This is a genomic window from Synechococcus sp. HJ21-Hayes (assembly GCF_024345835.1).
GTDB lineage: Bacteria > Cyanobacteriota > Cyanobacteriia > PCC-6307 > Cyanobiaceae > Vulcanococcus.
The window spans coordinates 1-57,107 of the sequence record NZ_JAGQBW010000010.1 but is presented as its reverse complement, the minus strand read 5'-3'; the positions used below and the strand labels follow the sequence as shown (position 1 = coordinate 57,107).

The window sequence follows — 57,107 nt, the reverse complement described above, 5'->3', positions numbered from 1 at the left end:
CGGCTGCTCACGATCCTCAACGACGACATCAACCAGCTGGAGCGATTCCTCGACCACGGGGCCAACGAGATCCTGCAGCTGATCACCACGGTGCTGGCGGTGGGGGGAGCCATGGCCTGGCTCTCGCCGTTGGTGGCGGGGGTGTCCTTCCTGCCCATCCCGGTGATTCTGTGGGGATCGCTCACCTTTCAACAACGGCTGCAGCCCCGCTACCGCGACGTGCGGGACCGCGCCGGCGATCTCGCCAGCCGCCTGGCCAACAACCTGGGGGGCATGCTCACGATCAAGAGCTACGCCGCAGAGACATGGGAAATCGAACGGCTCTGTGAGCAGAGCCAGGCCTATCGGCGCAGCAACGGGCGAGCCATCCGTCTCTCCGCGGCCTTCATCCCATTGATCCGTTTCGCCATCCTGTTCGCCTTCCTCGCCATCTTGGTGATCGGCGGCCTACAGGCCTGGCAAGGCGGAATCGCCGTAGGCACCTACAGCTTCCTGGTGTTCATCACCCAGCGCTTGCTGTGGCCCCTCACCACCCTGGGGCGCACCCTGGATGACTACCAGCGGGCCATGGCCTCCACCCAGCGGGTGCTGGATCTGCTCGATACCCCCATCACGATCCCCGGAGGCCACAGGCCCCTGCCCCTACACGACGTGCGGGGATCCCTGGACTTCCGCAGCGTGGGGTTCGCCTATGCCGGCCGCTCCCCCCTTCTGAAGGACTTCAACCTCACCGTGCCCGCAGGCAGCACCATCGGCATCGTGGGGGCCACCGGCTCCGGCAAGAGCACCATCGTGAAACTGCTGTTGCGGCTCTACGAGGTGCAACAGGGTGAGATCTGCCTGGACGGCCTGCCCATCCGCGAGCTGGAACTGGCAGACCTGCGCCGCGCCATCGGCCTGGTGAGCCAGGAGGTGTTCCTGTTCCATGGAACCGTGGCCGAAAACATCGCCTACGGAAGCTTTGATGCCTCCCGGGCCGCCATCGAACAAGCCTCCCAACAAGCCGAAGCAGCACGGTTCATCGAGGCACTGCCCCAGGGGTACGACACCGTTGTGGGAGAGCGAGGCCAGCGCCTGTCCGGTGGTCAGCGCCAGCGCATTGCCCTGGCCCGAGCCATTCTCAAGAATCCACCGGTGCTCATCCTCGATGAGGCCACCGCTGCGGTGGATAACGAAACCGAAGCCGCGATCCAACGTTCCCTGGATCTGATCACCGCCGACCGCACCACGCTGGTGATCGCCCATCGCCTCTCCACAGTGCGCCATGCCGATCGGATCGTGGTGATGGAGGGGGGCAGGATCGTGGAGAGTGGCCGCCATGAGCAGCTGATCAACAGCCAGGGGGCCTATGCGCGGCTCTGGCGCGTGCAGGCGGGCCTACGGGAAGGGGAAGTCCTCAGCCTCTGAGCCCCCCCAGGGAGCAGAACCGACCTGCCATGGCGAGAGATCACTACCGGGTTACGCCCTGCTGCAGGCACGCAGGCTCCATAGCGTTCAGGGACTGATTCCCCCGCCTGATTGCACCCATGGATGCGATCAATCCCTGCCCCGACGCCATCAGCTTTCGCGCCCTGGCCACTCTCCACCAGCACGCCCTGGTGGAGGCCGATGGAGCCCGCCAGGAGCAACGCAACGGACCTGCCCTGCAGGAGCTGCAAGGCCTGCTTGAGCAGTATGGCCAGCTCAGTCAGCGGCTCCTCGCCGCACTGAACGCGCAAGCGCCAGCCCTCAAACAGCAGCGCAGTGCCAGGCAACTGATGGCCCTGGGGGCCTTGCAAGCCCACCTACACATGGGCCTACGGGCCCTCGCCGCCAGTGAGGACTAGGGCCCTTCTGATGTCCCTTGGCCTCGCTGTGTCAGTCTGGCCAGCCGAAAAACTGACCGTCAGCTAGGGCGCGCAGTTCAGCAAGTCAAGAGGCATGAAATAAGTTTTGAGAATGAAGAGTCCCGCCCTGAAGCCCCCCGGGAGGCATCGCCCCGACGAGCGAGGGCCTGTGCTGCTGGCCATTGCCGTGGGGCTTGGGGGCGGGCTGCTCCTGGCGGCACCGCTGACTGAGCTGCTCAAGGGCGATCTCCTGGGTCAAACCCGGCAGATGGCGAACCCCTTCAGCAGCTGGACAGGTTTGGGGGACCGGGAAGTGGTGATCCTCGGCACCGACGTGGGCGGCGGCAATACCGATGTGATGTACACCCTGCAGGTGAAGGACGGTGTCAGCAAGCTCACCCAGGTGCCCCGGGACACCTACATCGACTCCAGCAGCTTTGGGCCACTCAAGGCCAATGCCCTCTATGCGATGGGGGGGCCGGAGGCCGTCAAAAGCGAACTCTCCAAGCACCTGGGGCGGCCCGTGGAGCACCACATCCTGGTGAACCTGTCGGTGATCCGTCGCCTGGGTGATGCCCTGGGAGGCCTAGAGGTGGACGTCCCCAAAACCATGTACTACGTGGACAACAGTCAGGGGCTCAGCATCGATCTCCAACCGGGTCGGCAACGTCTGCAGGGCCGCGAGCTGGAGGGTTTCCTGCGCTTCCGGCACGATGAGATGGGCGACATCGGCCGACTCGATCGCCAGAAACTGGTGCTCAAAGCCCTGTTTGAGCAGATCACCCGACCCGAAAATCTGGTGCGCCTGCCGGCCCTGCTGGCCACTGCAGGCAAGGACCTCAAGACCGACCTGGGGCCGATGGAGATCGGCGGTCTGATCACCGCCATGGGGGGCACGCAGTTGAACACTGAACGGCTGGGGGGCCGACCTTTCATGCGTGATGGCATCTCCTACTGGGAGGCGGAGTGGCCAGTGGCTGCCGGAGCAGCCGCAGCCAGCGGCGGCGGCGAGCGCTACAAGTTCCTGTTCTGATCCCGATAGGCCCCTGGCACCAGCACCAGGAACAGCCACCACCACACCAGTACCCCCAGGGCTACCGGCGCCGTGATCCACCACACCCGCAACAGCCACCAGGAGCCAACCACGGCGCTAATCCCCGTGAGCAGGATCGACCAGGGCTGACACCACCAGGGTTTCTCGGCCCACAGGCTCGCCGGCGTGGCCGCTGGATCGGGCTCAGCCATGGGGCGGTCCTCCGTTGTGATGGCCGTTTCCATGCTGAGATAGCACCACCAGAGCCAGCAACAGCGCCACGGCAGCCAACAGCGGCGTGGAGGCAGCCACCGTGACCCCCAAGGCTGCCGTGAACCAGATCGAGGCAGCACTGGTAAGGCCATGCACCTGCGGAGTGCTGTGCCCCCGGCGGCCGGAGCGATCCACCAGGATTTCGCCAGCCCCAAGGAAACCGATACCGGTGGCGACCCCCTGAATCACCCGGCTGCGCGCCTCGGGATCAGGGCCGGCCGCCAACACCATCAAGCAAGCGCTAAGCCCCACGAGCACGTGCACGCGCACGCGATTGGGCTGGGGTTCGCTGAAGTGTTGGGCACGGTTGTAGCCCACCGCCATGCCGCACAGCACGGCCAGACCCATGCGCAGCAGGGCCTCCAGATCAATCGTGATCGCCGGCACCCAGCTCACGACACACAGACGCGGCGTGGCTGGCCCCCATAAGCTCCTGACAGCTGATCGTTGCCGCGGCTCGTGCAGAACCTGTTGCTGCGCAACAGCCTGAAGTTGTTCGTGGCCGTGTTCATCACAGCGGCAATCGCCTCCTGGACCCAGCGCATTCAGTTTCTCTGGTATCCGCTGATGGCGGTGGTGATCGTTGTGGACGACAACGACGAGCACACCCTTCAGGCCGCCACCAGCCGCATCCTTGGCACCGTGATGGGGGGGCTGATCACCTTCATGGTCCACACCATGTTGAGCGGCTGGATCGGCGTACTGGTGTCGTTGCTGCTGATGATTCCGGTGCTGGAAAGGCTGCGCTGGCAGAGCGCCTTGGGCACCGCCGGACTCACCAGCGTGATGTTTCTGATGCTTCCCAGCCATGCGGCCCTGAACTGGGATTACGTGTTCAACCGCGGCCTCGACACTGTGGTGGGCTGCGTGGTGGCCATCGGGGTTGGCCTGCTCTTCTGGCCCCGTAGCAGCATCACCGAACTCACAGCCGCCGATCGCCGCCTGCGAACGCTGCTGCAGACCCAGCTGCAGGCCTACGGCGACTGGCTCGGGCAACGCGGATCCCGGCCCCAGCCGCTGGATCCAGCGCCGCTCAGCAACGACCTCCAGCGCATGGAGCAACTGGTGGCCCGAGAGCGCAGCGGCCCGCGCCATCAAGCCCTGCACCAAGGCGGCTGGGAGCGACGGCTACGGCTGTGGCAGCTCGCCCACTTTCACTGGATCGCCTGGGAACGCCTGATGGCCGGGCTGCCAGAGCAGCGAAGCCCGCAGGCCGAGCAGCTCCGCCAGATGGTGAAGGACCTGCAACGGCAGCTGAGCGGAGTACCTAGGCCCACCCCAGGGCGCCAGCCGCAGCGCTGGCAACAGCTAGCCCAACAACTACAACTGCCGGTGCTGCCGCTGCTGGCCCTGGCCGAGGAAGGCCGCCCGCTGCATGCCTGTCTGGGGGGGTTGAACCGGATGGCACCGCCGTGATCAACCGCAATGCCCTGCGCACGGCCCTCACCGCAGGGCTCGGCAACGCCTTCGCGAGCCTCTCGGGCGTTGAGTTCAGCCAATACGTGGCCCTGGCGGTGCTGGCGGTGTCCACCGGCACCTACGGAGGAGCCCTGGCCCTCGGGCGCCAGCGCCTGCTGGGCACCGCGCTCGGGTCGGTGCTTTTGCTGATCGGCTACGAGGGCTTGCGGGGTGTGCCGATGCCACTCGCAATCGCCATCACCCTCGGCGCCCTGCGCCTGCTGGGCGGGCTACTGAAGCTGCAGGTGGGCTACAAGGTGGGCGGCATGATCATTGTGATGGGCTGGCTCGTGCACGAGGGCGGCCTGGCCACCTGGATCCCGATCCGCTTCTTCTGGACCTCCTTCGGGGTGCTGATCACGCTGCTGGGGCTGCGGCTGTTCTGGCCGGCCCGTGGGTTGGACATCAGCCTGGCCCTGGTGGCCGACCTGTGCGGCCAACTACAACGCTGCTACACCGACCTGGCCGCCACGGTGGATCCCGCTATGGCAGGCCAGGGGGCCGAACCGGTGACCATCCACGGCTACCGGGCCCTGCGCAACCGACTCATCGCCATCCGGCAGCAACGGCCCGTGCTCCAGCAGGAACTGGGCACGCTGCCGGAGCGCCATCCCGCAACCCTGCTGATGGCCAACTTCGACACCAGCGCCTCCCGCTTGATCACCATGGTGGGCGGCATGGTGCGGGAGGCGCCCACCCGCCAGGATCCCCAGCTGGTGCTGCAGCTGCACCGGGCCGAAGCGGAGCTGCTGCGGGCCATGGCCAACCAGCTCGGCCTATGGAGCCAGCAGATCCAGGCTCGCACGGGCCTGCCTGAGCCTCCGCCAACGGGCCTGCAACTTCCCGAAAGCTGGGAGCAGCTGGGCGAGGAACTCAGCAATCCCACCGCCAACACGGCCTCCCTGCAGCGACTGGAGCGCATCGCCAGCCGGCTGATGCTCTGCCGCCAGGCCGAGCAGGCCATCCGCGATGGCGAAGCAAACTGGGCGGCAATTCTGCGAAGGGCCTGAACCAAGCAATGGCCCTCCTCAGCCAACTGCTGCAACAGCGTCACGCCTACTACCGCGCCCTGCTCGCGGTTGAAGTGATCGGCCTGGTGAGCCTGCGCGGCCTTGAAAACGCGCCACGGCTGGTGAGCGTGATGTACCTGGTGATCTCCGGCGTGGCTGTGCTGCTGGATTCACCTTTGCTGCCGCAAAACAGGCTCAAACCAACAGAAAACGAGTCAATCCCCCAGCGGCTGGAGAACCGGCTACGCAAGGCTTTGCGCCGCCGCAAGGTGGTGGTGATCGCCTGGATGCTGGCGCTGGTGATCGAGGTGATCTGGCAGGTCGCGCTGGTGTTCAACCCGGCGCTGGCCGTTCAGCTCAGCGTGGCGCATCTGGTGATCTGGCTGGTGCTGATGCTCCAGCTGCTGTGGGGGGTGATCACGGCCCTGGCCGAAGAACCGCTCTTCAACGGCGACCTGATCATGGGCGCGGCGGCGGGCTATCTGCTGGTGGGATTCACCGGTGGCATCGTGCTCAATTCCCTGCTGGTGCTCGACCCGGCGGCCTTCAACCTGGCAGCCCATGGCCAGGCGCTGCCCGATGCCATCGGCCATGCGCCGGCCATGCTGGGCGCGGCCTTTGCCAGCCTCACCACCATGGGCAGCCCGGTGCTGAAAGCCGGGAACCTCACCAGCCTCACTGCCAGCGTGGGCATCACAATCGTGGGCCAGCTGTATGTGGCCATCCTGATCGCCGGGGTGCTGGGTAAGCCAAGGGCGCTGGGCCAGCCGGACCAGCCCGTTGCCGCCCCTGAAGCTGAACACCCCCAAGCCAGAAGAGCCATTGCACGCAGCAGATTGAGGCTTCCGAGGCGCTGACCTGCATCACCGTGGCTCTGCGCAATCGTGCCCTTGCTCTGTTGTGGCTGGGGATCAGCCCAGCCCACTTGGCACAGACTGCCCTGGCCGCTGCACCGGCACTCCCGCCAACAGTCCAGCGCAATCCCACCACCACCACCACTGGCCAGTTGGAGCGCAGCTGGCGGCGCCTGGACAAGGAATTACGAGCCCTCGACCAGCTGCTCCCGAGCGAGCCCGAGCCTCCGGTGGGCAACGTGCTCGCCACGCCGCAGCTGCCCGCCAATCTGATCCGGGCCAACCAACCAGCCAGCGGCCCGATTCAACCCGCCGATGCGGTGGCCAGCCCCCCGCTGGATCTCCCCACCCCCCAGCAACTCCAGGCCGGCAGCGTGGCCAGCCTGAGCCTCGAACAGGCCCTGGCCATCGCTTTTGCCAACAGCGCCACCCTGCAGGCCCAGCGCGAGCAAGTGGCCGCAGCCCTGGCCAGCTTCCAGGCCTCCATGGGCAGCTACTGGCCCACCATCAGCGCTTTTGCCACGGGCGGCTACGAGGGCAGCCGCAGCAGCACTACCGCGAAACAACCCAACAACAACCTGGGGTTGGGACCACTGTTTGCCCCCCAAGGGCTGCTCACGTCCGGGCCAAACGGCACACCCGTTCCCACCGCGGGGCCTTTTTACGTCCCCAATGGCGGTTCCGCGGCGGTCAGCTCTGGCGAGTGGGGCCTGGAAGGCGGCCTGCAGCTCAACTACGCCCTGCTCGACTTCGCCCGCACACCCACGGTGCGCGCGGCGCGCGCCGCCCTGGAGCAGCAGCGCAACACTTACGCCAACCAACTGCGCTCTCTGCAGCTGCAGGTGAGTGAGGCCTACTACCAGCTCCAGCAGGACGAGCAGCTGGTGCGCGTCTACGACGCCAACGTGCGCAACGATCTGGTGCTCCTGCGGGACAGCCTCGACCTCAAACAGGCCGGCCTGGTGCCCAGGCTCGATGTGTTGCGGCGCCGCGCCATCCAGGCTTCGGATGAAGAAACCCTGATCCAGGCCCTGGCCGACCGGGCGGTGGCACGCCGCCAGCTGGCGGTGCTGCTCAACCTGCCCGCCAGCGTGACCCCCAGCCCCAGCGACCCAATCGTGGTGCAGCCCCGCTGGCCCCTCGATCTGGAAACCAGCCTGCTGGCGGCCTATCGGGGCAATCCCGAACTGGAGGCGATCCTGGCCACGCGCACGGCCCTCAGCCAGCAAAGCCAGGCGACCGCAGCAGGTCTACTGCCAAAACTCTCCCTGTTTGCCAGCGCCGGTGGCAGCAGCTCCCAAACGAGTGTGGGCAACTTCGCGATCGCTGGAGGGGGCTGCTGCGGCTCCACCGCCCTGCCTCTCTCCAGCACCAGCGGTGGGGACTGGTCGGCGGGACTCACCCTCACCTGGCTGCTGTTTGATGCCGGCACCACGGAAGGTCAGGCGCGGGCCCTGGCCAAGCGGGAGGCGGCCGCAGCGCAGCAGTACGCCGCCAGTCGCAACGACATCCGCCTGCGGTTGGAGCAGGCCTTTTTTAACCACGAAGCCAGTCTCGCCAAGCTCAGCTCCGCCCGCCGCGGGGTGGCCGCCGCCCTTGAGGCCTTCCGCGACGTGCGCCTGCGTTATCTCACGGGCCTCGACAGTGAGCTCAATCTCTCCAACACCCAAGACCGACTGATCAACGCCCTGGTGCAGCGGATCAACGCCACGGTGAGCGTGAACATCACCTACGCCAAGCTGTTGAAGGAACTGCTGCCGATGCCGCGTGATCCCAATTTGCCGATCCAGCCACAGCTGCAGCTGAGCAGCCGTGCCACAGCCCAACCCTGATCGGGTCCAACCCCATGGTTGTCGCCCTGCCCTCCCTGAGCCCCCTCTGGCGCAACAGCCTGCGGATCTGGCTAGCTACCACCCTGGTGATCGGGATCATGCTCTGGGCCGGACGCAGCCAGGTGCTGGGGCTGGCACTGGTGATGGCGGTGTTGTTCGTGAACGAGAACGACCTCACCCCCGCCCGCAGCATCGGCCAGATGGTGGGCGGCGCCTTGATCGGCATCCTCACCGCGATGGTGTTGCATGAGATCTCCACCAGCTGGGTGGTGCTGGGCATCGCGTTGCTGGTCACCGGTGTGCTGGTGCGCAACCTGGGGCTGCTCAAGGGCCTGAGCACGGGGTACCTGAGCTGTTGGGCCCTGGAACTGATGCACCACGGCAAGCAGTTCAACTGGGCGCTCATCTTCAACATGGCGCTCGCGGTGGTGGTGGGGATCCTGATGGCGCAGATCGCCACCTGGGCGCTATGGCCTCGGCGACCTCTGCAACAGCTGCCCGCCCTGGAAGCCAGGATCGCCGGCCAGCTCAGCCAGCAGATCAGCGCGATGCAGCAGTGGTTAGGCACAGGCGGGTCGCCCCCTGCGGCCCTGCGCTCACAGGATCTGCTGCCCAGCATTCAGCTGTTGCAACAGCTGCGCGACCACAACCAGGGGCTTCCCATGCCCGCTCACACCAAACACTTGCTATCCCGCTGGGCGCAGGCCGGCAGCCTCTGGCGCCACGTGTTGCGCCAGTGGCTGCTGCTGGAGCCGCTCCTGCGGCAGCTGGCCACACCCCTGCCGACAGAGAGCCCCCAGCCGCTACTGCTCAGCTCGCTCGCCGATCTGGTAGGGAGCCTGCAAGCCCAGCCCACCACGGCTCCAGTGCTGGGCCCTTCGAGCCCGGCGCAGCGTTGGCTGGAGGAAGCCGGACATCTAGGCGCCCCCCAGCCCCTGCTGCTGGCCATCGGCCAGCAGTGCCAGGACCTGCAACAGCTGCTCCACAGCCGAGCCCTGCTGCAGGCCTCGCTGCAGCAGCGGTTGGAAGCAAGCCAATGACCAGCCCAGCCCTGCGGGACGGCCTGCGCCTCGCCGCCACCGTGACGGTGGTGAACGGCTTCGCCAGCCTCACCGGCCTGCCCTTTGCGCTCTACGCCTCCCTGGCGGTGCTGAGCGTCACCGTGGGCAACTACGGCAACACCCTCGAACTCGGCCGTCAGCGCCTGGTTGGCACCGCAGTGGGAGCCGTGGTGGTGTTCTTCGGCTACCGGGCCTGGGGGCATCTGCCCCTGGTGGTGGCTCTGCCGCTGGCCCTGCTGCTGGCCCGGCTGATCGCCGGCTCGTTGCGGCTCACGGTGGGCTACACCGTGTGCTGCTTCGTGGTGGTGATGGGCTGGCTGACCCACGACCAGCAGCTCGACAGCTGGATCCCGCTGCGGTTGCTCTGGACTGCGTTCGGCATCCTGATGGCCCTCCTCAGCCTGCGCCTGTTCTGGCCCACACGGGCCCGGATCCAGCAGCGTGAGGGGCTTCTCCAGCTGCTGGTGGACCTGGGTTACACCCTGGAGGGCGTGGCCGGTCACCACCCCGAAGCCAGCCAGTCCAACGCCCAACGGCGCCGCGAACTGGCCCAACAGCTGCGCCGTCTGCGTATCACCCTGCTGAATCTGCGCGACCAACGCCAGGCTGCACTGCTGGAGCTGGGCAGCCTGGCCTCCCAGCATCCTCTGGCCCGGATGTGGGACCTACTCGATCAGGCCTGTGAAGCCCTGATCCTCGATCTCGATGAGCTGCGACGCCTGCAGACACCCGACTGGCAGACCTGGGGGCTGCAGGACAACGCCGTTGCAGGGGCGAATTTTGTGGAAGCCGTGGCCCAGAGGCTGCTGCTCTGGCAAGAACACCTGCGCAGTTCCTTCCAACTGCAGGCACCGCCGAGCTCCCCCCGGCCCGCCCTGCCGCTGGAGGTCTTGCAGACCCCGGACGCGCTGGCGGCCTACCAACGGCTCACCCCCGACCAGCTGCAACGGGTGGCCTCGAGCCTGGTGGTCCTCAACCGCATCGATCACACCCTGGCGAGCACCGAACGACAATGGCGAGAGCTGGTGGCCTGAGCCTTCAGGGATTGGGCCGTGATGACCACCAGCGCTCGATCCGATAGAGCAGCACCACCACCAGCACCACCAGCCAGAACCACAGTTCAGGTGGGTTGGCGTTGAACAGAATCAGCAGCAACACCACCTCGCTCACGAGCCAGGGGAACTCCTGGCGCAGCAAGGGGTTACGGATTTGAGACAGCGACCAGAACTTCACAGGGCGGCTCATGGCGTGGTGTTGGGCTGGCGCAGGAAGGGCAGGTTCCAGCGCTGATCAATCCAGGGCGTGCGGTAGCCACCGGTGAGGGAACGCAGGCCCGGAATCACGTAGCTGATCGGCGAGCGCCACTCGACGTAGGCGTGGGTGGACACCGTGAGTCCATCGCGGATCGGGAACACACCGCTACCCCCCGAGAGAGTCCAGCGATAGCCATCCACGCTGGAGGGATCCCGCTCCAGCTCGATTTCACTGCGCATCACCGGCCCGTTCTTCGTAAGCGCCTGGGCCAACTGCGCGTTACCGGTGGTGGTGGAGATGTCGTCTTCGGTGGCGGGCAGGGTGAGCACCTGCGTCACTTTGCCCACGATGCCGCCAAAGCGGCCGCGCTGGTTCCACTGCGGCACCACCTCCACGGGCAGCCCCAACGGCAGACGGCGGGCATCGGCGGGCGCGAAGTAGGACACAACCCGCAGCGGGCGGTCCTTGGCGCTGGGTTGCTCAGGCCGACCGATCGTGCCCAGCCGCTGGCCTGTGCCCACGGTCTGGCCGGGGATCACCTGCAGATCCAACACCGTTCCGTCCCGGTCGGCATGCACCTTGCCGTCGTAACCGATCTTGGCCTCCGTCACCTGGATCTGACGCTTGAGGTCATCGATCTGATAGCGACGCTGCAAGGCCTGGGTTTCGATGGTGAGCTTGACCTGCTGGTAGTTGGTCACCACATTCCTCTCGTTGATTTTCACGTCATCGAGATTCACGCTGGTGCTGGTGAACCCCTGCTCCGCGGACACCACCTCAGAAGACAGCGGGGCCACTACCTCGCGCTGGGCCAGCCAATCCAGGTTGCGAAGTTTGCTGGAGTACGTCGATTGCAATTCGCCGTAGCGACGGCGATCGTCGGCAAACTTGGCCAAAGATGTGTCCAGAGCGCGCTTCTCGGTAAGCAGGCGCAAGGCATCGCGCTCATCGAGCCGGGCGTTGTGCCGCTCCAGTTGGCGTAGGTTGCCCCGCTGCTGGTCGAGCTGACGCTCCAGAACGGGCAGATACAGCTGCATCAGCACCTGGCCGCGCGCCACCGGCTGCCCCTCCTTCACGAACACCTCTCGCACTTGGCCGCCGGCACGAGCGTTGAGGATGCCGGCGTTGTTCGGGTAAATCATCACGCCCATGCCTTCCACTTCGGTGGGCACAGGCCAAAACAGGGCCCACAGCACCAGAACGCCGCTAACGCCGGCCAAGGTCACACCCACCTGGTTGTGATCGCTCAGCCCCTGCCAACGGGCCTGGGCCCGCCGAAGCGGCTGGCGGTGGGCGGGCTCCGGTGGGGCGGGCGTGGATTGCGTCATGGCCATCATCGTTACAGGAATCAGCTGAACCTGTCAGCCCCCGCCTGATCCGGCAGCCAGACGCCCAGCTGCCGCAGTCGCCGCGTCGCGAGGGCCGCCAGGTGGCTCCCCGACACCAGGGACTGAGCCAGCAGAGGCGCCAACACCGGCACCTGGCTGAACCCGGCACTGAACCCGGTGAATACCCACAACCCTGGGGATCCCGGCACCGGACCCACCAGGGGCACCCCCGTGCTGCAGAAGGCCACGGCCGCCTGGCGCAATGGGCCCGGCAGCGGTGCCAGGGGCACTCCCCACGGCTGCGCCGCCAACCCTTGGCGCAGCTGCTCCTCCACCTCACCAGGCGGCGGGGGCGTACCCAGCTCCAGCCCCGGGCGCACCAGGGTGTGCTGGCCCAGCAGGGCCCCCTTCCCCCAGGGCACCAAGCCGGCATCCACCAGCCACTCCGGCCGCTGCAGGCCGGCAGCGCGGCGCTCCAGGGCCACCCGATCAAAGGCCGCAGGCAGCCAGGCAGCGGGGCCGGCGAGGAGGGCTGGGTAAGCCTCCAGCTCCAGTACCGCCGCCCAACTGCTGCGCAGCCCCTGGGGCAGGGCCGGCCAGAGCTGGCGGCAATAGGCGCCCGCCGCCAACACCACCTGTGCAGCCTGCAGGCTAGTGCCATTGCTCAACCACAGCTCCCAACCGGCCGCTGGCTGGCTCTCCAGCCGCTCCACCCATGCGGGCTGACAGGCCACGCCTGCCGCCGCCAACACCTGGGGCAGCCGGGCAGCCAACACAGAGGAATCCACCTGGGCGAAGGGGAGGGGCCACCAGGCACTGGCCGCCCCCAAGCCCGCAAGACCACCGTGCAGCCGGAGCCGCCGGGGCCGCCAACCCAACGCACCATGATGGCGCTGCAGGCGACGCCAGCGGCGCGATGCTCCCGCCGCCAACCTGGCTAGGGAGGTGGGGGCCAGGGGCCAGCCCGGCAGGGCGCCATAGCTGATCGCCGTGGCGGACTGCACGCCAGCAGAGCCAGAGATGGCCGGCGGAGCCTCCACCACCGTGACCGCCACGCCCTGTTCCCGCAGGGCCAGGGCCAGCAATCCTCCCGCCAGGCCACCGCCGATCACCAGCACGCCCGGTGCGGGCGGCGCCATCAGATCTGCAGGGTGAAGGAGGAAATCACCTGGTGGAACAGCAGCTTCACCTTGGGCCAACGGGCCTCATTGGTGCTGGCGGCCAGGGTGTAAAGCCGCCCGCGATCCACAACAACCGTGGCCAGTTCATGGCGATCCCGGTCGTTGAGATGAACGGTGTATTCGAGGTCGTAGAAGGTACGTCCCCCGTCTTCACGCTCCGAAGCCTCCACGAGTTCGGCCTCCCGACCGCTGCCCTCGGGGGCAATCACCACTCGGCGCAACTTCTCGCCCACCGCCACGGCACTGCCGAGGTCCTCGAGGTTGTTGGTGGCATTCACATCCGAGATCACCAGGCTGAGGGTCTCGTCGCTGTTGATCAGGTCGTGGAACACCACCTGGGGGCCATCGCTCACCTGCACGCGGGTCCAGCCTGTGGGATACAGGAAGGCGTAACGGCCATCGGGGCTCTGGAAGGAATTCAGGCCCGCCGCCGCAGCGCTGCAGCCGGCGAGCACCACCGCCAGCGCGAGGGCCACCAGGGAACCCCAGCCACGCGGCAATCGGTCGCGAAGGAAGGCCATGGCGAACAGGAACAGCTGTGTTGGCGCATTCTCCCGTCCCGGCAGCCTGGCCGGGCCCATCGAGGCCCCCACGCCAGAAGCGCTGGGCTGAGATCGAGCGGGAGCCGCGACAGGTGCGCTTTCATCAGCTGCTCCAGGGCTCCTTCGGCTTCCGGCTGCTGTTGGCGTTCGTGCTGGAGGCCGGCAAGCGCCGCCAGCGGGACAACATCGAGGCCTTTGAGGTGATCCTGACCTGTCAGCAGGCCTGCGCCAAAGCGCCCTGGAGCTGCTCACCACCTCAGGGCTCTAGCTCGACGGCCTCGACCTAAGCCAGGCCAATCTCGATGAGCTGGATGCCGCCCATGGGTAATGGCGAGAGATGAACCTTCACCGGACGAGCCTGCGCGGCGCCAATCTGCGGGGCGCCATCACCGACGGGGTAGAACTCACCGGCACCCGACTGGAGAGGGCGACCCTGGACGGTACCAGCCTCTCCACAGCCATGCGGGACGCCTAGATTTCCGCCACCTGCACCCGGCCCCTGAGCGGCTTCACCCGCCCCCTGGCCCGACTGATCGATCAGTTCGAGCGCCTGCCAGGCATTGGCCCGCGCACCGCCCAGCGGCTGGCTCTTCACGTGCTGCGCCAGCCCACCGAGCAGATCCAGGCCTTCGCCGATGCCCTGCTGGCGGCCCGCAGCCAGGTGGGCCAGTGCACCCGCTGCTTCCATCTCTCCGCCGATCCGCTCTGCGAGATCTGCCGCAATGAATCGCGCCAAACCGGCGTGCTCTGCGTGGTGGCCGACTCCCGCGACCTGCTGGCACTGGAGCGCACCCGAGAGTTCAAGGGCAGCTACCACGTGCTCTGCGGGCTGATCTCGCCGATGGATGGGGTGGGCCCTGAGCTGCTGCAGATCCAGCCCCTGGTGGAGCGGGTGGATCGCGATGGCATTGAGGAGGTGATCCTGGCCCTCACGCCCAGCGTGGAGGGTGATACCACCAGCCTCTACCTGGCCCGGCTGCTCAAACCCTTCACCCTGGTGAGCCGCATTGCCTATGGGCTGCCGGTGGGCAGCGAACTGGAATACGCCGACGAGGTGACCCTGGCGCGGGCCCTGGAGGGGCGCCGGCGGATGGAATGAACGCGTGAAACCGCGCCAGAGCCGCTACAGCACCATCGCGCCCACCGAGCGGCTGCCGGATTGGCTGCGCTCGCCCATCGGCAACGCCAGTGCCCTGGAAGCCGTGCAGGGGGTGGTGAAACAGCAGCGGCTGCACACCATCTGCGAGGAGGGCCGCTGCCCCAACCGCGGCGAGTGCTACGCCGCCGGCACGGCCACCTTCCTGCTGGGGGGGCCCATCTGCACCCGCAGCTGCGCCTTCTGCCAGGTGGACAAGGGCGAAGCCCCGGCCCCGTTTGATGCCGCCGAAGCCGAGCGGGTGGCCGAAGCCGTGCTCAGTCTCGGCCTGCGCTACGTGGTGCTCACCGCCGTTGCCCGCGATGACCTGGCCGACCACGGCGCCGGCCTGTTCACCGGAACCATGGCCGCCATCCGCCAGCGCAACCCCCTGGTGGCCATCGAAGTGCTCACGCCCGACTTCTGGGGCGGCCATCACGATGAGCAGGAGGCCATCGCCGCCCAACGCCAACGGCTGGAAGCCGTGCTGGCGGCGGAGCCGGTGTGCTTCAACCACAACCTGGAAACCGTGGAGCGGCTGCAGGGGGAGGTGCGGCGCGGCGCCACCTACCGCCGCTCCTTGGGGCTGCTGGCAGCCGCCCGCGAACTGGCCCCGCAGATCCCCACCAAATCAGGCCTGATGCTGGGCCTGGGGGAGCGCTTTGAGGAGGTGGTGCAGGCCATGGGAGATCTGCGGGCCGTGGATTGCCAGCGCCTCACCCTGGGCCAATACCTGCGGCCCTCCCTGGCCCATATCCCCGTGGATCGCTACTGGACACCCGAGGAGTTTGAGGAGCTCGGCGCCATCGCCCGTGAGCTGGGCTTCGCCCAGGTGCGCAGCGGCCCGCTGGTGCGCAGCAGCTATCACGCCGGCGACTGATGCCGCTCCAGCTGCCGCCAGGCCCGCGTCAACCCCTCGGTGCAAGCGCCGCGCATCAGCAACCCGGCTCCACCCCAAACCAACCGCAAGGGGAGATCAGCGGCCGCGGCTCCCACATCACGCACGGGAGTGAACCCCAACCGCTGGAAATAGCGCACCAGATGGCGGTGCTGCTGCTCGTGGTCGCGGATCGCCAGCAGGCGTGCCGAGCGGCAGGGGGTGGCCTCTAGGGCCCAGGCGAAGGTGGCTGCCCAGATCAGCGCTCCCACCCCCTGGGTGCCCTCCCCCTGCACCCGCATCGTGTCGAGCTGCAGGCCATCGGCCAAGGGCAGGGCCCAGCCCTTCAGCTCCCCCAGCAGCAGAGCATGCTGCCCCTGCCGCGGCCGCGCCACCACCACCCGCAGCGTCCGCAGCCCCAGCGGCTGCCTCACCTGCAGGCGCAGCAACAACCCTTGCGCCGCGGCCCGCTGTTCGATCTCAGCCAGGTTGGGCAGGGTCATGGCGAAAACGGCTGGGCCAGCAGGACTGCCTGCAGGGGCAGCGATCCATACAAGTGCGGAAACAGCTCGCCGCTGCCGGGCGCCGGCTCCTGGCGCACGGGCCGGCCGGCGGCGGCCAGTCCCTGGGGATCGATCGTGAGCAGGAGCAGTTCGCCAGCGGGCACATCGCCATAGAAGCGTGCGGCCGTGGCCGCCAGCTGATGGGCGGCACTGAGGTGGATGAAGCCCACCTCCTCCAGGGAGCGGCCGCGGGTAGAGCGGGCATACACGCCGTCGCGGCGCGCGCTGGCCCACTCTGGCCGCAGCGCCAGGTGATACATCCAGCCAGGGGAGCGCCAGGGGGAGCGATCCGTCCAGGGGTCCGCCATCACGGCAGCCAGCTCCGGCGATGCCAGGAACCGCGCCAGCCAGGCCTGCAGGGAGCCCAGGTCCGCCGCCGCATCAAAGCCCTCGGGATCAGCCAAGCGGAACTGGCGCACGAACGGCAGCAGGGCCCAGTCGGCTAGGCAGGGGCGATCACCCAACAGCCAGCCGCCCCGCTGCAGCCTCTCACTCCAGGCGCGCAGGATCGCCAAGGCCGCCGCCCGGTGCGCGGGGCGCTCGGCCAGGCCTGCGTTGCCAAAGCGGTCGGGATATTTGAAGCAATCGAGATGGTGCTTGAAGGGGCCGTCGTTCTCAGCGATCAGCTCCGTGATCAAGGCGACTTCGGGGGCAGACCACCCCGCCAACCAGCCCTGGGGATCCGCCTGCTCCAGGGCCCAGCCCATGATCGCCAGGCTCTCCACTAGCACCCCGCCATCTGGCAACACCAGCACCGGCACCGTGCCCTTGTCGGAGGCCTCCAGCAGCTCCGGCGGCTTCGCCTTCAGGGCCACCTCCCGCAGCTCCAGATCGCAGCCGGGCTGGAGGCCGACTGACGCCAGAGCCAGCCGCGCCCGCATGGCGTAAGGGCACCGGCGGAAGCTGTAGAGAACCGGCAGAGCCTCAGCCACCAATGTGCTGCTCACCACGGCGGCGGGCCCACTCCATTTGCCGCTGACGCTCGGCGAACCGTTCCCGATCAGCATCGCTGAAGCGCTCCAGGCAATGGCAGCAGCTCACACCCCGCACATAGCTGGGCAAGGCCTGATCGTCAGGGGAGACCGGCAGGCCGCAGGCATGGCAGAGGGCATAGGAGCCGGGCTCCAGGCGGTGGTTCAGGCTCACCCGCTGGTCAAACACGAAACATTCGCCCTGCCAGCTGCTGCCCTGCTCGGGCATCTCCTCGAGGTACTTGAGGATGCCCCCCTGAAGGTGATGGACCCCTTCAAACCCCTGTTGCAGGAGGTAGGCGGTGGACTTCTCGCAGCGAATGCCTCCGGTGCAGAACATGGCAATCGCCTTGGGTTGTCGCTCGGCCACTAGGGGGCGCAGCTCCCGCTCCACCCACTCCGGGAACTCCCGGAAACTGGCCGTGCCCGGATCGATCGCCCCCTCGAAGCTACCCACGGCCACCTCGTAGGCATTCCGGGTATCAATCACCAGGGTGCCTGGATCCCGGATCAGGGCATCCCATTGCTGCGGCGGCACATAGGAGCCCACCGCATCCGCCGGCTTCACCGTGGGGCACCCCATCGTGACGATCTCGCGTTTCAACCGCACCTTCAGCCGGTGAAAGGCCTGCTGGTCCGCCCAGCTCAATTTGGCCTCCAGCCCCTGCAGCCCAGGAACCACCCGCAACCGGGCGAGCACCGCCTGAACCCCAGCTTCTGGGCCACTGATGGTGCCGTTCACCCCCTCCTCCGCCAGCAGGATGGTGCCCCGCACCTGGCCCGCAGCGGCCAGCTCCTGCAGCGCAACGCGCAGCGGCGGCAGCTCCGCCATCGCGGCAAAGCAATAGAAGGCAGCCACCTGCACCCCCATGGCATCGCTCAGGAGAGCGGCTCCTCCCAGGCGCTTACGCCCGCCGCAGCCAGCAGCTCCCGATCGGCCGCCACATCGGGGTTGCCGGTGGTGAGCAGGGTGTCGCCGTAAAAGATCGAATCGGCCCCGGCCAGCAGGCAGAGCACCTGGCCCTCGCGGCTCATGGCTTCCCGTCCGGCGCTGAGGCGCACCCGGCTGCGGGGCATGAGGATGCGGGCCACCGCCACCATGCGCACCAGCTCCAGGGGATCCACCGGCGGCAGCTCCTCCAGCGGCGTACCCTCCACGGCCACCAGGGCATTGATCGGCACGCTCTCGGGGTGGGGCTCCATGGACGCCAGCACCTGCAGCAAGGAAGCCCGATCCGTGGTGCTCTCGCCCATGCCGATGATGCCGCCACAGCACATGGAGATGCCCGCCTGCCGCACCCGCGCCAGGGTTTCCAGCCGCTCCTGGTAGGTGCGGGTGGTGATGATCTGGTCGTAGTGCTCCGGACTGGTGTCCAGGTTGTGGTTGTAAGAGGTGAGGCCCGCCTCGGCCAGGCGAGCCGCCTGGCTATCGGTGAGCATGCCGGCGGTCACGCAGGCCTCCAGGCCCAACTCGCGCACACCGCGCACCATCTGCAACATCGCCTCGAAGGGAGCCCCGTCGCGGATATCGCGCCAGGCCCAACCCATGCAGAAGCGATGGGCACCAGCCTGCTTGGCCGCCTGGGCACGGGCCAGCACCGGTTCCACCTCCAGCTCCGGCCGGCCTGTCACATCGCTGCTGTTGTGCATGGACTGGGGGCAATAGGCACAGTCCTCCTCACACCCGCCGGTTTTGACGCTCAGCAGTGAGGCCAACTGCACCCGGTAGCCGGGGTTGGCCGCGCGATGCACCGCCTGGGCCTGCCAGAGCAGCTCCATCAACGGCAGTTCCAACAACGCCTGAATCTCAGCAGTGGTCCAGTCGTGGCGGAGGGTGAAGGCCGGCTGGTCGAGGGTGGCGGTCAAGAGCGGAGGAAAAGTCAGGGCGAAACGGGTTCCACGCCACCGAAGCGGCGCTGGCGGCTCTGGTAGTCGAGCAGGGCCTGCACTAGGGCCTGCTCGTTGAAATCGGGCCAAAGCACATCGGTGATATGCAGTTCGGCGTAGGCGAGCTGCCAGAGCAGGAAGTTGCTGATGCGCTGCTCACCACTGGTACGGATCAGCAGATCGGGATCGAGCTCCCCGGCAGTGTGGAGCTCGGCGGCGAAGGCCTGTTCATCAATCTGCTGAGGGTCGAGCTCCCCAAGCAAGGCTTTCTGGGCCAGGGCACGGGCGGCCCGCACCAGTTCGCGGCGACCGCCGTAATTAGTGCACACATTGAAGTGGATGCCGCGGTTGGCAGCCGTGCGAGCCTCGGCATTGGCAATCAACTCCTGCAATCCCTGGGGCAGCTGATCGAGGTCGCCGAGGAAGCGAATCCGCACCTGCTCACGCTCCAGCGCCCCCAGTTCGCGAGCCAGCACCCGTTCGAACAGGGTCATCAGGAAACTCACCTCCTCCCCGGGACGACTCCAGTTCTCCGTGGAGAAGGCATAGGCCGTAAGGGCGCCGATCCCCCAATCGCTGCAAAGCCGCAGGGTGCGCTTGAGGGCTTCCACCCCCTCGCGATGGCCCATCACGCGGGGCAAATTGCGGCGCTGCGCCCAGCGGCCATTGCCATCCATGATCACTGCCACGTGGCCAGGCAGTCGCGCCGGATCCAATCCTGCCGGGAGATCCTGGAGCGAGGGTCGATTCCCCTGGACAGGTGTGGTGGTCGCCAGGGAGCGACTCATGGAGATGAATCGGACGGATCCAGCGCCACGCTACGCCCTGCCTGCTTAGCGGCTCCCTTGGGGGTCTGGGCCATGGCCTCACTGAGGAGTTCGTGCAGGCGGCGGCTGGTGATGGGGCGCTCCAGCCGTCCCTGACGGGCCATGGAGAGGGTGCCGGTCTCCTCGGAGACCACGATGCACAGGCAGCGATCAAAGCGCTCGGTGATGCCCAGGGCCGCCAGGTGACGGGTGCCGAAGCGATTGAGGCCCTGGCGGGAGAGGGGCAGGATCACCCCCGCCGAGAGGATCCGGTTGTCCTTCACCAGCACGGCCCCATCGTGCAGGGGGGTGTCCACGGCAAAGAGGTTGAGCAGCAGATCCACCGACAGCTGCGCATCGAGGGCGATACCGGGGTTGAGAAAGTCCTCGGGGCGCAGATCGCTGCCCAGATCCAGCACGATCAAGCCACCGCGGCGCAACTGGGACAGGCGACCCGCCGCCTCACTCAGGACCGCAACGGACCCTGACGCCTGCTTGTCACCCCGCTGACTGCCGAACAGCACATCAAGGCGTCCAGTTCCCAACAGCTCCATCAGCCGTCGCAACTCGCCCTGCCAGAGGATCGCCAGGGCCAGGCTGCAGGCCAGCACCAGAGCATCCACCAGTTTGCTGGTGAGAGGCAGGTTGGCGTAACGCTGAACCACCCAGGCGAGGGCCACCAGGGTGAGATAGCCCCTCAGCAGCCAGAGGGTTCGAGGTTCGGTGACCCGGGCCAGCAGCACCACGCCCAACGCCGTGGCGAAGAGCAGGTCCAGCAATAGCCGCAGATCAAACAACCCAGATCAAAACGCTGCAGTTCAGGTTACCGGCCGTAAACGCTCTGGCAAAACGTCGTAGCGCAGCAGTTCCTCCGGCTGCTCCCGGCGCTGCACCAGTTCCGCCTGGCCGTCGTGCACCAACACCGCTGCGGGCTTGGGGATGCGGTTGTAGTTCGAGGCCATCGAGGCGTTGTAAGCACCGGTGGCCAACACTGCGAGCACATCCCCAGTGGTGGCAGGGGGAAGAGCCAGGTCCTTCAGCAACACATCGCCGGATTCACAGTGCTTGCCCGCCAGGGTCACGGTGTCCGTGGCCTCTGCCTCGGGGCGATCGGCCAGCAGGGCGGTGTACTGCGACTGATACGTGATGGGGCGGGGGTTATCGCTCATGCCGCCATCCACAGACAGATAGGTGCGTAGGCCAGGGATCTCCTTGCGGCTGCCCACGGTGTAGAGGGTGAGGCCTGCCGTGGCCACCAGCGAGCGGCCCGGCTCACAGAGCAGACGGGGCAGTGCCAGGCCGCGCTCCTCACAGGCACCGGCCACGGCCTGGGCCACGGTCCGAACCCACTCCTGAATACTCGGCGGATCGTCGCTCGCCACGTAGCGAATGCCCAGACCACCGCCCACGTTGAGGTCGGTCACGGGGTGGCCCAGGGCGCGCGCCCGCTGGAGGGCATCCGCCATGACGCCGGCCAGATCGCGGTGGGGCTGCAGCTCGAAGATCTGGGATCCGATGTGGGCATGCAAGCCAGTGAGCCGCGCCCATGGGCAGCCCTGCAGGTGTTGCAACACAGCCTCCAATTGGTCGGGGTCGAAGCCGAACTTGCTGTCGAGGTGGCCGGTGCGGATGTACTCGTGGGTGTGGCACTCGATGCCGGGCGTGAAGCGCAACATCAGGGACACGGGCTGAACGGGAACCAGGGCCGCCAGTTGTTCCAGATCGAGCCAGTTGTCCGCCACCACGGTGACGCCCAACTCCACCGCCAGTTTCAGCTCCTCGACACTCTTGTTATTGCCGTGAAACACGATCCGCTCCGGGGGCATCCCCCCGCGGATGGCCGTGAGCAGCTCCCCGGCGGACACGGCATCCAGCCCCAGCCCCTCAGCCGCCACCAGGGCTGTGATCGCCAGGCTGCTGTTGGCCTTAGAGGCATAGAGAGCCAGGGACTGGCCCGGGTAAAACCGCCTAAGGGCCTCGCGGTAGGCCTGGGCATTGCCCCGCAGGGTGGCCTCATCCAGCACATACAAGGGAGTGCCGTAACGGCGGGCCAGCTCCCCGAGATTGCAGCCCCCAACCTGCAAGCGCCCCTCGGCATCCAGGGCCGTACTGACCGGGGCCAGATTGCGATTGGGACTGGCCGTATCCCGATCCCGCTCAAACGGGCTCTCGCAGGCGATGGCCGGTGCGGACGTGCTGGTCATCGCGCGAACCAGAAGCAGTGAACAGCTCAGAATCGTAGGCAGCGCCCCGCGCAGTCACCGTGTCGAGCGAACCAAACCGTCCGGCTGAAGCCATCAGGCCCCTGGGCCCCGAGGCCCTGGAGGCGTGCCTGGAGCTGGATGGGGCAGCCCTGGGCGGCTTCTGGAATCGCCAGCAATGGCAAACAGAACTGGCGGAGGCCAAGCGCCCCTGCCTGGGGCTCTGGCTCGGAGCGCACCTGCAGGCCCTGGCCTGCGGCTGGCTGGTGGTGGACGAGCTCCACATCACGGCCGTGGCGGTGCATCCCCAGCAGCGGCGCCGCGGCCTCGGCGGCCGGGTGCTGGCGGCCCTGCTCCTGGAGGGCACGGCCCAGGGGGCCGCCCACGCCACCCTGGAGGTGGCCGTCGACAACGGCGCCGCGCAGGCCCTCTACGCCGCGGCCGGGTTTAAGACCGCCGGGATCCGTCGCGCCTACTACCGCAATGGCCAGGATGCTCTGATCCAATGGCTCAAGCTTGACCAGACAAAAGACCGCAGCTGATTTACCGCATGCCCAGGCAGTACGGATTGCCGTCCATGCCTGATGCGTAGAACCGAAAACTTTTCGGGCTTCAGTTGTGCAAATCAGGCTGGCAATCTTCAGCTGCTGCAAAGGGTTTGAGGGTGTCAAACGGCACACCACACAACCCCCTCCAACCCTGATAGGTTGGTGACACCCGCAAAAGGCCCCGCCCCATGTTCGAGCGGTTTACCGAGAAGGCCATCAAGGTGATCATGCTGGCCCAGGAGGAGGCCCGCCGCCTTGGCCACAACTTCGTCGGCACCGAGCAGATCCTGCTGGGCCTGATCGGCGAAGGCACCGGTGTGGCCGCCAAGGTGCTCAAGTCGATGGGCGTGAACCTCAAGGACGCCCGCGTTGAGGTGGAGAAGATCATCGGCCGGGGCTCCGGTTTCGTGGCCGTGGAGATCCCCTTCACACCTCGGGCCAAGCGCGTTCTGGAACTGTCCCTAGAGGAAGCCCGCCAGCTGGGCCACAACTACATCGGCACCGAGCACCTCCTGCTGGGCTTGATCCGCGAAGGCGAAGGCGTGGCCGCCCGCGTGCTGGAGAACCTCGGCGTCGACCTGGCCAAGGTGCGGACCCAGGTGATCCGCATGCTCGGCGAGACCGCCGAGGTGGCCAGCGGTGGTGGCAGCAAGGGCTCCACCAAAACCCCCACCCTCGACGAATTCGGCAGCAACCTCACCCAGCAGGCCGCCGACGGCAAGCTCGACCCCGTGGTGGGCCGCCAGAATGAGATTGAGCGGGTGATCCAGATCCTGGGGCGCCGCACCAAGAACAACCCCGTGCTGATCGGCGAGCCCGGCGTTGGCAAAACCGCCATCGCCGAGGGGCTCGCTCAGCGGATCAACTCCGGCGACATCCCGGACATCCTCGAAGACAAGCGCGTCCTCACCCTCGATATCGGCCTGCTGGTGGCCGGCACCAAGTACCGCGGTGAGTTCGAGGAGCGCCTCAAGAAAATCATGGAGGAGATCCGCGGCGCCGGGAACGTGATCCTGGTAATCGATGAGGTGCACACCCTGATCGGTGCTGGTGCCGCCGAAGGTGCCATCGACGCCGCAAACATCCTCAAGCCCGCCCTGGCCCGGGGTGAACTGCAGTGCATCGGCGCCACCACGCTCGATGAATACCGCAAGCACATTGAACGGGACGCCGCCTTGGAGCGTCGCTTCCAGCCGGTGATGGTGGGTGAGCCCTCCGTAGACGACACCATCGAGATCCTGCGGGGTCTCAGGGAGCGCTATGAGGCCCACCACCGCCTCAAGATCGCGGACGAGGCCCTAGTGGCCGCGGCCACCCTGGGCGACCGCTACATCTCCGATCGGTTCCTGCCCGACAAGGCCATTGACCTGATCGACGAGGCCGGCAGCCGCGTGCGGCTGATGAACTCCAAGCTGCCCCCAGCAGCCAAGGAAGTGGACAAGCAACTGCGCGACGTCCAGAAGCAGAAAGAGGATGCCGTCCGCGAGCAGGACTTCACCAAAGCCGGTGAGCTGCGCGATAAGGAAGTGGAGCTGCGCGAGCAGATCCGCACCATCCTCCAGACCCGCAAGGAGGACGAGGTCGCGCCAGAAACCCGCGAAGGATCCGAAGCCGTCACAGTCCCGGCCATGCCTGCTGAAGCGGCGCTCGATACCGATCGGATGCCGATGGTCACCGAAGAGGACATCGCCCAGATCGTGGCCTCCTGGACGGGCGTACCCGTTCAGAAGCTCACCGAGAGCGAATCGGCCAAGTTGCTGAATATGGAGGAAACCCTCCACCAGCGCCTCATCGGCCAGGACGAAGCCGTGAAGGCCGTCTCCCGCGCCATTCGTCGGGCCCGGGTGGGCCTCAAGAACCCCAACCGCCCGATCGCCAGCTTCATCTTCTCCGGCCCCACCGGCGTGGGCAAAACCGAACTCACCAAATCGCTGGCGGCCTACTTCTTCGGCAGCGAAGAGGCCATGATCCGCCTCGACATGTCGGAGTTCATGGAGCGCCACACCGTCAGCAAGCTGATCGGTTCGCCTCCTGGGTATGTGGGCTTCAACGAGGGCGGCCAGCTCACCGAAGCGGTGCGGCGCCGGCCTTACACCGTGGTGCTGTTCGACGAAATCGAAAAAGCCCACCCCGACGTGTTCAACCTGCTGCTGCAGCTGCTGGAAGACGGTCGCCTGACCGACTCCAAAGGCCGCACGGTGGATTTCAAGAACACCCTGATCATCATGACCTCGAACATCGGTTCGAAGGTGATCGAGAAGGGCGGCGGCGGCCTCGGCTTCGAATTCTCCGGCAGCGATGCCGAGGAAACGAACTACAACCGCATTCGCTCCCTGGTGAATGAAGAGCTGAAGCAGTACTTCCGCCCTGAATTCCTGAACCGTCTCGACGAAATCATTGTCTTCCGTCAGCTCACCCGCGACGAGGTCAAGGAGATCGCCGAGATCATGCTCAAGGAGGTGTTCGGCCGCATGGGCGAGAAGGGGATTCATCTCTCCGTCACCGAAGCGTTCAAAGAGCGGCTGGTGGAAGAGGGTTACAACCCCAGCTATGGCGCTCGTCCGCTTCGCCGCGCCGTGATGCGCTTACTGGAAGACTCCTTGGCCGAGGAATTCCTCTCCGGCAGGCTGGGCGATGGCGACTCTGCGGTGGTGGATGTAGACGACGCCAAACAGGTGGTCATCCGCAAAACCACGGAGTCTGTGGCCATGCCCGCCCTAGCTGGAGCTGGGGCCTGATCAAGGCCAAAGATCAGTTCAACCAGCACCATCCAATCAAGACCACTGCAAACCCAAAGCGGAGACCATTCACAATGGCTCCGCTTTTTTTGCAGCATGTTCACTACAGCCGAAGGCTGGCTTCACCAATAGTTGTCCACCGGCTAGCCATCTTCAGGGCGCCAACTCCTAGCAGGACTCAGCCAAGCTCGTCGACATCTCGCCTCCAGGCACTGATGACTGGCAGCCTAGATCAACTCGAGATCCAACAAGAAACAACCCATTGGCTCTCAAGCCACTGCTCCCTTGGCAACCCTTGTAGGGAGGGAACCTAGCCAAGGTCCGATGGGAATAATGCCTTGTGCATAGCCACACACGTATTCATACACGTGTGAACCAGAATCCTTCAAGGCTGAACGGAACAAGCACAGGATTTCAGCGAGACAGCATGCGAATCATGCCACCAGCAAGACACGCAAACGATTACGGCAACACGAGCAACAACCAACGCTACGCCATTCTGTAGCCATAGACACAGAAGCCCGAGAGCATATGCAAGAAAAGGATAGAACATTTCGAATATCAGATATACGGGGGAAGCAGTAAGGTGCCCTATAATTCAACAAAAGTGAGGCATGCCTGGCTCACCAACTTACGAACACCGGATCCAGGGACTTCCTAGGGAACCTAGGAGGGCGCATACTGATTGCAAGCGAACATCGGATCCTCCTGTCAGCTATTCAAGCCATACTCAGCCTAGAGCAAGCATTAGACCACCAACTCACAGACTCAGAAAGCGACGCCATAGTCAATCTCCAATCCAGACCCCACGGACTTCTCATCTGCACACAAGGCCTGAGCCTCGGGAGCGGAGCTAGTCTAGTTAAGCAAGCTAGATCGATCCAAACAGATCTAGCCATTCTTTTCCTTATCAACAAAAAATCAGAGCTTAAAATAACAAGGCAGATCGATCCTTTTTGCAACGCCATCATTGCCGAATGGGACTTAGGCCATCCAGAGGAACCACTAGCATCCGCATTTCTGACAATAGCAGAAACCATCACTACCTACCGTAGCACCTCGATTCGAGCTTACATCCAAGAATCGCAAAGGCACGCCGCCGAAAATCTCACGCCACGAGAAAAGACAGTTCTAGACTTGATCCTCACTGGGATGAGCAACAAAGAAATCGCGGACCAACTTTTCTTGAGCCCCTCAACAGTCAAGAGCTACAGCCGTGATGTGATACGAAAACTTGGCGTGAAGAACCGCCAACAGGCCATCCTGCGCGCCATCGAGCTTGGGCTACTAGAGCAGCAGCCATGAAGAGACCAATAGCGAGAGTAGTTTTCCTGGCTATTGCGATAAAACTTGGTATCGCATCAATTCCCACATTAGCTCAACAGAATTCGGCCAATTCGAGCGCCGCATCAAACACAACCGGAACCAGCATTAACAACCAGAACAATACACAAGTTAACACCAGCGCCTTCTATGGGTTTGGACCCGGCATCAACTGCCCCACACCCACTCTAAGCATCTCTGGCTTCCAAGGAAACTCCAACGGCCTAACAAATTCAGAACTCAACACGAACGTTGCCAACAGAAATCTTGGCGGGATGATTACTCTTACCGTACCCATCGGACCAAACTATGGGGATGTCTGCCGACAGATCGGCGAACGGCAGTTAGCTCTCTACGATGTTCAGATCGCGAGGGCAGCAGCCGAATCCCGCAAGACCTTGGCTGATGTGATGCTGGTAACAGCGCTGAAATGCGTAGAAGTATCCCGCTTGGCCGTATTAACAGATCAGTTTGCCGAGCTCTGTCGAGGGGTCAATGTGATTGGTGTTCGCAATTACGTTACGCCTCCAACACGAGCAGAACGGTCAACATCGCCGGCCTCCCCCGCTGATGTCACCCAACCCCTATTGGTCCCCCTGTTGAAACCACCACCGCCAGTTGCTGGTGTCAAGGGGCCCACAAGCCAGCCCCTGCCAGCCAAAACCGACAATGCTGGCAACGGTGGAATTGCCATACCTGCCCAGGGTTCAGTGCACACGCAACCCGGAGAGTCACCCGGAAAAAAATAATCCGGAGATCCCGTGAATCACCCCCAAGGGGGGTGGGCAGCCCAGTGAGCAATACAAGATCATAGAGCTGCAGCTCCCTGCATCCATGATGCAGATGAGCGTCACTAATCACTTCGCTCACCAACATGGCTTCCAATTTCTTGAAGCTCGCACGGACGCTGGCAGCAGCCGGCCTCGTCGCTGGCACTGGCAGCGCCTGGGCACAAACGTCCGTGACCAACACGGCCTCTGCCACCATCCGCGTCAATCCCTACTCCGTCACCGCCACCTACGACAAGTCCTCGTCGGCAGCAGTGCAGGCGAACGGCGTTGGTGGTTTCAACCTGAATAATGCGGCCGCCGGAAATTACGTCAATCCGTTGGACGGTATCTCCGCTATTGGAGTTACGGCTGGATTCACTCCAGCAACAAAATCAATGTTTAACCAGGGCGCCAACAGCTGTGTTACCACGATTTGCAGCAACACCGCTTCTTCCCTGCTGTCTGTTGCCAATGCCAACCCGGTTCTGGCCGACGTCTATGCGGTCACCGACACGACTGGCACCTTCAGCCTGGACATTTCCAGCAAGAATGCTGACCGTTTCACTAGCCGGAACACCATCACCAGCCCATCGGGTTCGGACATCGGCGTCAAAACCTCCGGTGCTTCGTCCTATCAGGTGACCCAGCAGGGCGTGGCCGGCATTACAGCCACTGTACTTAGCCCGACCAAGGTGGAAATGAACACCGATGCCGCCGGGGGTGGCAGCACCGGTCAGATCTCCCTGACCGCGAAGAGCCTGTCCAATGGCGTGCAGGAGACCTACTCCACCAGCGGTTCCGTCAGTGTAGATGGGGCATCGGCCTACGTGAAGGCCAACACCACCAACCATATCGCCCTGAATGCGGTCAACGCAACCATTGACGGCAGGCAGACCATCGGCGGCGCAACATTCACCAACACGGATATCGTCGCCACAACCTTCAGAAGGGACTACAAGAATGCTGAGGGTGAGCTAGTGACCGATCAAGCGGCTGTGCTGTCCTCTGGCAACTACATTGCCAAGGACAAGGACAAGGGTTCCACCTCACTAAAAATCACCGCAGATCCGGCCGACCAGCTGCGGACTATCGACCCCTCGGGCGTTACAAGAGACAAACTCCTTGGTAACTCTGTGACCAAGGAAGCGGCACCTGGTGTCGATCCGAAAACTGGCACCATCACCCTGCCCGACTTCTCCACCCAGACGCTCACCGCCAGTGGCGTCGCCTGGGTGGGTTCGGGCGGAAGCAGCGCCAGCCAGATCAGAACGAGTTCTGCTCTTACTGCCGGCAAGGCCATTGCTGCAGGCAATCGTGGCGACAATGCTGTTTCCAACGTCTCCATCAACAGCGCCGCTGGCGGTGGCGGTGTGAACACCATCACCTCCGGTGGTTTCGGTAACACTGTCAACCTGACGACCACCTTCGACATGACCGTCTTCGGTCGCTGATTCTCACTGAATCAGGTGCCGACAACCTTTAGTTGACATTTCGTCGCTGACTTGACTGGGGTAGCCATCTCGGCCGCCCCGGTTTTCCATACCTCCCAAGCCCACTCCCTAGCCACCATGGCTGTTCTTCATCGAATTGTTCGGCCCTTGACTGTCACGCTATGGCTTGCTAGTTTGGCAATAGGGCCCGCTCATGCGGGTTATACCGTTACGAAAGAAGTGCAGGGCACACTGACGGTGAATGCACCCAGCGGCAATGCCACGGCAAACACGGCCCAAGGCTTTGTGTTTTCAGCCACAAATATGTCGTTTTCTGGGCCTATTTCTACAGGCAGCACCGTAAACGCGTTTAATGCCACCGCCAGTACAGTGGTTGGTACAGAATCAAAAATGTCGCTGTCGGTGAGCACCCCAGATCTCACACCAGCGACCGGTTCCGCAGGCTTGAACAACATTGTGTTGCCAGGTTTTTCCAACCAAACTTACACCGCTGGTGGTGATGGAACAGGCATGCAATTCAACATCAGCCCCGCCGGTGTGATTCAACCCCCAGACCGTATCAACGCTGGTACCAGCTTCACCACACGTCGAGGCTCCACCCTCTCAGTGTTCTGACGCTTGAAACCGAAGACTCAACCTCCCCCTATCCCGATGGCCTGCTGTCAGCCCGATAGAACTCTGCGGCTCTCCTCTTCAGCCCTGTTCACGGCCTTCAGCCTAGCGAGAATACTGCGGCTTCCCTTGATCCTGTTGCTTACGAACCAAGGGTTGCCTGTGTTAGCGCAACAGGCAGGAACCATCGGCAGCAGCACCTCCACCACTGTCAGTCGCCAGCTGATGACGACCGAAAGCACGACCACCATCAATAACCTCAGCCAATCCTTGATCATGACTGCCAGTGGTGTCAGCATGTCTGGCGGTGGAGGCAACCTCATCCAATCCAGTCTGCAGAACTACACACTGTTCACGCCCAACGGTTCTGTCCCCACCCTTCTGCGTACAACGGAGATCAACCCATTGGTAACATTTGCTCCTGCAAGTACCGGGGCGGACCTTCAGCTCTCGATTACCAATGAGCTGCCCGGCATTAAATCTGTAACAGTAACAGGCTCTAAAAGTGATGTACAAAGCACAACCAATACATTCTCCGTATACACAGCTCCTCTGAGCCAATGAAGGCCTTCCTAGCAAAAGCCGTTGTGGCTACTGGCCTGGTCAGCTGCTCCCCCCTAATCAGCCATGCTCAAACGCTTGGCGCGTCTTTTGGCGTCCAAGTTCTGCTTGACACGGGCAGGGTTCTCCAAAACAGTCAGATCTACACCCGACAGCGCGGTATCGGAGCCACGAATCTCGACACCATTCTCACCGTCCCAGCACCAGCAATACCCCTGCCAAGCAGCATCGCTGAAACCCCGCTACCGATCATCCAGGCCGACATACCGAGCGACTTTCGCCTGAGCATCACGAACACAGATCAAATAGAGAATACTCAAAAGATTTTAAAAAGCAGCAATGCTTCCATCACTATCACCAGTTCGCCAACTACAATCCAACTCCGCTGAGATCTGGTCATGCGAAGAACTGCTATCTACGATCAAATGCCAATCAGGGCCAGAGAGTTTCAGGCTTGGGTTATAGCAGCTCTAGGCGCACTCACTCTTTTCGCACCCCTTTCCGTCCGCGCCCAATTGCATCAGACTGGCTTTACATACGGCATCACCTCAACAGGATTCAGCCATCAGCAGCGCATCAGAAACAATGCTGCCAATATCACAGACATGCAAACTACACGCAGCAATCTCAATATGAGCAATCCAAGCCAATACACACGCATCGACCCGAGCAATCCAGATATTGACTTTCTTCAGCAGCAAACAATCACCAATCAACGTGCAGAGAGCCGCAACCAAGCCCTCATCCTCAACGACAACTTTTCGTTTAGCGTATTTCGCAACAATCAGCTTCAGCCCCCGAATTAAACAAAGTGGAAGATGACAACATCCTCACACATCCTAGTGCTATAAACTGAGTTACTACATCAATGGCTCGACAGCCTGCCCACTATCGAACCCCTCCTGCATTGGCATCGTTGCTAGTGCTCGCTGTCGTTGTCGTTGATCTAGGCCAGCCTGCTTATAGCCAACTCAGCAGCTACTCCACATCGGAAACGCGTCTCGAAAATGCACCGCTCCAGGTGCAAGCTACTTTTGACAATATCAGCAAGATCTCAATCACCAGCAGTGGTGTTGTGGGGCTCAAGAGCCCTTGGTCTGGCATTCCAGTGGATTTCAGCCGCCAGGGTGGGCCTAGTCCCAATTTCTACGATCCTTCCGGAGCAATTCAGTCCAACCTCACAACCGCCAACGGTCCTTGCCTGAACGCTGCGGTGTTTTCAGCAGCATGTGCCGAAACAATGCCAACCTTGCGTTATGAAGCGGGCAAGGCCACACTTGCCGATTACTACGCAATCACGGATCCCAATACATCATTTAACATCAACATCAGCACCATTAATCCAGATCAGCCCAGTAGCCTCAATGTGATTCGCCCTTCACGGGGTGGGGTCTTGATACCCAACACGCAAGCTGGGGCAAGCCGCTATGAGATCACCGTCCCAGGAGGTACCGGCATGGTGATCAGCACCGACGAGCAAGGTGGGATTTTCCTGGATGCATCTAAAGCCACAGCCGGAGCTAAAGGCTCTGTATCCATGGTGAGTGTCACCGCCGCCGCCGATCAGACAGCGATCACCCAGAGCACCGCAGAGGTGAGTCTTGATCCACCAACAGCGAGGGTAGAAGCCAATCGTGTCAATATGGTGAACGCCGCTGGTGCCAATGTCAATGCAATTGGGCGCGGCTGCACTATTGATAGCCAAGGCAGCCCATCAGGATCTACATGCACTGTGGGGGTTATCGCCACAACGGAGCGGTTTCAGGTCTGGGATCCCGTCCAACGTCAACCCGTGCAATTGACCCGACCAAGACTCATCGATGCAGACTATGTTAAGGCAAACCCAAAACTGCTGCATTCAACCGCCAATCTTACAGCCCTACAGGCAGACACAAACCAGCGTTTCGCCACCATATGCGATGCAAACAACCTACAATGCAGGTATCTTACGGAAGAGAATGAAGCCAGTAACGGCCTTCGCCATCAAGCCATTATTCCAATCAACGAGTTACCGTTAGCCAACTCCACTCTCACAACCATTCTGCTTCCATCCTATTCCACTCAAGTCTTCAGTGCTGGCGGTGTGGCATCCGATGGCCTTGGTGCAGTGATGCGATCTGCAGATGGCAGTGGCAACAGCATGAATAACGTGGGCACAGGAACAACCACGCGCCTGGAAACCACCAATACAATCATCATGCGCAGATAAGCAGCGCATTTGCCCATCAAGTACAGCCACCATGCAACGATCCAGGACACAGACTAGTTTCAATGGAGCTTTTTAGCCTTTCAAACACTGTCATGCCCGGACATTACAGGCGCCGCAACCACCGAGACGAACTGCGCAAGCCCATTGCCAGCTTCTTTGGTGATGTCCAAAGCACAAATAGAAGCCTGATAACTGGGTTGGCTGCCATCGGAATATTTCTTGTTCTTGGCGAAGCTCCCGCCAATAGTAGCGAAACAACCTATACCTGTATCAACAATTCTGATGGCACATCCACTTGCGTAAGCAATAACTCGAGCCAGGAGCTGAACTGCACCATATCTGGCGGCGGGGTTCGCACCTGCATCGACAAGTATTCCAATCAACGGCTCAATTGCATCGTCAGCAGCGATAGCACCGTCAGCTGCCGGGATGCAGACACCAATGAAAAGCTCGAATGCGTTGGACTTGGGTTCGGGGAAAACGCTTGCCGGACAGGCAATGACAAGGGCAGGCCTGGTGAAGTGATCACAGATCCAAGCCTGTTTAATTTACCCCAGACCAATCCAAACCAAAACGTGATCCCGTCTTTCCCTGATATCATTGAACTTCCGAGTGCATTCTAAGCATTGCTAATACCAGGAAGGTAACTCGGAATGCCGCCTGATTGGACGTCTAAACAAACCAGGCAACCCAGAACTATTGCCCAATAACAGCGTTCCAATCTCACCGATTGTGCTCCATTGGCCGGTACCAGCCAATGGACTAACTCTGGCCAAGATCAACAGTGGTGCAGCCACCACTGGAGAGAGGATTCACAAGCGTTCTCAGCAAGCGAGGAAACGCTGGCATGAGTGACGACGTCACCCAATCCACTGGCAGCCGCAACAGCAGCAGAGGGCACGTGATGGCCATCACTTCTGATCACACTGGCGGTGGAGCACTCCCAGTGGCTTGTGGTGGCAGAGCAGGAGAAGACCTTCAACTCCGCCTATCCCGGCTCCATGCTGTGGTGGCTGGACGACGACATCGACCTCTGCCGGCAGATGGTGTCCCGCTTGCGCAGCAGCGGTTGGCAGGTGCGGACGTTCCATCGCCCCGAACAGATGCTGGCCGCACTGCAGGACGGCCGACCCGATCTGCTGGTGCTCGATCAACGGCTGCCCGACCACCTCGGCACTGATCTGCTCCACGATCTGCGTCGGGCAGGCCAGAGCTTTCCCGTGCTGATGCTCTCCGCCATGGGGGCCGCCGCTGATCGCATCCATGGCCTGGAACAAGGCGCCCAGGACTACCTGGTGAAACCCTTCCATGCCCGCGAAATGTTGCTGCGCTGCGAACAGCTGTTGCGGATCAGCCAACGCCTGGCCGTGTCCCCCTCGCAGCAGGAACAGCAGATCGTGCTCGGGGACGTAGCGTTTCACCCCCACGAGGGTTCCCTGCGCAAAGCCGGCGCCCCCAGCGTGACGCTGAGCCGGGGGGAGCGGATCCTGCTGCTGGCCCTCTGCCGGGCCCCTGGCCGCGTGTTGACCCGCGAGCAACTGGCCCTGGCCAGTGGCAGCCTCACCCCGGTGAGCAGCAGCCGCAGCATCGACATGCGGCTCTCCAGGCTGCGGCGCCTGCTGGAGCAGGCCTCCGGCGGGTCCCTGCAGATCGAAACGGTGCGGGCCCATGGCTATGCGCTCCGCATCGAAGCCGGCAGCGATGGGCAGCCCAGCGAGGGGGCGCCCCGATGAAACGGGCCGTTCTATTCAGTAGCCGCGATCGCCGCGAACTGCTGATCGCCTGCGCGCTCGGCATGACCTTTGCCTTACTGCTGCTGCTCCTGGCGCTGCTGCTCCTGCAACGCAGTGGCCTGAGCCTGGTGGCCACCAGCGGGGCACTGCTGGTGGTACTTGCCATCGTGCTCGGCGGGCTTATGGGGGTTGTGACCTTCCTGCAGCGGGAGCTGTGGCAACCGCTCAACCAACTGCTCAAAGCCCTGCCCCGGCGGCCTAGCCAGGAGGTCAGCCTGGTGCTCGACGGCGGCATCGCTCCGCTCCAGCTGCTCTCCCACCGCATCAACGGCCTGCTGCATCAGATGCAATGCGCCGCAGCCAACCGGCAGCGCCAATTCGATGATCTGGCCCACGACATCCGGGGACCCCTGACCCGGCTGTTGCTGCGGGTGGAGACCCTGCGGGACCAGGACACCCATGATCCCGAACTCGTAGCCGGCCTGGAAGCCGATCTCGAGGCCCTGGTGGCCCTGGATCAGGAGCTGGGGGAAATCGGCGAACAGGGGATCAGCCCCCCTCCGCGCGAACGGCTGCCCCTGGAGCGGTTCTGCCGGGAAATCGCCAGAAGTTACGGGCCGCGGCTGGTGGTGGTGGAGATCCCGGCAACCCTCAGCGGCTGGGTGGATCGTCGGCTCCTGCAGCGCACCCTCCACAACCTGATCGAGAACGCCCTGGAGCATGGAGGCGCACCGGTGCGGATCACGGCGCGTCCCAGCGGCCCTGGCACGGTGATCCAGCTGGATGACACGGGTAAGGCGGGGCTGGCCTCACCCCTAAGCGTTCCCCTGCTGCCACCACCGCACCATGGATTGGGATTGGCCATCGCCCGCAGTTTCTGCCGCAGCCATGGGGGTGAGCTCCAGGTGGGGACCTCCCCCCAGGGTGGCTGGCAGGTACAGCTCAGGCTGGGGCCTGCTTCTCCTCAGGAGCCCGGCCAGTGAGCCATCCACCTCGGCGCCACACGGACCCGAACGCCCTCGAGCACCTGGTGGCCCGCTGGCGCCAGGCGGGCGATCACTACGCCCATGGGCTCCTGCATCAGCCCATCCCCACGGACCCGGAGGCCCGCTCACGGGCCGTGGAGCTCCTGCTGAACCTGGGCGCCTGGCCGCAGGCCCGAGCCCTGGTGCTCTCCTGGCTGCTGGAATGGTTGGCCAACCTGCCTGAACGGGGTAAACCCGACCCACAGCCGAGTGAGGCGTTGTGGCGCTGCCTGGCCGACGTGTGCGAGCGCAGCCAAGACGGCCAGCTGCTGGAGTTGTTCTGGCAGGGCCTAGAGCAGTTGCGACCGCAAGCGGCCCCAGCGGGGGTGCTGCCCCTGGTGGGGGTGCCAATCCTCAATGGAGAGGAGCATCTGCACAACCTGCTGGCCAGCCTGGACGTGCCAATTGACGTGCTGGCGATCGTGGATCAGAGCGGGGGCCGCAACGACCCGCAGGCCCTGCAGCTGCGCCACACGCTGCGGAAGATGGAACGGGAGGGCATGCCAGGGATCGGCCAGATCCGCGTGGCCAGGCCCTTTGCCAATGCTGGGGTGGCAGCAGCCTGGAATCAGATCCTGCTCAGCTTTCCCCAGGCCGCCATGGCCCTGATCGTGAACCACGATGTGGTGTTTCCCCCGGGACTGCTGGCGGAGGTTGTGGCGCAGCTGAATCCCGATCAACCGCAATACCTGGCCCTGTTCCCGGGAGATCGCGCCTTCTCCGCGTTTGTGCTCACCGCCCTGGCCTGGGATGCCGTGGGTCGCTTCGATGAGCGCTACTACCCCGCCTACTGCGAAGACCTCGACTACCGCGACCGCCTGCTGGCGACCCCCAGCGTGCAACGCCTCAACGGCAGCTTTGCCCATGGGCGGATGCTGGCCCAAAACCCCCTGCAGAGCCGCACCCTGGCCGCCGACCCTGGCCTGGCGCAACAGAACAAGCGCAGCTTTCAGCTCAACCGCCTCTGGTATTTCTTCCGGCGCCGCGGACCGGGAAGTGCCTGGCTGGCCTCGGGCCTCTGGCGGCAGCGCTGGCTCGGCGAGTGGGAATGAGGAGGGGGGCAGCAGCCGCCACGGCCGAGCGCCATGCATAGGCTCCGGCCATCGGCAGCCTGGACCAAGGGCCATGGCGGAGGGACAGCCAGATCCCCAGCAATCGCAGTCCTGGCTGATCCAGGCCCAGGCCCTGCTGCAGCAGGCTGAGCAAGGGGGCGCCGCCAGCCGCCTGCGCCGGGCCCGCCAAACCCTGGGCCAGGCCCATAACCTGGGCCTCTCCTCTGCGGCCATCGAGCAGCTGGGCCTGGAGAGTGGCCTGCTGGCCCTGGGCCGGGCCCTGGAGGCCACAGGCCTGAACCGCGCAGCCCAACACTGCCGTGAGCGGGTCACCGCAAGCCAGGCCATGACCTCGCTCCCGACAACGGGCCTGGACGCCCTGAATCGCTGGGTCTACCCCCGGTCCGTGCGTCGCTACCAACTCGACATTCTTGAGGGGCGGCCCCTGGAGCTGCAGCTGGATGGGAACACCTATCAACTGCAGCACTGCCAGGCGGATGCCGATCGCAACCACCTGCTGCTGCAACGCCGCAACGACCAGAGCCTGTGGTGGTGGTCATCCGGGGAATGCGGCGATGGCTACCGGCTGTCAGCGCAACCGCTCAAGCCCGCGCCACCGGCTGAAGCCCAGCCGCGCTCTGGCGAACGGGCAGTGGTGCGGGCCGGTGATAGCAACGTTGCCCATTTCCTCTGGAACGAGCTGGATCCACTGCTGCGGCTGCTGCAAGCGGGCACCGGCCTGGAGCTGCTGCAGGACAACGACACCGTGCTGAACCTGGCCCAGTTGGAGGGGGTGAGCCTGGTAGAGCCCGATCGGATTGGCCAGCGTCCCAGCGTGCGCTTGGGCGGCACGCTGGTGACGTCACAGGCCCGCGCCACCGTGATCGAGGCCCTCGCCAGGGAAGCGCCGCCAGCCCTGCCGCCTGATCGGCCCCGACCCTTGATCCTGCTGGGCATCCGCGGACCAGGACGGCGGGAGCTGCGCAATGAAGTGGCCTATTTCCGAGGCTTAATTACAGCGCTGATGCACCATTTTCAGCGGCCGTTGATCCTGCTGGACGGATTCACCTATCAACACAACAATCGTGATCAGCCGCAAGCACAACTGCGGGAGCAGGCCTGCACCACCCGAGTGCTAGAAATCATGGAATCCTGCCCCCAGGCGCAACTGGAGATGCTCTCCGGGCTGGAGTTTGCCGCCTGGCTGCAGCGCACGGAAGGGTTGCGCTTTTATGTGACCCATGAAGGCACGATGCAGCACAAGCTGGGTTGGCTGCAACCGCAGATTCCAGGACTGTGCCTGGTGGGATCCCCCCATGCGGAAGCCATCGCCCGCTGGCATCGCCAACAATGCGAAGGCGCAGGACTGCTCGCCACCCTGCCCACGGATCTCTATGCACAGGACGCGGCAGCAGCATCCCTGCCCAAGGGGGAACAGCACAATCTCCCATTTGAGATTGTGAATATCGAACGGGCCATCACCCTCACCATGGCCCTGATCAGATCCCAACTGGAGATACCAACGGGAGGCCCCACAGACCCGTAGCGATTCCAACGCAAGCCTGGGGCAGCACTGCCGCAGAAAGTGATTCACTTCCAGCATCTTTCCAGACTGAGATGCCGGGGGAAAGCAACAGGAGCTCAGGCTGATGGCACCGCAATGGTTTTATATCTTTGGCTACTACGGATCAAAAAATGCCGGCGATGAGGCCTTTCGCCTTGCCTTTCAGCAGTTGCTGCCCGCCAGCGCGGAATTGCGCTTCATCCGGCCATCACAGCTCGCCGAGAATCGATCCCTAGCCAGTGAGATTGAACAGGACGTGGCCGGCGGGCGGGCCCGCTTGATCGTGGGCGGCGGCGCCATCATCGGCGAACCCTACTTCTGGGCCCACATCCCAGCCCGGACGCCTTTCCATATCATCAGCGCCGACATTGGCTCCCAAGAGCATCTCCTGAGCAGCTACACCCCCACCCTTGCGCAGATGCGCCAATCCTGGATTCGCAGCGAATCTGACGCCGTGCAACTACGCCGGCTCACGCCATCAGATCGAAACATCCACTACCTGCCGGACATCGTTCACGCCCTAGGCGCCACTCCAGCAGAGCGGCAAGCCATCAGCGAACTGGATCCAAATATCCGCAATAAACAACTGCACGAGCGGATGGGAGGGCACTGCGAGAACACCATGCCAGCGGGCCAGCTGCGCAACAAAAACATGGCCATCTTTCTGTCCGATCACTACTACGATTACAAAACAATCCGCAGCTCATGCGTTCTCGAAGGCATTGAACGCGAAGCCGCCGACAAGCTCTACCTACGCAACTTAAGACTCGCCCTCGACGAGATCACGCCCTACTACAACCTCTACTTCTTCAGCTTGAGCTACTGGTACAATTCTATTGACGCTTATGTGGGATACAGGCTGGCCAAAGCATCCAACCAGGCCCCTCTCTACAACATCGTATCTCACTACATGGAACCGGATATCATCATGGCGCTGATGCCCTACTTTGACACCGCCATCTCAATGAAATTCCACGGCCTAATTTTCCCGATGACGGCCCATGTACCAGTCATGAATCTGGGCAGCTCCAAGAAGAACCGCGACCTTGCCCAGCAGATGGGGCTGATTTCCGTAAACCCGGAGGAGCTCACCACCGAGACCTTCCTGGCAGCACTCAAACAGGTGGAATCCGTGGAATATTCCACCTCGTTGGCCGAAACACAACGGCTGGCCAAGGAAGCGATTCATACCGCATTCAGCGCTCCAAATCTATGGGACTAGGGGAACAAAGCTCAGGCCATCATCGATCAAGGCCATCAGGTCGGCCATGGCTAGGGCAAGCACACAGGTACGGCAATCAAACAGATTGAAGAACAGCCTCACCTCATCACCCTGCACCAATACACTACTCACATAGCAAACTCCTGGATTTTTACGGAAGCCGGGATCATGGGCCATGGCCTGGGTATTCACCGAGAGAATCGGCTCACGGCTGATCTGCTGAGGCTCCAGGGTATCGGTCGAAAGCAGAATCAGATATTGATCGTAGATGTAGGAGTGCTTACGGCGGCGATGCACCACAAGCCCAAGCCCGCGATCGCCATTCCGATCGTGAAGCGCAAAGGGGTGTGCACTGTTGCGCAGCGGCCCCTGAAGCCCCTCTGGCAGGGCGAGCGGCTGATGATGCATCAGCTGCCAATGCCGCTGAATGCCATCAGCCTGAAACACCCGCCAGGGTTGCACCGAATAGAATAGAAACAACTGTTGATCGCGCCGGTGGATCAGCCAGTTCTTCTCAAAACCGCTGGGTAGCAGAGTGGCAGCGGATTCCGGCTCAGCGGGGACCTCCAGCAAGGGTAAACGCTCAAACACCAGAACTCCCCACTCTAGATCCAGCCGTCCTAGGGCCTGAACCACCAACATGTCGTCGATGGTGTTGTTGGCAGCAGCCTCAGCCGAGATCTCCGGCAGCCACGCCCGATAGCGAGAGCGCGACAGAATCAGGGCACCAATCGCATAGATGGCCTCCCCAATGGCGAACAGGCGCAGGTCTTCGATCTTGCACTCACTGGGATAGCCGCTGTAGCGCAGAGGAGCGATCTGTAACGCCTCTGAGGCTGCAGATCGGCTGGGATCCCCACGCTCCCAGGCCAGAAAGTTGAGGGATGGGTGGCGGGCCACATCCGCACTGCGGCCCGACCAGCTATCGAAGTTGCGCTCATAGCGCCATGTGGATAGCAACCCCCGGGAGGTGGCCAGGACCGACTGATTCATGACCCCCGAGGGGCCATGGCCTGAGAAGCCATGGACGCGGGCATAGCGATCAGCGAGGTGGTGACAGGGGGTGAGCGAAAAGGCCGCCAGCTGGCTCCGCACTAGCAGACCCTCCACCAGGCAATGCCGCCATGAGGTGGAGGTGAGCAAACCCGATGCCCGCTCAGCCCCCTGTAACGACACCTGCAACGGTGAGGTGAGGGGCCGGTGCTGGAAGGCCCCATCGCCGAGACGGTAATCGGCTGGATCACGGAACAGCAGAGAGGAGAGGCTGTCCACCAGTGGCGCAAAGCAGAGGCGGCGCGAGCGCAGCTCAGACATTGAAACCAGGGGCTCCGGGCTCAGCAACAGATAGGGCTCCAGTCCGCGGTTGAGCGAGAACGGCACTGGCTTCCCCCCATCGAAGTAGGTGGAACAGCTGTGGTGCCCCTGCTTGGACAGGGACACCTTGCGGGTGCCGAGCGGGGCACAGATCACGGCCTGGGGATCCGGATGCAGCCGTGCCAGCAGCGGCAGCACCCGGGCCACCAGGCTGCAGAGGCAACTGGCGCTGGCGATGGTGATGTGAGGGTGGGGCACGAGCACGTACACATGTCGGCCTTGGAGGTGCTGCTGGGGATCGGGGCGCAGGTGCCAGAGATCCCCAACCACAGACTCCAACCCAAGGAAGGCGGCCGGAGACCGTTCCGGTTCAGTCGAGCTCTCCACGGCAACACCGAAGTAGTCGGCTAACTGATGGCCAAAACAGGCCAGCTCCACCTCGCCGGAGGCCATCAAGCGAGCCGTGGCATGGAGTGCCTCGGATTCCTGGATCTCCCGATCGAGGCCATGGCGCAACCAGAAGGCCTGGCTGCGGTGGTCGTAGATGGCCTCCAGGGCACAGAGAAAGCGATAGCGCAGCTGTAGATCGGTCACCGCCGTCATCAGGATGGGGCGATCAGGCAACAGCACCAGGGCCTTGTAGAACGCAGTGGCCAGCTGATCCCCCAGCCCAGCCGCCACCTCCTGCTCCAGGGCAGTGCGGCCGATGGTTTGCAAGCCGTCATCGAGGAGCTGGGCCGCCAGGGCGGTGAAACGATCCGAGCGGCCAATGAGCTCCACCAGATCGGAGCCAAGGGGAGCCAACGGCTCCCCGGGACGAAGAATCACAGCGATGGCACCAGGTGAAATCTGAAATCCCGCCAGACCGTGATGTGCTCGTCACCGAACACCACACCCGGCCGCTGAGGCAAGAGGTCGTGCAGATCCCCATGCTGCGGGCTCCGATTCGGCAGGGCCTCCAGCTGCTGCTGAAGTGCCGCATAGAGGTTGGCGCTCAGCTGGGGTTCCACTAGCCAGGGAATGCGCCAGCGCAGCAGTTCCTGCAGCTGATGCACCTGGCCCCAATGGACGCTGGACTTCGGGTAGGAATGATGGAGATAGGCCATCAGGATCCGAACCATCTTGCGCCGTTCTTTATTCAGAAACCGCAGCACAGCAGCGGTGAGATCATTGCGGTTGTGGGCGATCGTGTCCGGATGCACCAAATCGAACACACGCAGGTCGTTGCTACGACAAAGATCTGGAACCAGTTGCACCAAGGCGATGGCAATCAGGTGATACACGGCAGCCAGCACCACCACTTGGTGCTCCAGGGTGTCCGAGCCGGCCAGCGGTAGGGCCTGATAGGCGAAGTCGATCCAGTCGCGGCGGCGCAGGGCGGCCACGCTGGTCCAGTAGCGAAACCAGGCGTTGGCTGGATCCCGCTCCAGAGCTCGGGCGAAGGCGGCATAGCCACTGGCCCCACCCATCTCCGCCAGCAAGCCCGAAAGGCCATGGGCCCAGGCTCCATCGGCATCCAGACCCTGCAGGCGGCCCAGGGCCTTGGCCAGCCCCTCGACATCACCGGCACGGTGGGCCTCCAGTCCCTGCTCCAGCACCTCGGCCTGGTGATCGCGTGGAACAGCTTGCGGGGCGGCGATGGGATCGTCGAATAACCCATCCAGATCCGAGAGCAGCCAGCCTCCGCCCGTGGATTGGATGAAGTCAATCAATGCTTGCCAGCTCTGGGCATCCGCGGGGTGCAGCAGCAGGGCGCGCCTTAAGCGGGCAAGACCGGGAGAGATATCCATGACTAGCGCAGAAAATCGGCCACCAAAACCCCCGGCAGATCAGCTCCGAGCACGCCATGCTTCCAGCTGCTGATCAAGTGGATCACCACGGCCGAGAAACCAATCGTGGAAGCCAAATCGAGAATCTCCCAGCCAGGGATCTGATACACCAGAGACCCACGGGTCGGCCGAATGGGGTCACCGTGATATTCCGGCTCTCCTCGGAACAATGCGGCTTGGTGTTGCCCCTTGTATTCCGCCTTGATCATACTTTCCTGCTGACCAAAAGCCATCGGAAACGTAGACAACAATCGCCCGCCAGGCTTCAAAACCCGGTGCACTTCTTCAATGGCCTTAGGGAGGTCATAGACATGCTCAAAGACGTCGTTGCAGATCACCAGATCAAAGCTATCTGGGCCATAGGTGAGTGCACAGAGATTCTGATGCAGAGCCTGGTCTGAGGGCACAATTTCTGCATCCTGAAGAAAGTCGCTGAGCTCCAGGCTGTGGGGCAAGTAGTGGCCCAGCCAGCGCACAAATCCCGTGGAGGTTTCCGGCAGATAGACCCGTTTTTGCCGCAGGCTGATCTGGCTCTCCCCGAGATACTCCAGTACGCGGGTGATGGCGCGATGGCGGGATAGGCACTCCGCCGCCACAATTGACTCCCGCAGATTGGTACGACCGATCTGAATCCAGCGGGGTTCGATCTGCCGGCCACTCAGCGGTTCGATCAACCCCAGCAGGGCCACACAGGTGGCAGCGGCATCCCGATGGCGCCCCAGCTGCATCAGCCCCGGCAAGGCCACCGCAAACGCTTCAAAACTGCTGAACTGGCGGTGGTCGTCATGCAGCTGCAGCAGCTCTTTCCGCAGCACTGGTGCGGGCCTTTCGCGTTGCGGGGACGACGGCGCAGCCATGGCTTCAGGCTGAGTCGCTTACCCAGCCTTGACATCCCCCTGCAGCAGCCCTTCAGCTGATGCGCCGCCAGCGGTCGCTGCGGCGTTGCCCGCAACGCCAGTGCTGGCTGACCGGCTGCTCGATGCCAAAGCGGGCGTGGAGGCTCGCGCCGATGGCCACACAACTGGCCCCGTAGCGATCCCGCACGGCTTGGCAGAGCGGTAGGTCGTAAGCGCCGGCTGAGCAAAGAAACACGCTGAAAGGGCGCTGCCGGGCCACCACCTCGATCGCCTCCAAGCAAGCGGCCAAGCTCGCCTCAAACCCCCGGTGGGGCCGTTCGGGATAGAAGGAGGCTGGAGCCGCCACACAGCGCAGCCCGTAAGGGGCAATCGCCAAATCCACAAACAAGGCGAAGGCATTCCCACTGCGGTGCTGCTCCTCCACCAGGGCCGCCAAGGGGCTGACCACCACCACCTCCTGACCAGCGAGCAGTTGATAGAACCCCTCGTCCTCAGGTCCCACCACCAGGTCCGGCAGGCGGCTGTGCTCCCGCACAAGCCCCTGTAGCACCGCCCACCAGGAGCCCATGGGCTGGTGCAGATCCAACAGCCACTGGGATTGGGCCAACAGGGCCAGGCACGAATCAGCCCAGGCGCGCAGGCTGGCCAGGGGATCCGACGTGGCGGCATAGAAGCCCTCCTCCACGTGCAAGGCACACAGCGCCTGCACCGCCGCCCAGCCATCGGGATCGCGGCTGGCGGCGGCCTGCGCCATAAAGGCGGGATCGTGGTGATGACGGCGGATCAAGGCCAGGGCCTGCTCTAAGCGCTCGCGGTCCAGCAACCAAGAGCGCAAGCCAGCCAGCTGCACAGGGGAGGGCTGCACGAGACAACACCCCGGCTCCAGCCGGGCCGGCGGCCAGCCAGGCGGAATCTGGAGGGCACCGAGCACTCCCGGGCCACCCCAGCGCTGCCACAGGCCCTGGGCCGCGGCCAGCACCCGGCAGTCCAGCCCGGTGAGGGAACCACCGGCGCTCCAGAGCTGGCGAAGTGAGCTGAGCAAGCTGGCAGCAGGCTGCCGCAGACGCCAGCCGTGGCCGCGGCCAGCCGCTGCCAGGGGCTCAAAAAAAGCCGCCAGCACCGGCTCTAACTGCGGGAGATCGCTGCCACAGTCCGGCACCACCGCGGCCAGGTTGAGGGCCAGCTGGCCCGGGCTGTGGGGCAGGGGCCGTGCCCCGGGGATCCACACCAGGTCCAGCTCCACGGCCGGTTCCGAGGCGGGGTGATCGTCCAGCCAATCGCGCACGAGGGCCCTGATCTGGTCGGGTTCCACCGCAACGCCACGCGGCTGCTCCTGCAGGGAGGCCACGTCCCAGGGGTCGATGGCCTCGGCATTCAGAGCCAAGCAACCCTCCGCCAAGGCCAGGGCGTCCTGCACCTGCAGGCGGGTCTGAGGGTTGTCCACAAGGCTCCCCAAGGGGGCCAGAACAACCACCAGGGCCTGGAGATCGGCGGCGGGATGGCTGCTCTGGTCCAGGTCTGCCAGCAGGCTCAGAACCGCCAGCTCCAAGCGTGCCTGGAGCCCCTCCGGCACAGGCTGGAACTGCGCCAGCCGCAACAGCAGGGCGAGGCCCTGGCGGCGGCATTCCCCATCGGCCTGTTGCAACAGGGCCAGGGCTCCACGCCGCAGCAGCCCTTCCTCCACCACAGCGAACCAAGCCGGCAGCGGCCCGCCAAGGCCACGGATCGCCAGCAGCAGTTCCGCGGCGAGGCCATGGACCTCGGCGTTCTCCCGCGGTGAGGCCGGCGGCCGCCATTGGCGATGGGTGAGGGCCTGATCCAGGCGGGCCAGCATCTGGATCAGGCCCTCCATGAGCCGCACCATCGCCGCCGGGGCGGCCGCGGGCCGTAGCGCCAACAGCTGGCCGTGGTGCTCCAGCGCCGCCTGCCATGCCCCGCGGCCCTCCTGCCAGGAGCCGCGTTCCAGGCTGTGGCACCCCTGCAGGGGTTCCTGTTCACACAGGGCCGCCAGCAAGGCCACGCGGCATGCGTCCTGGGCACTGCTGTCGCTGGGGCCGAGGTCCGCCAGCAAACGGCGCCACAGCTCCAACTGGGCCTGAGCCGGCAAGGCCAGCTCCAGCAGGGTGTCCAGCGACACCCAGATCCCAAGCTCGGGCTCGCCTCCGAGGGGTCGATGTCGCACCGCTTCTACGCCCTTCATTGCGCGCACCTGCATCAGGAGGGCCCAACGCCGAGGCCCTTCATCAGTTTGTGGATGTGTTGATGCAATGAAGGGCGTACCCCGTGCCGTCGAGCCTGCCGGCTGCCATTGCCCCCCACCAGCGGGGTTCCTGGGCGGGGCAGCTCGACGATCTGGGCACCTCTGGCGCCCTCAGTGGCTGGGCTTGCCCAGTGCCGCCCACAGCAGCCCCCGCCCCCCTGCTGGTGCGCCTGGTGCTCGAGGATCTGCTCCAACCCGGCCGCGCCTGGCCCCTGGCGGTGGTAACGGCCCACATCCACCGCGACGACCTGGAGCGGGAAGGGCTCACGCTGCCCTGCGGCTTCGTGCTGCAGGGTCCCCTGGAGCGGGAGTTGCCGCCCCGGGGCACCGGCAGCGTGCTGCGGGCCTTCCTCGACACTCCCGACGGCCCGGTGGAGCTCAGTGGCAGTCCCCAGCGGCTCAACCCTGAGCGCTATCGCCGCCTGGAGCAATTGCACCGCCGAGGGCAGGGCTTTGGCAGGGGCGGACTGCATGGCCTCGAAGGCCCGGTGATCTACGGCTGGGGGGATCCCCATGCCCGCCTGGAGCTGCTGGTGGACGGCCGTGTCTCTGTGCAGCTGCGCAGCGACGGCCACGGCCATGTGCGTGGCGTGATCCCCCCTGAGGCCTGTGATGGCCGTCCCCATCACCTGGAACTGCGGGATGAGGCGGGGCGCAGCTTGGATGAGCGCATCACCCTCACGCCCTTTCAGCTCACCCCCTGGCCAGCCCTGCTGGAGCACGGCCGGCCGCCCTTCCCCGACCATCTCCACCCCCTGGTTCTGGAGCAGCACCGCAGCCTCAGCACCTGGCTGCAGTGGGCGGAGGCGGGTGAAGTGCCGCTACCGCCAGACCTACCCCGCCTGCATCGGCTGGTCGTCGAGGGCTACACCCCAGCCAGCCCGGTGGTGCCGCTGGAGCGTCCGGTGCAGTTGCCCTGCAGCGACGCTCCCTTGGTGTCGGTGGTAATCCCGGCCCATAACCACTACGGCGTCACCCGCCGCTGCCTGCTGGCGATCGCCTACGCCCCTACCCGGGTCGCGATGGAGCTGATCCTGGTGGACGACGGCAGCTCCGACGGCACCAGCGAGGCCCTCAACCGGGATCTGCAGGGTGTTCGCCTGGTGCGCCATGACCAGGCCCAGGGTTTCAACCAGGCCTGCCAGAGCGGCGTGGCCCTGGCCCGGGGCTCGTTTGTGGTGCTGCTCAACAACGACACCGAGCCCTGTGCCAGGTGGCTGGAGGAACTCCTGGCGCCCTTTGCGCTGTGGCCGGATACGGGGATCACCGGCGCCCAGCTGATCTTTCCCAACGGCCGACTGCAGGAGTCGGGAGGGATTGTGTGGGGCGATGGCCAGCCCTGGAATTACGGGCGCGGTGGCAATCCCTACGACCCCAGGGTCAGCTACACCCGCCAGGTGGATTACGTGAGCGCCGCCTGCCTGGCCATCCGGCTGGCGGTGTGGCAGCAGCTGGGGGGGTTCAGCGCCGACTTTGCCCCGGCCTACTTCGAGGACACCGACCTGGCCTTCCAGGTACGAGCCCAGCAGCTGCGCGTTCGCTGTGCCCCCCTCGCCCGGGTGATCCACCACGAGGGCACAACCTGCGGCATCGACACGGGTAACCCGGAGGGCAGCAAGCGCCTGCAGCTGGAACATGCGCCGCTGTTTCAGCGCAAGTGGCAGCACGCCTTCCAACCATCGGGCCCGCCATCCAAGGCGGCAGCCGAATCCAGCAAAGACCGGGGGATCGTGGGGCGGGTGCTGGTGCTCGACCATGCCCCGCCGCGGCCCGATCGGGATGCCGGCAGCCAGGCCGCCATCACCGAGATGGGTCTGCTGCAGGAGCTGGGATGGAAGGTGACCTTCCTGCCGGCGAACCTGGCCTGGCTGGGGAACTACAGCGAGGCCTTGCAGCGCCAGGGCATTGAGAGCGTCCATGCCCCGTTTGTGCTCTCCCTGGAGCAGTTCCTGCGCCAGCGGGGCCATGAATTCCAGCTGCTCTACCTCGTGCGCTACACCACGGTGCGCGACCACATGGCCGCCATCCGAGAGCATGCGCCGCGAGCACGGCTGCTGTTCTGCACAGCCGATCTTCACTACTTGCGCGAACTGCGCCAGCTGCGGACCGCGGGCCTGGCCGGCGAGGCCCACGAGCAGGCCAGAGCCAGCGTGGCCAGCACCCGCCGCGAAGAACTGCAAGCGATCGGGATGGTGGATCTCACCCTCAGCTACAGCGCCGTGGAGCGCCGGCTGATCGAGGCGGAAACCCTGGGCCGCGCCCCCACGGCAGCCTGCCCCTGGGTGGTGGACTGCGTGGCGCAGCCCCCCTCGCCGGAGGGGCGCGAAGGCCTGGCCTTTCTGGGCAGTTACACCCATCCCCCCAACGGCGATGCCGTGGCCTTTTTCCTGGCGGAGCTGTGGCCGCGTCTACGGCAACGCCACCCCCAGCTGGAGCTGCACCTCTATGGCAGCGGCCTGGATCCAGAGCTGGCCCAGGCCTGGGGTCAGCAGCCAGGGGTCCGGGTGCGGGGCTGGGTGGCGGATACCGCCAGCGTCTACGACAGTCATCGGATGTTGGTGGTGCCCCTAAGGGCAGGGGCAGGCCTCAAGGGCAAGGTGGTGGGAGCTCTGGCCCGGGGCACCCCCCAGGTGCTGAGCCCGATCGCCGCTGAGGGCACCGAACTGCGCCACGGCGAGGAGGTGCTGATTGCCGAGGGACTCGACGACTGGGTGGAGCAGATCGAGCGGCTCCTGGTCGACGACAAGCTCTGGCGGCACGTCAGCGCAACGGCGCTAGCCCATGCGCGGCAGCACTACTCCCGCCACCGCGGTTTGGAGCTGATGGGCCAGGCCCTGCAGCGGCTGGGGCTGCCGGTACAGGAGATCACCCCATGACGATCCCCACCCTCTCCGGCGTGACGGCAACGGCAGTGATCGCCCTGAGCCCCGGCCACCCGCTGCTATCGGCAGAGGAAGCCAATCGGCTGATCCTCCGCCATGGGCTCAGCCGCGACCTGGCCCGGGCCGTGGTGGAGGACGCGGTGGCGACCACCATCCAGCTCACCCCGGAAGAGGAGCTGGCCCTGACTGCCAGCCGCGTCCAGGCGGACGGTGTGGCCAGCCAGGCCGCCCTGGAGCAATGGCTCGCCGCAAGGCACTGGAGCCACGACGACCTGCAGGCCATCGCCACCCAGGCCGAGCGGTTGCAGCGGTGGAGCCAGTGGCGATTTGAGGATGAGGTGGAAATCAGCTTCCTCGACCGCAAGCTCGATCTCGATCGGGTGGTGTATTCCCTGCTGCGGGTAGAGAGCCAGGAGCTGGCGGAAGAACTCCACCAACGGCTGCGCGGCGGGGAGATGACCTTTGCCGAAGCCGTGGAGCAGTTCAGCACCGGACCGGAACGGGACACCCAGGGACTGATCGGGCCCATCGCCCTCTCGGCCGCCCATCCCGAACTGAGCTCCAGGCTGCGAGTGGGTCGCGCGGGGCAGCTCTGGCCGCCGTTCGCCATCGGCGAGCTGTGGTTGGTGCTGCGCCTGGAACGGCAACGGCCGGCTCAGCTCGACGCGGCCACCCGCACCCGGCTGCTGCACGACCTGTTGACCAGCTGGGTGGACGCCCAGGTGGAGGCGCTGCTGCAGGGCGCCCCGCTCGCGGCGGTGCCCCGGCCCGATGGAGCCCCCACCCCATGACAGCTGCGCCCCTCCAGTCCCTGCGGCGTTACCGGCCATTCGATCGGCTCAGCCCGGAGCGGGCTGACGCCCTTGAGGCGGAGCTCGTGCTCCGCCACTACCAACTCGGCCAAACATTGCTGCGAGCCGATCTGCTGCCGGATGGGGTGGTGCTCGTGCTGAGAGGAACCCTGAGATCGCTGGCGATCGACCCCATGGACGGAGAGCTGCACACCCTGGAGTTGCTGGGGGAGGGGGACAGCGCCGGCTGGAGCAGCCTTCTGCGCCAAGCACCCTGCGAACACCTCAGGGCGGCCGCCGACAGCACGGTGCTCATGCTGCCCGCCGGAGCCCTCCAGACCCTGCTCGACACTGAGCCCGAGCTGCGGGAGTGGTACGCCACCCATGGCTCTGCCGCTGAACTGCACCAGGTGATGGAGGCCCTGGGGCGCTCAGCCGCTACCCCCCTGCTGACCCAGCAGGACTGGGGGACCCTGCGGCGCCAGGTGCAGGTGCGCAGCCTCGCGGCAGGCCATCCCGGCAGCCTGATCCTGGAGGCCGATCGACGCTGGTACGTAAGCAGTGGCGGCCCCCTGGGCCAGCCCTGGCCCCTCGCGACCTCGAGCCAGCCGCCCCCGGCCGGTGCCCCATGGCTCAGGCTGCTGGGCCTCCCCCTCGAGGCCAGCGGCAACCTCACCCCTGCCGCAGCTCATGGGAACGACCAATTGCGCATCGGTCACCGGCCGCCGCAAACGGTGGTGCCGCACGACCTGGAGCCCTCCGCCGCCCGCATCTATGCGCGCTCCCCCGAGCCGCCGCCGCCGGCCTTGGCCCGGCAAGGCGGCCTGGTGCTGAGCTCCGCCAGCGGACCCCGTGCGATCCCGATCGCCCTCTGCATCGCCTTGGCCAACTACTTCGATGTGCCGATCAACCGCGATGCCCTCGGTGATCGGGTGGCGGCCCTGCTGCAACGCCAACCGCGGCTGACCCTGGTGAATCTGGGCCAGCTACTGGATGCCATGGGGCTGCAAGTGGTGCTCTCGGAACTCCCCCGGGATCGCCTCAACCGGGTGCCCTTACCGGTTTTGCTGGAGCAGGAGGGCCAGTTTGCTCTGCTGGAGGGGGTGGACCCCGATGGCCGCCTGCGGCTGCTGGAGCCGGAACTGGGGCCCCTGCGGGTGGCACCCGCCCAACTGGGGGATAGCAAAACGGGCCTGGTGCCCCTGCTGTTGCTGCAGCGCAAACAGGACGCCAAGGAGCAGCGCTTCAGCTGGGGCTGGTACGCCCCATTCCTTCAGGAACACCGCCGCGCCCTGGTGGAGGTGCTGGCCCTCTCCGTTGTGATCAACCTGCTGACCCTGGTGACACCCCTGGGCCTGCAACAGCTGATCGACCAGGTGGTGCATCAGGACAACCTCAACGCCCTGATCAGCATCTCCCTAGTGCTGCTGCTGGCGGCGGTGTTGCGAGGGGTATTGAAAACACTACGCAGCTACATCTTCACCGACACCGCCAACCGCATTGACCAGGCCACGAAATCCACAATCCTGGATCACCTGGTGCGACTGCCCCAGATGTTCTTTGACAGTCGCCCTGTCGGACAGGTGATCCACTACTTCCATCAATTGGACCGACTGCGGGAATTTCTGGTGGGTGAAAGCATCACCACCGCGGTTGATTTCCTGTTCAGCTTCCTCTATCTCGCCATTCTGCTCACCCTCAGCATTCCACTCACCCTGGCCTCCCTGGCCACACTCCCACTCATGCTGGTGCTGGCGATTGTGAGCAACCCCATCATGCGCTCCCAGATCAACAAGAGCATGGGCGAGGCAGTGAAAACTTATGCCTATCTGAACGAATCCATCACTGGGATTCAAACCATTAAATCGCAGAATGCCGAGCTAAAAACACGCTGGGAGTTCCAGAACCGCTACTCTCGCTTCATCGGTGAAGACTTCAAACTCAAGGTCACCCGTGAATCCCTGGCCAACGTGGCCGGCTTCATCCACGACCTCAACAGCCTAGTGGTGGTGGGGGTGGGCATCTTCCTGGTGATGCGCAATCAGCTCAGCCTTGGAGGCTTTATCGCCTTTCGCATCCTCAGCGGGTATATCACAGGCCCCCTGGTGAAAATGGTGCAGACCTGGCAGCAGTTCGAACAATCGAGCGCCTCCTTACGCATGGTGGCGGATGTCGTGGATCGCCCCACAGAACAAAGCCAGGCGGAGTCGCTCAACATTCCGATGCCGCCCCTGATTGGACGGGTTCACGTTGTCGACGTGGTGTTCCGCTACAGCGAAGACCAGGATCCCGTACTCAACGGCGTGAATCTGGAGGTGCCAACCGGCTCCTTTGTGGGGCTTGTGGGGGGATCGGGGAGCGGCAAAAGCACCCTACTCAAATTACTCCCGCGCTTCTACAGACCCAGTTCCGGACGGGTGCTCGTGGATGGGTTGGATATCAACAAAGTGGAGCTCTATTCCCTACGACGCCAGATCGGCGTGGTACCCCAGGACACCGTGCTGTTTGACGGCACCATCCGCGACAACCTGCTGCTGGTGAAGCCTGATGCCAGCGCCACCGAGCTCATGGCGGCCACGCGGATTGCCTGCGCCCACGAGTTCATCATGAATCTGCCCAAGGGCTACAACTCCGATGTGGGCGAGCGGGGAGCTGGCCTATCGGGCGGCCAACGCCAGCGCCTGGCCCTGGCCAGGGCTGTCCTGCAGAACCCTCGGCTGCTGATCCTCGATGAGGCCACCAGCGCCCTGGATGCCCGCACGGAGCGCCAGGTGTGCCTGAACCTGCTGGAGGCCTTCCGCGGGCGCACGGTGTTCTTTATCACCCACCGGCTCACAACGGTGCAGCCGGCGGATCTGATTGTGCTGATGGATCGGGGGGCGGTGATGGAGTCCGGTACCCATGCGGAGCTGATGGCACAGCAGGGGTGGTATTTCGCCCTGTTCCAGAGCCAGCAGCAGGAACAGGTGGCTTGACATGACTCCAGATCCCCGCCATGAGCCGTCCTGGCGACAGCGCCTCTGGCCCCGGAGCAGGGGCACGCCTCCGCCGCCAACGCCAGGCCCAGGGGTGGACCTCGTGGGCGCGAGCTCTCCGACACCGGCGGCCAGCCACCCCTTTGGCGGGCCTTCAGCGCCCCAAGACGCCCTTGCAGGGGAGACAGCGCAAGCCTGGAGCTTCAAGCAACCCGTGCTGCTCAACCCAAGCGCGCGACCCACCACTGTGATCGTGTGGACCCTCGTGGGTGGCACGGGGCTGTTGTTGCTGTGGAGCCTGTTGGCTCCCCTGGGTGAATCGGTGGCAGTCCAAGGGAAACTCCAGCCTGGGCGCCGTGTGAAACAGGTGGAGGCGCCCGTGGCCGGGGTGGTGGCGGAGGTGCTCGTGAAGGAGGGCCAGCCGGTGAAGGCCGGCCAGCTCCTCGTGCGCTTCGAGCTGGATCAGGCCCGCAACCAGCTCGCCACGGCCCAGGCGGTGCGCTCCCGCTTGCTGAGCGAAAACCGCATTTACGCCGATGCCTTGGGCGACCGCCGCGCCGATGGCCTCACAGCCAATCAGCGGCTGCAACGCAATAACCAGACGGAGCAGTTGCGCAGCCGGCAGCAGGCGGCCATCCAGGAGTTACGCCAAAGCCAACAACGCCTGGCCGGGTTGAGTCAGTCTTGGAACACTGCCAACGACATTGCCAACCGCTACAGCTACCTTGCCCGAGCAGGTGCCGTGAGCGGCGTACAGGAATTGCAGACCCGCAACACGGCTAACCAACTGCGCTCTCAGGTGCTCGAGGAACAGCGGAGTATCGCCCGACTCCAGGCCAATCTGCAGGAGGTGGAGTCCACCCCGGGGGCGGATCTGCGCGGACGGGTTGAGGCCAATCTGCGGCAGATCAGCGATCTCGATGGCCAGATTCAGGAAGCACGCCTGCAACTTCAGTACGGCCAACTGCACACGCCCTTGGCAGGGACTGTGTTCGACCTGCGGATCAGCCCGCGCAGCGTTGTTGCCGCGGCCGCCCCCGTGCTCGCAATTGTGCCGGGGGGCACCTTAGAGGCGAGGGTGCTGGTGCCCAGCAATGTGATTGGCTTCATTCGCCCGGGCATGAAGGCCAACATCTCCCTCGACACCTTCCCCTCCAACGACTACGGCCGCCTGCCAGCGCTGGTGGGCGGCATCGGCTCCGATGCCCTGACACCCGAGGAGATGCGCAGCACCCTTGGCGCCGAAGCCACCGGCTTGTTCTACCCAGTGGTTCTGCAACTCCAGCGCCAGTCCCTCCAGGCCGGGCAACGCCAAGTGGCCCTGAAAGCTGGCATGACTCTCACGGCCGACATCCAGCTGCGTCAACGGCCCTTCATCAGTGTCCTCACCTCATTCTTTGAAGACAAGCTGCGCAGCCTCGAGCGGCTGCGCTGACCACCATGGCGCCCTGGGATTGGATCTCGCTACTGCCTGCCCATGAGCAACCCCGCCGAAGGCAACACCGCCTCATCCAGAGGATCTGCGGCCAACTGCGGCGGCCGCGGACGGCCATCACCCTGCTGCTGCTGCTCTATCTGAGCCTGGTGTTGGTGCTCGCACAGAAAGCTGGTGCCGTGCTAGCGCTGTTGGCGGCGATGCCACTGTTGCTGGCGCCCCTGTTGAGCGCCTTGATCTACTGGCTGCTCTGGTGCGAGTTCCACCGTTAGCGAGGCGTCAGGCTGAACGCACGCCCTGGGCGGAAGCCCGTGCCCCCAGTCGGGCCAAACTCTGGGCCAACCAAGGGGGCAACAGGGCCTGATCCGATGGCAACGTGACCTGCTCAATCGGGTAGTAGAGGAGGGCTGCAATCAGGGCATTCAGGGCCCGAGGATGGTGCAGATCGGCAGCCACCTCGGCCAACTGCTGACGCAGGGCCCGCTCGTCCTGATTGAGGGGCTCCCGGGCAAAGGGGGAGGCGATCAGGTTGTCGGTGAGCTGTCCAAAGGGGGTGCGATAGAGGCTTTCCAACTGGTCACTCTCCACATCCAGCCACACCTGCGCCACCTGACGGCGCCCTAGGCCCAAGTCGCGACAGATCTCCGGATCGCTGGGCTCGAGCCCATAGAGATTGATCAGCCCACTCACGCGGCCAAGAAAACTGGCATCACCGATCAGCGCCATGGCCGCAGCACCAGTGATCGGCGCCAGCTCGGGCAGGGATGGCAGAAGGGCTGGCACCGGCGGCAATTGCGGGAGCCCCTTGGCACCATTGGGCTGAGCACTGAGACCAGGATCGCAGCGTTCCGCATAGAGGGGTACCAACCAAGTGGGCAAGTGCTGCAGGGGATTGTTCACCTGCATGGCCTCGCGGTCCAGATAGGGCAGCAGAGCCAACAGTGCATTCACACTGCCTGGCTGCTCAAAACCAGCCTGCAAGTAGTCGGTGAGCTGGTGTTTCCAGGCCGATTCAGCCGCATCCAGCGGCAACGCTGGCAAGACGCCCGCCAATAGCTGGCGGTACACCTCGCCAACAGGACCTGTAAACAGGGTTTCCAGAGCATCCACCGGCGCAGCCAGCCAGAATCTTGATAAGCAGCCCCGAGCCGAACGTGCCGCCTGGAGAGCAGCCTGGCAGGGGCGATCGATCACGTCTGCAGCGATCACCTTGAGGCGAGCGATCGACCAGGGGGTGAGCTCCAGCACCACAGCAGGCGTCCCCTCCGGCAAGCATTCCTGGGGCTGCTGCGGCTCCACCAAGCGCAGAGCCAGGGCTCCCGCCCCGGGCTCTTGCCGACCCCAGCCCAACCAGTGGAGCAGGCTCCCCATCACAACGCGCCAACCGCACGGCTTATCGCGACCCTAAGGAGCCTTGGCGGCAACAACGCAGGTGGAGCTGAAGCACTCCAACAGCTGATCCACGGCACCATGCCAATCGCCCGTGCGGGGCTGACGAAAGAGGCGGCTGTTGGGATACCAGGGACAGAGGCTCCCCTCGCGAAGCCAGCGGGGATCAGCACTCCAAGGCAGCAACACCCAACAGGGGCGCCCCATGGCCCCCACCAGATGGGCCATGGCGGTGTCCACCGTGATGACCAGATCCAACTGGGCCACCACCCGCGCCGTAGCGGCAAACCCCTCGAGCGATACCCCGGGATCCTGCAGGTTGAGCCCCAGCCCGTGATGGCGCGTGGCCTCGTCGCCGAACTGCAGGTCGACGACCACGCTTTCGTGGCGCTGCAGCTCCCTCACCAGCCTCCAGATGATCAGCTCCGGCAGGGTGCGTTTCTGGTATTCCCGCAGGCAGAAGGGATCGACTAGCGGCCGCCCGGCTGCTGTGACCAGCCCTACAAGCCAAGCACCTGACGCTGTCACCTCAGGATGGAGGCCAGGCCCCTCGCTAGTCCACAACGGCGAGACCAGATAGCCCCCATGCGGACCGTTGGGCGCCACATCCTGCTGCCCCAGGGCATGGGGAAGATCGAGCAACGACAGGGAATCCGCCGGGAGCTGCTGCGGCTTGGGCCGAACCTGAGGCGGTTCCTGCAACCAGGCCAGACCCTCACGCAACAGCTCCACCATGGAGGCCTCCACCAGCAACTGGAGGCCTCCACTCAGCCCTGCCGCGTGGCGCAGGGAAACCAGCGGTTCGAGAAAACGCACGAATTGGAGCGTGTCGCCAAATCCCTGCTCACTCACCAACGTGAGCTGCGGAACAAGGGGGTCGCCGGTGGGGTGGAGCACACCTTCCATCCAGGGCCGCCGGAGAGCCATGCATGCAAAAGCTTCTGCGAAGCGCTGCAAACCGACCAGCACCTGGCTGTGAGCCCAGAGATTGGCCAAACGATCGGGCGATCCCGGCAAGAGCACCGCTTCCAACTCCTGATGCAGCGCCACAGCCGCCTCGAACTGATTCAGATCCCGTAAGCAACTGGCCAATCCCCTCTTGCTCACAGGACAATCCGGGCTGATTCGAAGCGCACGGGCGTAGCACTCACGAGCCGCATCGGGCAGGTCTGCAAGCCAGAGGGCGTTGGCCTGGTTCACGAGGAACCGGTGATCGCTGGGTTGGGCCGAGGCGAGAGCGGCAAAGGTGGCTGCAACGGCCACCCAGGCACCGTCAAGCTCGTACTGCCGAGCTTGACGGAGCAGGTGTTGAATCACCATGGGCAAGGCTGGGGACAGGCCCGAAAGGAACAGGGCGCCCCCAAGGTGTCGATGACGCCAATTTCCAAATTGGCGGGTAAATGCCGTTACAAAGGTCTTGCAGCAGAAATGCGGTTGATCAGATGCTGTTGAGGCGAAGGGATGCGGTGAACAACTCCGTCCTGAGCCGCCCACTGATCAGGACAACACGATGGCGACATGCACCCAACCAATTGGCCAGAGTCTATTCGACTTTCTGGATGGAAAGAACGCATTCGAAAAGATTGAGGCGATCCAAAGTGGCGAACTTGGACGCGAGATCAACAGCTTTGTGCAAGCACAACTCGATCGCCTGCATGTTGGCTTCAATCAAGATTTTCCATGGGCATCCCATGGTGGACAGGAGACAGGCATTCCAGGCCTGAGCCAGGACGCGATTGTGTTTGGAGCCAGAAATAGCCAAAGTGCTCGCTTCGATCTTGTCAATTCCGAAGGAACACGCATCAGCGGCCCCGATGATCTTCAGCCAGGTCTTGGCGGATTGGACGATGCCCTCACAGGCCAAACCAACCCCACAGAACAGATCTTCAAATCCCACAGATGCTGATGAGAACGACGTGCTTCGCACCAGTGTCCGTTGGTGAATTGGTGGACAAGATCACAATCTTGACCATCAAGACCAGACACATTCAGGGATCAGGGCTCAACCATGTACAGCGTGAGCTTGCCTCCCTGGAGCACGTCTACACCAGAAGCGGCCTCGCCATTGAGGCCCACTTGGTGGAGCAGCTTCAGCAGGTCAACCAGGATTTATGGGAGGTTGAAGATGCACTACGAAAACAAGAACAACGCCAAGATTTTGGCCACGAGTTCGTTTCCTTAGCAAGGTCCGTCTATCAACTCAATGACCATCGTGCAGCCATCAAGTATCAGATCAACATGCAACACAACTCCGAGTTGGTGGAAGAAAAGTCCTATGGCAACGCATGAGCTCACAAGCCTCAACTAAATCTAGACAACAAAAAAGCCACCCCTAGGGGTGGCTTTTCTATCTCTCCAGCAGCAGGCTTCAAGCCAGTACTACTGGTAAAGGGCTGACACACTGGTCAGCGGAGCAAATGTTTTACCTGGCATCGAGCTATTTTCTCAGGGGGCTACCCCCCAAATATCGTCGCC

General features: G+C 64.2%; 55 protein-coding genes (1 of these 55 running past the window's edge). 36 read left to right on the top strand and 19 right to left on the bottom strand.

Features of this window, described 5'->3' with window-relative positions:
• The 3 genes from KBZ14_RS09405 to KBZ14_RS09395 form a co-directional block, all read left to right on the top strand.
• Positions 1-1,407: the 3' portion of an ABC transporter ATP-binding protein gene (locus KBZ14_RS09405; RefSeq protein WP_255118068.1), read on the top strand. The gene continues 393 nt to the left of window position 1, outside the view; the window shows 1,407 of its 1,800 coding nt (coding positions 394-1,800); its start codon lies off the left edge, out of view; the stop codon is at positions 1,405-1,407.
• Between the two features lie 119 nt (positions 1,408-1,526).
• On the top strand, positions 1,527-1,826 hold the full coding sequence (locus KBZ14_RS09400; protein ID WP_255118067.1) for a hypothetical protein: 300 nt from the start codon (positions 1,527-1,529) through the stop codon (positions 1,824-1,826).
• Between the two features lie 112 nt (positions 1,827-1,938).
• Positions 1,939-2,859 (top strand): LCP family protein, encoded by a 921-nt coding sequence (locus KBZ14_RS09395; protein ID WP_255118066.1) that lies wholly within the window; start codon positions 1,939-1,941, stop codon positions 2,857-2,859.
• On the opposite strand, the gene KBZ14_RS09390 is transcribed toward KBZ14_RS09395, so the two are convergent.
• Complete coding sequence (locus KBZ14_RS09390; RefSeq protein WP_255118065.1) at positions 2,841-3,071, bottom strand: DUF6737 family protein; 231 nt, start codon at positions 3,069-3,071, stop codon at positions 2,841-2,843. The two genes, KBZ14_RS09395 and KBZ14_RS09390, sit on opposite strands and share 19 nt — an antisense overlap.
• Positions 3,064-3,519 carry an MgtC/SapB family protein gene (locus KBZ14_RS09385; protein WP_255118064.1) on the bottom strand — a complete coding sequence of 152 codons (456 nt, stop codon included), beginning with the start codon at positions 3,517-3,519 and terminating at the stop codon, positions 3,064-3,066. The genes KBZ14_RS09390 and KBZ14_RS09385 overlap by 8 nt, the downstream gene beginning before the upstream one ends.
• 60 nt (positions 3,520-3,579) lie before the next feature.
• Between KBZ14_RS09385 and KBZ14_RS09380 the strand changes: the two genes are divergently transcribed.
• The 6 genes from KBZ14_RS09380 to KBZ14_RS09355 are packed head-to-tail and all read left to right on the top strand — an operon-like array spanning position 3,580 to position 10,381.
• Positions 3,580-4,548: an FUSC family protein gene (locus tag KBZ14_RS09380; protein ID WP_255118063.1), complete on the top strand. Its 969-nt coding sequence runs from the start codon at positions 3,580-3,582 to the stop codon at positions 4,546-4,548.
• On the top strand, positions 4,545-5,600 hold the full coding sequence (locus tag KBZ14_RS09375; RefSeq protein ID WP_255118062.1) for an FUSC family protein: 1,056 nt from the start codon (positions 4,545-4,547) through the stop codon (positions 5,598-5,600). Before KBZ14_RS09380 ends, KBZ14_RS09375 begins: the two co-directional genes overlap by 4 nt.
• 8 nt (positions 5,601-5,608) lie before the next feature.
• The gene (locus KBZ14_RS09370; RefSeq protein ID WP_255118061.1) at positions 5,609-6,457 is read left to right on the top strand and encodes a hypothetical protein; all 849 of its coding nucleotides are present in this window, start codon (positions 5,609-5,611) and stop codon (positions 6,455-6,457) included.
• Between the two features lie 11 nt (positions 6,458-6,468).
• Entirely contained in the window at positions 6,469-8,286 is a 1,818-nt protein-coding gene (locus KBZ14_RS09365) for a TolC family protein (RefSeq protein ID WP_255118060.1), read from the top strand.
• A 14-nt stretch (positions 8,287-8,300) separates the two neighbouring features.
• Entirely contained in the window at positions 8,301-9,326 is a 1,026-nt protein-coding gene (locus tag KBZ14_RS09360; RefSeq protein WP_255118059.1) for an aromatic acid exporter family protein, read from the top strand.
• Complete coding sequence (locus KBZ14_RS09355; protein WP_255118058.1) at positions 9,323-10,381, top strand: FUSC family protein; 1,059 nt, start codon at positions 9,323-9,325, stop codon at positions 10,379-10,381. The genes KBZ14_RS09360 and KBZ14_RS09355 overlap by 4 nt, the downstream gene beginning before the upstream one ends.
• Before the next feature lie 4 nt (positions 10,382-10,385).
• On the opposite strand, the gene KBZ14_RS09350 is transcribed toward KBZ14_RS09355, so the two are convergent.
• From KBZ14_RS09350 to psbP, 4 genes are read right to left on the bottom strand one after another with little or no spacing between them, the layout of a single operon-like run.
• A complete protein-coding gene (locus tag KBZ14_RS09350) occupies positions 10,386-10,592 on the bottom strand; it encodes a hypothetical protein (protein ID WP_255118057.1) in 207 nt (68 codons plus the stop codon).
• Positions 10,589-11,929, bottom strand: coding sequence for an NHLP bacteriocin system secretion protein (locus KBZ14_RS09345; RefSeq protein ID WP_255118056.1), 1,341 nt, complete (start codon positions 11,927-11,929; stop codon positions 10,589-10,591). Before KBZ14_RS09345 ends, KBZ14_RS09350 begins: the two co-directional genes overlap by 4 nt.
• 20 nt (positions 11,930-11,949) lie before the next feature.
• Positions 11,950-13,068: an FAD-dependent oxidoreductase gene (locus tag KBZ14_RS09340; RefSeq protein ID WP_255118055.1), complete on the bottom strand. Its 1,119-nt coding sequence runs from the start codon at positions 13,066-13,068 to the stop codon at positions 11,950-11,952.
• Positions 13,068-13,631, bottom strand: coding sequence for a photosystem II reaction center PsbP (gene psbP, locus KBZ14_RS09335; protein WP_255118054.1), 564 nt, complete (start codon positions 13,629-13,631; stop codon positions 13,068-13,070). Before psbP ends, KBZ14_RS09340 begins: the two co-directional genes overlap by 1 nt.
• 20 nt (positions 13,632-13,651) lie before the next feature.
• Between psbP and KBZ14_RS09330 the strand changes: the two genes are divergently transcribed.
• The 4 genes from KBZ14_RS09330 to lipA are packed head-to-tail and all read left to right on the top strand — an operon-like array spanning position 13,652 to position 15,667.
• Positions 13,652-13,939: a hypothetical protein gene (locus KBZ14_RS09330; RefSeq protein WP_255118053.1), complete on the top strand. Its 288-nt coding sequence runs from the start codon at positions 13,652-13,654 to the stop codon at positions 13,937-13,939.
• 50 nt (positions 13,940-13,989) lie between these two features.
• Complete coding sequence (locus KBZ14_RS09325; RefSeq protein WP_255118052.1) at positions 13,990-14,127, top strand: pentapeptide repeat-containing protein; 138 nt, start codon at positions 13,990-13,992, stop codon at positions 14,125-14,127.
• A gap of 54 nt (positions 14,128-14,181) precedes the next feature.
• Positions 14,182-14,751, top strand: coding sequence for a recombination mediator RecR (gene recR / locus KBZ14_RS09320; protein WP_255118125.1), 570 nt, complete (start codon positions 14,182-14,184; stop codon positions 14,749-14,751).
• A gap of 4 nt (positions 14,752-14,755) precedes the next feature.
• On the top strand, positions 14,756-15,667 hold the full coding sequence (gene lipA, locus KBZ14_RS09315; RefSeq protein ID WP_255118051.1) for a lipoyl synthase: 912 nt from the start codon (positions 14,756-14,758) through the stop codon (positions 15,665-15,667).
• Here the strand turns inward: lipA and KBZ14_RS09310 are convergent.
• Genes KBZ14_RS09310 through lysA form a run of 7 tightly spaced genes read right to left on the bottom strand, consistent with a single transcriptional unit; the run spans position 15,652 to position 22,095 of the window.
• On the bottom strand, positions 15,652-16,167 hold the full coding sequence (locus KBZ14_RS09310) for a hypothetical protein (protein WP_255118050.1): 516 nt from the start codon (positions 16,165-16,167) through the stop codon (positions 15,652-15,654). The genes lipA and KBZ14_RS09310 overlap by 16 nt on opposite strands.
• Entirely contained in the window at positions 16,164-17,108 is a 945-nt protein-coding gene (locus tag KBZ14_RS09305; RefSeq protein WP_399210942.1) for a DUF952 domain-containing protein, read from the bottom strand. The genes KBZ14_RS09310 and KBZ14_RS09305 overlap by 4 nt, the downstream gene beginning before the upstream one ends.
• A gap of 43 nt (positions 17,109-17,151) precedes the next feature.
• A complete protein-coding gene (gene trhO / locus KBZ14_RS09300; protein ID WP_255118048.1) occupies positions 17,152-18,069 on the bottom strand; it encodes an oxygen-dependent tRNA uridine(34) hydroxylase TrhO in 918 nt (305 codons plus the stop codon).
• 8 nt (positions 18,070-18,077) lie between these two features.
• On the bottom strand, positions 18,078-19,064 hold the full coding sequence (bioB, locus tag KBZ14_RS09295; RefSeq protein ID WP_255118047.1) for a biotin synthase BioB: 987 nt from the start codon (positions 19,062-19,064) through the stop codon (positions 18,078-18,080).
• A 14-nt stretch (positions 19,065-19,078) separates the two neighbouring features.
• Positions 19,079-19,873 carry an undecaprenyl pyrophosphate synthase gene (gene uppS, locus KBZ14_RS09290; protein ID WP_255118046.1) on the bottom strand — a complete coding sequence of 265 codons (795 nt, stop codon included), beginning with the start codon at positions 19,871-19,873 and terminating at the stop codon, positions 19,079-19,081.
• On the bottom strand, positions 19,870-20,679 hold the full coding sequence (locus KBZ14_RS09285; RefSeq protein ID WP_255118124.1) for a diadenylate cyclase: 810 nt from the start codon (positions 20,677-20,679) through the stop codon (positions 19,870-19,872). Before KBZ14_RS09285 ends, uppS begins: the two co-directional genes overlap by 4 nt.
• Positions 20,680-20,709: 30 nt before the next feature.
• Positions 20,710-22,095 carry a diaminopimelate decarboxylase gene (lysA, locus tag KBZ14_RS09280; protein ID WP_255118045.1) on the bottom strand — a complete coding sequence of 462 codons (1,386 nt, stop codon included), beginning with the start codon at positions 22,093-22,095 and terminating at the stop codon, positions 20,710-20,712.
• Positions 22,096-22,154: 59 nt separating this feature from the next.
• Between lysA and KBZ14_RS09275 the strand changes: the two genes are divergently transcribed.
• The 16 genes from KBZ14_RS09275 to KBZ14_RS09200 all read left to right on the top strand — a co-directional run bounded on the left by KBZ14_RS09275 (position 22,155) and on the right by KBZ14_RS09200 (position 38,900).
• The gene (locus KBZ14_RS09275; RefSeq protein ID WP_255118044.1) at positions 22,155-22,634 is read left to right on the top strand and encodes a GNAT family N-acetyltransferase; all 480 of its coding nucleotides are present in this window, start codon (positions 22,155-22,157) and stop codon (positions 22,632-22,634) included.
• Positions 22,635-22,828: 194 nt separating this feature from the next.
• Entirely contained in the window at positions 22,829-25,378 is a 2,550-nt protein-coding gene (locus tag KBZ14_RS09270) for an ATP-dependent Clp protease ATP-binding subunit (RefSeq protein WP_255118043.1), read from the top strand.
• Positions 25,379-25,996: 618 nt separating this feature from the next.
• Positions 25,997-26,683 carry a helix-turn-helix transcriptional regulator gene (locus tag KBZ14_RS15850; RefSeq protein WP_315856140.1) on the top strand — a complete coding sequence of 229 codons (687 nt, stop codon included), beginning with the start codon at positions 25,997-25,999 and terminating at the stop codon, positions 26,681-26,683.
• A complete protein-coding gene (locus tag KBZ14_RS09260) occupies positions 26,680-27,450 on the top strand; it encodes a hypothetical protein (protein WP_255118042.1) in 771 nt (256 codons plus the stop codon). The genes KBZ14_RS15850 and KBZ14_RS09260 overlap by 4 nt, the downstream gene beginning before the upstream one ends.
• Before the next feature lie 125 nt (positions 27,451-27,575).
• Positions 27,576-28,922 (top strand): hypothetical protein, encoded by a 1,347-nt coding sequence (locus KBZ14_RS09255; protein ID WP_255118041.1) that lies wholly within the window; start codon positions 27,576-27,578, stop codon positions 28,920-28,922.
• A gap of 117 nt (positions 28,923-29,039) precedes the next feature.
• Positions 29,040-29,537, top strand: a complete 498-nt coding sequence (locus KBZ14_RS09250) for a hypothetical protein (protein WP_255118040.1) — start codon at positions 29,040-29,042, stop codon at positions 29,535-29,537.
• Positions 29,538-29,663: 126 nt separating this feature from the next.
• Positions 29,664-30,098, top strand: coding sequence for a hypothetical protein (locus KBZ14_RS09245; RefSeq protein WP_255118039.1), 435 nt, complete (start codon positions 29,664-29,666; stop codon positions 30,096-30,098).
• Positions 30,095-30,484: a hypothetical protein gene (locus tag KBZ14_RS09240; protein WP_255118038.1), complete on the top strand. Its 390-nt coding sequence runs from the start codon at positions 30,095-30,097 to the stop codon at positions 30,482-30,484. Before KBZ14_RS09245 ends, KBZ14_RS09240 begins: the two co-directional genes overlap by 4 nt.
• Before the next feature lie 9 nt (positions 30,485-30,493).
• Complete coding sequence (locus KBZ14_RS09235) at positions 30,494-30,901, top strand: hypothetical protein (protein WP_255118037.1); 408 nt, start codon at positions 30,494-30,496, stop codon at positions 30,899-30,901.
• Between the two features lie 116 nt (positions 30,902-31,017).
• Complete coding sequence (locus KBZ14_RS09230) at positions 31,018-32,304, top strand: hypothetical protein (protein ID WP_255118036.1); 1,287 nt, start codon at positions 31,018-31,020, stop codon at positions 32,302-32,304.
• Positions 32,305-32,396: 92 nt separating this feature from the next.
• Complete coding sequence (locus KBZ14_RS09225; protein ID WP_255118035.1) at positions 32,397-32,927, top strand: hypothetical protein; 531 nt, start codon at positions 32,397-32,399, stop codon at positions 32,925-32,927.
• Positions 32,928-33,236: 309 nt separating this feature from the next.
• Positions 33,237-34,037: a response regulator transcription factor gene (locus tag KBZ14_RS09220; protein ID WP_255118034.1), complete on the top strand. Its 801-nt coding sequence runs from the start codon at positions 33,237-33,239 to the stop codon at positions 34,035-34,037.
• A complete protein-coding gene (locus tag KBZ14_RS09215) occupies positions 34,034-35,020 on the top strand; it encodes a sensor histidine kinase (RefSeq protein ID WP_255118033.1) in 987 nt (328 codons plus the stop codon). Before KBZ14_RS09220 ends, KBZ14_RS09215 begins: the two co-directional genes overlap by 4 nt.
• Positions 35,017-36,114 (top strand): glycosyltransferase family 2 protein, encoded by a 1,098-nt coding sequence (locus tag KBZ14_RS09210; RefSeq protein WP_255118032.1) that lies wholly within the window; start codon positions 35,017-35,019, stop codon positions 36,112-36,114. The genes KBZ14_RS09215 and KBZ14_RS09210 overlap by 4 nt, the downstream gene beginning before the upstream one ends.
• A gap of 73 nt (positions 36,115-36,187) precedes the next feature.
• A complete protein-coding gene (locus KBZ14_RS09205) occupies positions 36,188-37,660 on the top strand; it encodes a hypothetical protein (protein ID WP_255118031.1) in 1,473 nt (490 codons plus the stop codon).
• 103 nt (positions 37,661-37,763) lie between these two features.
• Complete coding sequence (locus KBZ14_RS09200) at positions 37,764-38,900, top strand: polysaccharide pyruvyl transferase family protein (RefSeq protein ID WP_255118030.1); 1,137 nt, start codon at positions 37,764-37,766, stop codon at positions 38,898-38,900.
• Here the strand turns inward: KBZ14_RS09200 and KBZ14_RS09195 are convergent.
• Genes KBZ14_RS09195 through KBZ14_RS15750 form a run of 4 tightly spaced genes read right to left on the bottom strand, consistent with a single transcriptional unit; the run spans position 38,889 to position 45,115 of the window.
• Positions 38,889-41,042, bottom strand: coding sequence for a hypothetical protein (locus tag KBZ14_RS09195; RefSeq protein ID WP_255118029.1), 2,154 nt, complete (start codon positions 41,040-41,042; stop codon positions 38,889-38,891). The genes KBZ14_RS09200 and KBZ14_RS09195 overlap by 12 nt on opposite strands.
• Entirely contained in the window at positions 41,039-42,004 is a 966-nt protein-coding gene (locus KBZ14_RS09190) for a hypothetical protein (RefSeq protein ID WP_255118028.1), read from the bottom strand. The genes KBZ14_RS09195 and KBZ14_RS09190 overlap by 4 nt, the downstream gene beginning before the upstream one ends.
• Before the next feature lie 2 nt (positions 42,005-42,006).
• Complete coding sequence (locus KBZ14_RS09185; RefSeq protein WP_255118027.1) at positions 42,007-42,900, bottom strand: class I SAM-dependent methyltransferase; 894 nt, start codon at positions 42,898-42,900, stop codon at positions 42,007-42,009.
• A gap of 52 nt (positions 42,901-42,952) precedes the next feature.
• Entirely contained in the window at positions 42,953-45,115 is a 2,163-nt protein-coding gene (locus KBZ14_RS15750; protein ID WP_261348965.1) for a hypothetical protein, read from the bottom strand.
• A gap of 68 nt (positions 45,116-45,183) precedes the next feature.
• Here KBZ14_RS15750 and KBZ14_RS09175 point away from each other — a divergent pair, with 68 nt between their 5' ends.
• The 5 genes from KBZ14_RS09175 (at position 45,184) to KBZ14_RS09155 (ending at position 53,515) form a co-directional block, all read left to right on the top strand.
• On the top strand, positions 45,184-48,036 hold the full coding sequence (locus tag KBZ14_RS09175) for a glycosyltransferase (RefSeq protein WP_255118026.1): 2,853 nt from the start codon (positions 45,184-45,186) through the stop codon (positions 48,034-48,036).
• Positions 48,033-48,833, top strand: coding sequence for a peptidylprolyl isomerase (locus KBZ14_RS09170; RefSeq protein ID WP_255118025.1), 801 nt, complete (start codon positions 48,033-48,035; stop codon positions 48,831-48,833). Before KBZ14_RS09175 ends, KBZ14_RS09170 begins: the two co-directional genes overlap by 4 nt.
• A complete protein-coding gene (locus KBZ14_RS09165; RefSeq protein WP_255118024.1) occupies positions 48,830-51,808 on the top strand; it encodes an ABC transporter transmembrane domain-containing protein in 2,979 nt (992 codons plus the stop codon). Before KBZ14_RS09170 ends, KBZ14_RS09165 begins: the two co-directional genes overlap by 4 nt.
• Positions 51,809-52,022: 214 nt before the next feature.
• Complete coding sequence (locus KBZ14_RS09160; RefSeq protein WP_255118023.1) at positions 52,023-53,243, top strand: HlyD family secretion protein; 1,221 nt, start codon at positions 52,023-52,025, stop codon at positions 53,241-53,243.
• Positions 53,244-53,248: 5 nt separating this feature from the next.
• Positions 53,249-53,515 carry a hypothetical protein gene (locus KBZ14_RS09155; protein WP_255118022.1) on the top strand — a complete coding sequence of 89 codons (267 nt, stop codon included), beginning with the start codon at positions 53,249-53,251 and terminating at the stop codon, positions 53,513-53,515.
• A gap of 7 nt (positions 53,516-53,522) precedes the next feature.
• Here the strand turns inward: KBZ14_RS09155 and KBZ14_RS09150 are convergent, their stop codons facing one another.
• Together KBZ14_RS09150 and KBZ14_RS09145 are read right to left on the bottom strand one after the other, a co-directional pair.
• Positions 53,523-54,614: a hypothetical protein gene (locus KBZ14_RS09150; protein ID WP_255118021.1), complete on the bottom strand. Its 1,092-nt coding sequence runs from the start codon at positions 54,612-54,614 to the stop codon at positions 53,523-53,525.
• Between the two features lie 33 nt (positions 54,615-54,647).
• Entirely contained in the window at positions 54,648-55,952 is a 1,305-nt protein-coding gene (locus KBZ14_RS09145) for a glycosyltransferase family 9 protein (protein ID WP_255118020.1), read from the bottom strand.
• A 190-nt stretch (positions 55,953-56,142) separates the two neighbouring features.
• On the opposite strand from KBZ14_RS09145, the gene KBZ14_RS09140 reads away from it, so the two are divergent.
• Positions 56,143-56,538 carry a hypothetical protein gene (locus KBZ14_RS09140; RefSeq protein ID WP_255118019.1) on the top strand — a complete coding sequence of 132 codons (396 nt, stop codon included), beginning with the start codon at positions 56,143-56,145 and terminating at the stop codon, positions 56,536-56,538.
• Positions 56,532-56,921, top strand: a complete 390-nt coding sequence (locus KBZ14_RS09135) for a DUF6165 family protein (protein ID WP_315856139.1) — start codon at positions 56,532-56,534, stop codon at positions 56,919-56,921. Before KBZ14_RS09140 ends, KBZ14_RS09135 begins: the two co-directional genes overlap by 7 nt.
• Positions 56,922-57,107: the final 186 nt, after the last annotated feature.

What these genes read in the sequence shown, in the direction of transcription:
- KBZ14_RS09400 (WP_255118067.1), top strand. Translation starts at nt 1,527, where the DNA reads ATGGATGCGATCAATCCCTGCCCCGACGCCATCAGCTTTCGCGCCCTG.
- KBZ14_RS09395 (WP_255118066.1), top strand. Translation starts at nt 1,939, where the DNA reads ATGAAGAGTCCCGCCCTGAAGCCCCCCGGGAGGCATCGCCCCGACGAG.
- KBZ14_RS09390 (WP_255118065.1), bottom strand. Translation starts at nt 3,071, where the DNA reads ATGGCTGAGCCCGATCCAGCGGCCACGCCGGCGAGCCTGTGGGCCGAG.
- KBZ14_RS09370 (WP_255118061.1), top strand. Translation starts at nt 5,609, where the DNA reads ATGGCCCTCCTCAGCCAACTGCTGCAACAGCGTCACGCCTACTACCGC.
- KBZ14_RS09360 (WP_255118059.1), top strand. Translation starts at nt 8,301, where the DNA reads ATGGTTGTCGCCCTGCCCTCCCTGAGCCCCCTCTGGCGCAACAGCCTG.
- KBZ14_RS09355 (WP_255118058.1), top strand. Translation starts at nt 9,323, where the DNA reads ATGACCAGCCCAGCCCTGCGGGACGGCCTGCGCCTCGCCGCCACCGTG.
- KBZ14_RS09350 (WP_255118057.1), bottom strand. Translation starts at nt 10,592, where the DNA reads ATGAGCCGCCCTGTGAAGTTCTGGTCGCTGTCTCAAATCCGTAACCCC.
- KBZ14_RS09345 (WP_255118056.1), bottom strand. Translation starts at nt 11,929, where the DNA reads ATGACGCAATCCACGCCCGCCCCACCGGAGCCCGCCCACCGCCAGCCG.
- KBZ14_RS09340 (WP_255118055.1), bottom strand. Translation starts at nt 13,068, where the DNA reads ATGGCGCCGCCCGCACCGGGCGTGCTGGTGATCGGCGGTGGCCTGGCG.
- psbP (WP_255118054.1), bottom strand. Translation starts at nt 13,631, where the DNA reads ATGGCCTTCCTTCGCGACCGATTGCCGCGTGGCTGGGGTTCCCTGGTG.
- KBZ14_RS09325 (WP_255118052.1), top strand. Translation starts at nt 13,990, where the DNA reads ATGAACCTTCACCGGACGAGCCTGCGCGGCGCCAATCTGCGGGGCGCC.
- KBZ14_RS09310 (WP_255118050.1), bottom strand. Translation starts at nt 16,167, where the DNA reads ATGACCCTGCCCAACCTGGCTGAGATCGAACAGCGGGCCGCGGCGCAA.
- KBZ14_RS09305 (WP_399210942.1), bottom strand. Translation starts at nt 17,108, where the DNA reads ATGCGGGCGCGGCTGGCTCTGGCGTCAGTCGGCCTCCAGCCCGGCTGC.
- trhO (WP_255118048.1), bottom strand. Translation starts at nt 18,069, where the DNA reads ATGGGGGTGCAGGTGGCTGCCTTCTATTGCTTTGCCGCGATGGCGGAG.
- uppS (WP_255118046.1), bottom strand. Translation starts at nt 19,873, where the DNA reads ATGAGTCGCTCCCTGGCGACCACCACACCTGTCCAGGGGAATCGACCC.
- lysA (WP_255118045.1), bottom strand. Translation starts at nt 22,095, where the DNA reads ATGACCAGCACGTCCGCACCGGCCATCGCCTGCGAGAGCCCGTTTGAG.
- KBZ14_RS09270 (WP_255118043.1), top strand. Translation starts at nt 22,829, where the DNA reads ATGTTCGAGCGGTTTACCGAGAAGGCCATCAAGGTGATCATGCTGGCC.
- KBZ14_RS09260 (WP_255118042.1), top strand. Translation starts at nt 26,680, where the DNA reads ATGAAGAGACCAATAGCGAGAGTAGTTTTCCTGGCTATTGCGATAAAA.
- KBZ14_RS09255 (WP_255118041.1), top strand. Translation starts at nt 27,576, where the DNA reads ATGGCTTCCAATTTCTTGAAGCTCGCACGGACGCTGGCAGCAGCCGGC.
- KBZ14_RS09250 (WP_255118040.1), top strand. Translation starts at nt 29,040, where the DNA reads ATGGCTGTTCTTCATCGAATTGTTCGGCCCTTGACTGTCACGCTATGG.
- KBZ14_RS09240 (WP_255118038.1), top strand. Translation starts at nt 30,095, where the DNA reads ATGAAGGCCTTCCTAGCAAAAGCCGTTGTGGCTACTGGCCTGGTCAGC.
- KBZ14_RS09235 (WP_255118037.1), top strand. Translation starts at nt 30,494, where the DNA reads ATGCGAAGAACTGCTATCTACGATCAAATGCCAATCAGGGCCAGAGAG.
- KBZ14_RS09225 (WP_255118035.1), top strand. Translation starts at nt 32,397, where the DNA reads ATGCCCGGACATTACAGGCGCCGCAACCACCGAGACGAACTGCGCAAG.
- KBZ14_RS09215 (WP_255118033.1), top strand. Translation starts at nt 34,034, where the DNA reads ATGAAACGGGCCGTTCTATTCAGTAGCCGCGATCGCCGCGAACTGCTG.
- KBZ14_RS09205 (WP_255118031.1), top strand. Translation starts at nt 36,188, where the DNA reads ATGGCGGAGGGACAGCCAGATCCCCAGCAATCGCAGTCCTGGCTGATC.
- KBZ14_RS09200 (WP_255118030.1), top strand. Translation starts at nt 37,764, where the DNA reads ATGGCACCGCAATGGTTTTATATCTTTGGCTACTACGGATCAAAAAAT.
- KBZ14_RS09190 (WP_255118028.1), bottom strand. Translation starts at nt 42,004, where the DNA reads ATGGATATCTCTCCCGGTCTTGCCCGCTTAAGGCGCGCCCTGCTGCTG.
- KBZ14_RS09185 (WP_255118027.1), bottom strand. Translation starts at nt 42,900, where the DNA reads ATGGCTGCGCCGTCGTCCCCGCAACGCGAAAGGCCCGCACCAGTGCTG.
- KBZ14_RS15750 (WP_261348965.1), bottom strand. Translation starts at nt 45,115, where the DNA reads ATGCAGGTGCGCGCAATGAAGGGCGTAGAAGCGGTGCGACATCGACCC.
- KBZ14_RS09170 (WP_255118025.1), top strand. Translation starts at nt 48,033, where the DNA reads ATGACGATCCCCACCCTCTCCGGCGTGACGGCAACGGCAGTGATCGCC.
- KBZ14_RS09165 (WP_255118024.1), top strand. Translation starts at nt 48,830, where the DNA reads ATGACAGCTGCGCCCCTCCAGTCCCTGCGGCGTTACCGGCCATTCGAT.
- KBZ14_RS09155 (WP_255118022.1), top strand. Translation starts at nt 53,249, where the DNA reads ATGGCGCCCTGGGATTGGATCTCGCTACTGCCTGCCCATGAGCAACCC.
- KBZ14_RS09150 (WP_255118021.1), bottom strand. Translation starts at nt 54,614, where the DNA reads ATGGGGAGCCTGCTCCACTGGTTGGGCTGGGGTCGGCAAGAGCCCGGG.
- KBZ14_RS09145 (WP_255118020.1), bottom strand. Translation starts at nt 55,952, where the DNA reads ATGGTGATTCAACACCTGCTCCGTCAAGCTCGGCAGTACGAGCTTGAC.
- KBZ14_RS09140 (WP_255118019.1), top strand. Translation starts at nt 56,143, where the DNA reads ATGGCGACATGCACCCAACCAATTGGCCAGAGTCTATTCGACTTTCTG.
- KBZ14_RS09135 (WP_315856139.1), top strand. Translation starts at nt 56,532, where the DNA reads ATGCTGATGAGAACGACGTGCTTCGCACCAGTGTCCGTTGGTGAATTG.